This window comes from Pseudomonas sp. Y3 TE3536, assembly GCF_053629175.1.
Genome location: NZ_JBRJHU010000001.1, coordinates 4128333 through 4184630, shown reverse-complemented (window position 1 = coordinate 4184630; position 56298 = coordinate 4128333). Strand labels below are relative to the sequence as shown.

The 56298-nt window shown below is 61.0% G+C and carries 53 protein-coding genes, 1 tRNA gene and 4 pseudogenes (2 of these 58 running past the window's edge); 28 read left to right on the top strand and 30 right to left on the bottom strand.

The window, feature by feature from the left end; translation table 11 throughout:
• Both AB7M33_RS18975 and AB7M33_RS18970 read right to left on the bottom strand, forming a co-directional pair.
• On the bottom strand, nt 1–467 hold the beginning of the coding sequence (locus AB7M33_RS18975) for a UvrD-helicase domain-containing protein (RefSeq protein WP_454243294.1). 712 nt of this gene lie to the left of the window's left edge; 467 of the gene's 1179 nt are visible here — the first part of the coding sequence; the start codon lies at nt 465–467; the stop codon falls past the left edge of the window.
• A complete protein-coding gene (locus AB7M33_RS18970) occupies nt 460–2118 on the bottom strand; it encodes an ATP-dependent nuclease (protein ID WP_454243293.1) in 1659 nt (552 codons plus the stop codon). Before AB7M33_RS18970 ends, AB7M33_RS18975 begins: the two co-directional genes overlap by 8 nt.
• Nucleotides 2119–2347: 229 nt before the next feature.
• Here AB7M33_RS18970 and AB7M33_RS18965 point away from each other — a divergent pair, with 229 nt between their 5' ends.
• The 4 genes from AB7M33_RS18965 (at nt 2348) to AB7M33_RS18950 (ending at nt 7598) form a co-directional block, all read left to right on the top strand.
• Complete coding sequence (locus AB7M33_RS18965; protein ID WP_454243292.1) at nt 2348–6436, top strand: KAP family P-loop NTPase fold protein; 4089 nt, start codon at nt 2348–2350, stop codon at nt 6434–6436.
• A 21-nt stretch (nt 6437–6457) separates the two neighbouring features.
• Nucleotides 6458–7009: a hypothetical protein gene (locus AB7M33_RS18960; protein WP_454243291.1), complete on the top strand. Its 552-nt coding sequence runs from the start codon at nt 6458–6460 to the stop codon at nt 7007–7009.
• Complete coding sequence (locus AB7M33_RS18955; protein ID WP_454243290.1) at nt 6969–7274, top strand: GIY-YIG nuclease family protein; 306 nt, start codon at nt 6969–6971, stop codon at nt 7272–7274. The genes AB7M33_RS18960 and AB7M33_RS18955 overlap by 41 nt, the downstream gene beginning before the upstream one ends.
• Before the next feature lie 105 nt (nt 7275–7379).
• Nucleotides 7380–7598 (top strand): hypothetical protein, encoded by a 219-nt coding sequence (locus AB7M33_RS18950; protein WP_454243289.1) that lies wholly within the window; start codon nt 7380–7382, stop codon nt 7596–7598.
• A 645-nt stretch (nt 7599–8243) separates the two neighbouring features.
• Here AB7M33_RS18950 and AB7M33_RS18945 read toward each other — a convergent pair.
• The 9 genes from AB7M33_RS18945 to thrS form a co-directional block, all read right to left on the bottom strand.
• Nucleotides 8244–8320, bottom strand: a tRNA-Pro gene (locus AB7M33_RS18945).
• Nucleotides 8321–8419: 99 nt separating this feature from the next.
• A complete protein-coding gene (locus tag AB7M33_RS18940; RefSeq protein ID WP_008100384.1) occupies nt 8420–8776 on the bottom strand; it encodes a MerR family transcriptional regulator in 357 nt (118 codons plus the stop codon).
• Entirely contained in the window at nt 8757–9059 is a 303-nt protein-coding gene (gene ihfA / locus AB7M33_RS18935; RefSeq protein WP_003250679.1) for an integration host factor subunit alpha, read from the bottom strand. Before ihfA ends, AB7M33_RS18940 begins: the two co-directional genes overlap by 20 nt.
• A gap of 4 nt (nt 9060–9063) precedes the next feature.
• A complete protein-coding gene (gene pheT, locus AB7M33_RS18930; protein ID WP_454243288.1) occupies nt 9064–11445 on the bottom strand; it encodes a phenylalanine--tRNA ligase subunit beta in 2382 nt (793 codons plus the stop codon).
• A 33-nt stretch (nt 11446–11478) separates the two neighbouring features.
• The gene (pheS, locus tag AB7M33_RS18925; RefSeq protein WP_027596148.1) at nt 11479–12495 is read right to left on the bottom strand and encodes a phenylalanine--tRNA ligase subunit alpha; all 1017 of its coding nucleotides are present in this window, start codon (nt 12493–12495) and stop codon (nt 11479–11481) included.
• 109 nt (nt 12496–12604) lie between these two features.
• A complete protein-coding gene (gene rplT / locus AB7M33_RS18920; protein ID WP_003250671.1) occupies nt 12605–12961 on the bottom strand; it encodes a 50S ribosomal protein L20 in 357 nt (118 codons plus the stop codon).
• A gap of 28 nt (nt 12962–12989) precedes the next feature.
• Nucleotides 12990–13184, bottom strand: a complete 195-nt coding sequence (gene rpmI, locus AB7M33_RS18915; RefSeq protein WP_008100408.1) for a 50S ribosomal protein L35 — start codon at nt 13182–13184, stop codon at nt 12990–12992.
• A 60-nt stretch (nt 13185–13244) separates the two neighbouring features.
• A complete protein-coding gene (gene infC, locus AB7M33_RS18910; protein WP_016487884.1) occupies nt 13245–13796 on the bottom strand; it encodes a translation initiation factor IF-3 in 552 nt (183 codons plus the stop codon).
• On the bottom strand, nt 13796–15718 hold the full coding sequence (thrS, locus tag AB7M33_RS18905) for a threonine--tRNA ligase (protein ID WP_027596147.1): 1923 nt from the start codon (nt 15716–15718) through the stop codon (nt 13796–13798). Before thrS ends, infC begins: the two co-directional genes overlap by 1 nt.
• Before the next feature lie 385 nt (nt 15719–16103).
• Here thrS and AB7M33_RS18900 point away from each other — a divergent pair.
• The 3 pseudogenes from AB7M33_RS18900 to AB7M33_RS18890 form a co-directional block, all read left to right on the top strand.
• A pseudogene (locus AB7M33_RS18900) lies at nt 16104–17073 on the top strand (IS5 family transposase).
• Nucleotides 17074–17237: 164 nt separating this feature from the next.
• A pseudogene (locus AB7M33_RS18895) lies at nt 17238–17540 on the top strand (hypothetical protein).
• A 162-nt stretch (nt 17541–17702) separates the two neighbouring features.
• Nucleotides 17703–17861 (top strand): annotated as a pseudogene (locus tag AB7M33_RS18890) (cold-shock protein); the annotation flags it as partial.
• Here the strand turns inward: AB7M33_RS18890 and AB7M33_RS18885 are convergent.
• Nucleotides 17832–17918, bottom strand: a pseudogene (locus AB7M33_RS18885) (hypothetical protein); the annotation flags it as partial. The pseudogenes AB7M33_RS18890 and AB7M33_RS18885 sit on opposite strands and share 30 nt — an antisense overlap.
• A gap of 334 nt (nt 17919–18252) precedes the next feature.
• Between AB7M33_RS18885 and AB7M33_RS18880 the strand changes: the two are divergent.
• Both AB7M33_RS18880 and AB7M33_RS18875 read left to right on the top strand, forming a co-directional pair.
• Nucleotides 18253–18555, top strand: a complete 303-nt coding sequence (locus tag AB7M33_RS18880) for a hypothetical protein (protein ID WP_027596146.1) — start codon at nt 18253–18255, stop codon at nt 18553–18555.
• A gap of 162 nt (nt 18556–18717) precedes the next feature.
• Nucleotides 18718–18930 carry a cold-shock protein gene (locus AB7M33_RS18875; RefSeq protein ID WP_027596145.1) on the top strand — a complete coding sequence of 71 codons (213 nt, stop codon included), beginning with the start codon at nt 18718–18720 and terminating at the stop codon, nt 18928–18930.
• A gap of 61 nt (nt 18931–18991) precedes the next feature.
• Here the strand turns inward: AB7M33_RS18875 and AB7M33_RS18870 are convergent, their stop codons facing one another.
• On the bottom strand, nt 18992–19309 hold the full coding sequence (locus AB7M33_RS18870; protein WP_265967675.1) for an I78 family peptidase inhibitor: 318 nt from the start codon (nt 19307–19309) through the stop codon (nt 18992–18994).
• Between the two features lie 288 nt (nt 19310–19597).
• Here AB7M33_RS18870 and AB7M33_RS18865 point away from each other — a divergent pair, with 288 nt between their 5' ends.
• Complete coding sequence (locus AB7M33_RS18865; RefSeq protein ID WP_027596143.1) at nt 19598–19810, top strand: hypothetical protein; 213 nt, start codon at nt 19598–19600, stop codon at nt 19808–19810.
• On the opposite strand, the gene AB7M33_RS18860 is transcribed toward AB7M33_RS18865, so the two are convergent.
• From AB7M33_RS18860 to AB7M33_RS18830, 7 genes are all read right to left on the bottom strand, one after another.
• The gene (locus AB7M33_RS18860; RefSeq protein WP_454243287.1) at nt 19782–20789 is read right to left on the bottom strand and encodes a nucleoside hydrolase; all 1008 of its coding nucleotides are present in this window, start codon (nt 20787–20789) and stop codon (nt 19782–19784) included. The two genes, AB7M33_RS18865 and AB7M33_RS18860, sit on opposite strands and share 29 nt — an antisense overlap.
• A 200-nt stretch (nt 20790–20989) precedes the next feature.
• A complete protein-coding gene (gene rbsD / locus AB7M33_RS18855; protein WP_099428883.1) occupies nt 20990–21388 on the bottom strand; it encodes a D-ribose pyranase in 399 nt (132 codons plus the stop codon).
• The gene (gene rbsK / locus AB7M33_RS18850; protein ID WP_454243286.1) at nt 21385–22293 is read right to left on the bottom strand and encodes a ribokinase; all 909 of its coding nucleotides are present in this window, start codon (nt 22291–22293) and stop codon (nt 21385–21387) included. The genes rbsD and rbsK overlap by 4 nt, the downstream gene beginning before the upstream one ends.
• A 9-nt stretch (nt 22294–22302) precedes the next feature.
• Nucleotides 22303–23325, bottom strand: coding sequence for a LacI family DNA-binding transcriptional regulator (locus AB7M33_RS18845; RefSeq protein WP_027596139.1), 1023 nt, complete (start codon nt 23323–23325; stop codon nt 22303–22305).
• Nucleotides 23326–23329: 4 nt separating this feature from the next.
• Nucleotides 23330–24325: an ABC transporter permease gene (locus AB7M33_RS18840; protein WP_027596138.1), complete on the bottom strand. Its 996-nt coding sequence runs from the start codon at nt 24323–24325 to the stop codon at nt 23330–23332.
• A complete protein-coding gene (locus AB7M33_RS18835) occupies nt 24322–25875 on the bottom strand; it encodes a sugar ABC transporter ATP-binding protein (protein ID WP_454243285.1) in 1554 nt (517 codons plus the stop codon). The genes AB7M33_RS18840 and AB7M33_RS18835 overlap by 4 nt, the downstream gene beginning before the upstream one ends.
• A gap of 21 nt (nt 25876–25896) precedes the next feature.
• Nucleotides 25897–26853, bottom strand: a complete 957-nt coding sequence (locus AB7M33_RS18830; RefSeq protein WP_454243284.1) for a substrate-binding domain-containing protein — start codon at nt 26851–26853, stop codon at nt 25897–25899.
• Between the two features lie 345 nt (nt 26854–27198).
• Between AB7M33_RS18830 and AB7M33_RS18825 the strand changes: the two genes are divergently transcribed.
• On the top strand, nt 27199–28287 hold the full coding sequence (locus AB7M33_RS18825; protein ID WP_027596135.1) for an asparaginase: 1089 nt from the start codon (nt 27199–27201) through the stop codon (nt 28285–28287).
• Between the two features lie 57 nt (nt 28288–28344).
• On the opposite strand, the gene hpaR (AB7M33_RS18820) is transcribed toward AB7M33_RS18825, so the two are convergent.
• Both hpaR (AB7M33_RS18820) and hpaA read right to left on the bottom strand, forming a co-directional pair.
• Nucleotides 28345–28767: a homoprotocatechuate degradation operon regulator HpaR gene (hpaR, locus tag AB7M33_RS18820; RefSeq protein WP_454243283.1), complete on the bottom strand. Its 423-nt coding sequence runs from the start codon at nt 28765–28767 to the stop codon at nt 28345–28347.
• A gap of 175 nt (nt 28768–28942) precedes the next feature.
• Nucleotides 28943–29848 (bottom strand): 4-hydroxyphenylacetate catabolism regulatory protein HpaA, encoded by a 906-nt coding sequence (hpaA, locus tag AB7M33_RS18815; RefSeq protein WP_027596133.1) that lies wholly within the window; start codon nt 29846–29848, stop codon nt 28943–28945.
• A 172-nt stretch (nt 29849–30020) separates the two neighbouring features.
• Here hpaA and AB7M33_RS18810 point away from each other — a divergent pair, with 172 nt between their 5' ends.
• The 8 genes from AB7M33_RS18810 to hpaI all read left to right on the top strand — a co-directional run bounded on the left by AB7M33_RS18810 (nt 30021) and on the right by hpaI (nt 37440).
• Nucleotides 30021–30680: a fumarylacetoacetate hydrolase family protein gene (locus AB7M33_RS18810; protein WP_454243282.1), complete on the top strand. Its 660-nt coding sequence runs from the start codon at nt 30021–30023 to the stop codon at nt 30678–30680.
• Nucleotides 30681–30691: 11 nt separating this feature from the next.
• The gene (locus AB7M33_RS18805) at nt 30692–31456 is read left to right on the top strand and encodes a fumarylacetoacetate hydrolase family protein (protein WP_454243281.1); all 765 of its coding nucleotides are present in this window, start codon (nt 30692–30694) and stop codon (nt 31454–31456) included.
• 5 nt (nt 31457–31461) lie between these two features.
• On the top strand, nt 31462–32922 hold the full coding sequence (gene hpaE, locus AB7M33_RS18800) for a 5-carboxymethyl-2-hydroxymuconate semialdehyde dehydrogenase (protein ID WP_454244235.1): 1461 nt from the start codon (nt 31462–31464) through the stop codon (nt 32920–32922).
• Between the two features lie 130 nt (nt 32923–33052).
• Complete coding sequence (hpaD, locus tag AB7M33_RS18795; RefSeq protein ID WP_265967862.1) at nt 33053–33976, top strand: 3,4-dihydroxyphenylacetate 2,3-dioxygenase; 924 nt, start codon at nt 33053–33055, stop codon at nt 33974–33976.
• A gap of 59 nt (nt 33977–34035) precedes the next feature.
• Nucleotides 34036–34446 (top strand): 5-carboxymethyl-2-hydroxymuconate isomerase, encoded by a 411-nt coding sequence (locus tag AB7M33_RS18790; protein ID WP_454243280.1) that lies wholly within the window; start codon nt 34036–34038, stop codon nt 34444–34446.
• Nucleotides 34447–34497: 51 nt separating this feature from the next.
• Nucleotides 34498–35805 carry an MFS transporter gene (locus tag AB7M33_RS18785; protein ID WP_027596127.1) on the top strand — a complete coding sequence of 436 codons (1308 nt, stop codon included), beginning with the start codon at nt 34498–34500 and terminating at the stop codon, nt 35803–35805.
• Between the two features lie 17 nt (nt 35806–35822).
• Nucleotides 35823–36626 carry a 2-oxo-hept-4-ene-1,7-dioate hydratase gene (gene hpaH, locus AB7M33_RS18780; protein ID WP_027596126.1) on the top strand — a complete coding sequence of 268 codons (804 nt, stop codon included), beginning with the start codon at nt 35823–35825 and terminating at the stop codon, nt 36624–36626.
• Nucleotides 36627–36636: 10 nt separating this feature from the next.
• Nucleotides 36637–37440 (top strand): 4-hydroxy-2-oxoheptanedioate aldolase, encoded by an 804-nt coding sequence (gene hpaI / locus AB7M33_RS18775; RefSeq protein ID WP_454243279.1) that lies wholly within the window; start codon nt 36637–36639, stop codon nt 37438–37440.
• 104 nt (nt 37441–37544) lie between these two features.
• Here the strand turns inward: hpaI and AB7M33_RS18770 are convergent, their stop codons facing one another.
• The 3 genes from AB7M33_RS18770 to hpaR (AB7M33_RS18760) all read right to left on the bottom strand — a co-directional run bounded on the left by AB7M33_RS18770 (nt 37545) and on the right by hpaR (AB7M33_RS18760) (nt 40354).
• Entirely contained in the window at nt 37545–38483 is a 939-nt protein-coding gene (locus AB7M33_RS18770; RefSeq protein ID WP_027596124.1) for a p-hydroxyphenylacetate 3-hydroxylase reductase component, read from the bottom strand.
• A 75-nt stretch (nt 38484–38558) separates the two neighbouring features.
• A complete protein-coding gene (locus tag AB7M33_RS18765; protein ID WP_027596123.1) occupies nt 38559–39728 on the bottom strand; it encodes a p-hydroxyphenylacetate 3-hydroxylase oxygenase component in 1170 nt (389 codons plus the stop codon).
• A gap of 203 nt (nt 39729–39931) precedes the next feature.
• A complete protein-coding gene (gene hpaR / locus AB7M33_RS18760; protein WP_454243278.1) occupies nt 39932–40354 on the bottom strand; it encodes a homoprotocatechuate degradation operon regulator HpaR in 423 nt (140 codons plus the stop codon).
• Nucleotides 40355–40594: 240 nt separating this feature from the next.
• On the opposite strand from hpaR (AB7M33_RS18760), the gene AB7M33_RS18755 reads away from it, so the two are divergent.
• Both AB7M33_RS18755 and AB7M33_RS18750 read left to right on the top strand, forming a co-directional pair.
• A complete protein-coding gene (locus AB7M33_RS18755) occupies nt 40595–41893 on the top strand; it encodes an NAD(P)/FAD-dependent oxidoreductase (protein WP_454243277.1) in 1299 nt (432 codons plus the stop codon).
• A 30-nt stretch (nt 41894–41923) separates the two neighbouring features.
• Entirely contained in the window at nt 41924–42289 is a 366-nt protein-coding gene (locus AB7M33_RS18750; protein WP_027596120.1) for a cupin domain-containing protein, read from the top strand.
• Between the two features lie 143 nt (nt 42290–42432).
• Here the strand turns inward: AB7M33_RS18750 and feaR are convergent, their stop codons facing one another.
• From feaR to AB7M33_RS18735, 3 genes are all read right to left on the bottom strand, one after another.
• Nucleotides 42433–43374, bottom strand: coding sequence for a transcriptional regulator FeaR (feaR, locus tag AB7M33_RS18745; RefSeq protein WP_454243276.1), 942 nt, complete (start codon nt 43372–43374; stop codon nt 42433–42435).
• Nucleotides 43375–43488: 114 nt separating this feature from the next.
• Nucleotides 43489–44073 (bottom strand): DUF3156 family protein, encoded by a 585-nt coding sequence (locus tag AB7M33_RS18740; RefSeq protein ID WP_238210883.1) that lies wholly within the window; start codon nt 44071–44073, stop codon nt 43489–43491.
• Nucleotides 44054–45550 carry an APC family permease gene (locus AB7M33_RS18735; protein ID WP_027596117.1) on the bottom strand — a complete coding sequence of 499 codons (1497 nt, stop codon included), beginning with the start codon at nt 45548–45550 and terminating at the stop codon, nt 44054–44056. Before AB7M33_RS18735 ends, AB7M33_RS18740 begins: the two co-directional genes overlap by 20 nt.
• Before the next feature lie 277 nt (nt 45551–45827).
• On the opposite strand from AB7M33_RS18735, the gene AB7M33_RS18730 reads away from it, so the two are divergent.
• From AB7M33_RS18730 to AB7M33_RS18710, 5 genes are all read left to right on the top strand, one after another.
• A complete protein-coding gene (locus AB7M33_RS18730) occupies nt 45828–47315 on the top strand; it encodes an aldehyde dehydrogenase family protein (protein WP_454243275.1) in 1488 nt (495 codons plus the stop codon).
• Between the two features lie 188 nt (nt 47316–47503).
• Nucleotides 47504–48814, top strand: a complete 1311-nt coding sequence (locus AB7M33_RS18725) for a hypothetical protein (RefSeq protein ID WP_454243274.1) — start codon at nt 47504–47506, stop codon at nt 48812–48814.
• A 1153-nt stretch (nt 48815–49967) separates the two neighbouring features.
• Entirely contained in the window at nt 49968–51107 is a 1140-nt protein-coding gene (locus tag AB7M33_RS18720; RefSeq protein WP_454243273.1) for a tyramine oxidase subunit B, read from the top strand.
• A gap of 29 nt (nt 51108–51136) precedes the next feature.
• Nucleotides 51137–51559, top strand: a complete 423-nt coding sequence (locus AB7M33_RS18715; protein ID WP_454243272.1) for a RidA family protein — start codon at nt 51137–51139, stop codon at nt 51557–51559.
• A 55-nt stretch (nt 51560–51614) separates the two neighbouring features.
• Nucleotides 51615–52910 carry an NAD(P)/FAD-dependent oxidoreductase gene (locus AB7M33_RS18710; RefSeq protein WP_099430884.1) on the top strand — a complete coding sequence of 432 codons (1296 nt, stop codon included), beginning with the start codon at nt 51615–51617 and terminating at the stop codon, nt 52908–52910.
• Between the two features lie 7 nt (nt 52911–52917).
• Here AB7M33_RS18710 and AB7M33_RS18705 read toward each other — a convergent pair whose 3' ends face one another.
• Entirely contained in the window at nt 52918–55041 is a 2124-nt protein-coding gene (locus AB7M33_RS18705) for a TonB-dependent receptor family protein (RefSeq protein WP_454243271.1), read from the bottom strand.
• A gap of 219 nt (nt 55042–55260) precedes the next feature.
• On the opposite strand from AB7M33_RS18705, the gene AB7M33_RS18700 reads away from it, so the two are divergent.
• Together AB7M33_RS18700 and AB7M33_RS18695 are read left to right on the top strand one after the other, a co-directional pair.
• Complete coding sequence (locus AB7M33_RS18700; protein ID WP_027596110.1) at nt 55261–55503, top strand: DUF1654 domain-containing protein; 243 nt, start codon at nt 55261–55263, stop codon at nt 55501–55503.
• A 6-nt stretch (nt 55504–55509) separates the two neighbouring features.
• Complete coding sequence (locus tag AB7M33_RS18695) at nt 55510–56202, top strand: endonuclease (RefSeq protein ID WP_454243270.1); 693 nt, start codon at nt 55510–55512, stop codon at nt 56200–56202.
• Nucleotides 56203–56205: 3 nt separating this feature from the next.
• On the opposite strand, the gene AB7M33_RS18690 is transcribed toward AB7M33_RS18695, so the two are convergent.
• Nucleotides 56206–56298 carry the 3' end of a GTP pyrophosphokinase gene (locus AB7M33_RS18690; RefSeq protein ID WP_027596108.1) on the bottom strand. It continues 333 nt past the right edge of the window, so only the last 93 of its 426 coding nucleotides appear in the window; its start codon lies off the right edge, out of view; it ends in the stop codon at nt 56206–56208.

Here is a 56298-nt window from a genome sequence, read left to right as displayed (position 1 = left end):
TCCTTCAGCCGCTTAGCAGGAGCATTCTTAGACGCAGCCGAGACCCTCGTCGCCAATTTCGCGAGCAAGCCGGTATAGGCTTTTGTCTTACAAGAGGTCAGATAATGGAGCGGGTTCAAGCCGTCCTCGGTCTTCTCCCCTCTATTGGGAAACCAAGTCTTCGTACCCGGGATCAGGTGAGGGTTCTGCTCCGTGAACATTGTCGTAGTGATACGCTGAGGGAACACAAAGTGTTGGTACGGTCTCACCATGTCTTCCAAGTAGAAAGAGAACAGACCTTTGACGACAAAATCGTCACAGCTTCTGCCGTACACCTCGACGAAGCGAGAACGCAATTCGGCCTGGTTGCTCATCGTGTAGGTAACGACCAACACGCGTCCACCCGCCTTGATGACTTCGATAGCATCTTCAATGATTTTGTGGGTTTTGCCTGACCCGGCTCCAGCGATCCAAAATTCATTAGCCAAAGTCGAACACCTCATCTAGAAATGCCGGATACTTGAAATCCAGACTCCCATCGAAAAGCTTGATTGCCGAATCGACCTTGCGCGCCCCCTTGCCATTGCCCTTGACGCTTTTGAACCAATTGATCAGAAATTCGCGACGTTTATCCAATCCGGCTTCCTCCTTATAGAGATTGAAGGTTTGCGTGGATAGCACTTCCTTCGCGAAGGCGTTCAGCGTTTTCAGATCAGTCGCATTGGCGTAAATCATTGCGGGCTCAAGCGAGAACTCCTCGTCTTTGGCTGAGGAAATGAGCTTGATGTTTGCAAAGGCCGCATAATCGTCTCGGGCCTTCACAACGTTGCTCTGATAGTCACCGTCATTGTCCCTGAGGACGTTGATCCGGGTACCAATCTCCTTACCAACAGAGATAAAGGTATCGAACCCGACTCCGCGAACCACGATGATATCTATGCCATCCTGCTCCGGTAGACGGTCATGCTTGCGGTAGTAAATTTTCTTGAGCACCAACTCATCGGACGGCCCTTCTACCAGAATCACCTTCCGTGACAACGCCACGCGCAAAGTGTCATAGCCTGGCAACCGCTTGAGGGTCTTGACGACATCGGGATCCAGCTTATGTAGACGCTGGTAGCCTGATTGCACAAGACAGATCTTGTCGATGCTCAGCTTGTTAAGAACGTACGAACTGTGAGTCGTAAGGAACAGCTGCTTGGTGCCACGCTGCTTCTCGATGTAGTGCACCAGTTTGTTGAGATTGGTGTGCGAGAGGTGGTTTTCCGGCTCCTCCATCATTACCAGATCGATATCCTTCGACTTGTTTTGAATGGCGAGCTTGATCTGCACATTGCTCTGCTCACCCTTCCCGATGAACTGAAATGGCACGTCATCCACCTCAAGCTGAAGCCCGGTCTGAATAGACCCAGCTGGCAAGGTACTCGCTGCAATGGAGAGCTTCTTGTCAGTGATTAGGTGATCTGCATCCAAGCCCGCATTGACCGCTTTGACCTCACCCGAATCGTTGAACACCTGCTGATTTTCACGATAGTTGAGCGTCAGTTTGACCAGTTCTTCCTTGTCCAAAGCGGTGTTCAGAATGGTCGAAATGTACTGATTTTTACCCAAGGTCGGGTGGATACGGGTCGGATCGATGTACAACGCCCTGAATTTCTTGGCCACGGCTTTGATGGGGTTCCATCCGAAATCCAGCCACTCCAGCTTGTAGAACTCGACCGGAATGCTTGTGATGTTGGGTTTCGTCTTCAGGTAGTCGGCATAGACGTCCTCAAGTGAGGCATCGAAGCACGCTTGCACCGTGACGCCCTGGGCATCCACCTTCAAGAAATTGTTCGCGCCGCGATAATCAGGCACGCCGTCGATGAACGCCTCGATCACTAACCTAGGCAGGTAGTTGGCCGATTTGTCGGAATCTAGGAACTGCTGGACAGCGTCCTTATTAAAAATGTCTGGCGTGAACTCGGTGCCAAAGGGACGACCCCGGTAGTTGTAGTTAAGAACGATTTCCAAAGCTTCCAGAATGGTGCTCTTACCGGCATTGTTATCGCCGACAAAGATGTTCACATCGTCGTTGAACTCAAGGTGGTCATCTTTGAATTTCTTGAAATTGGTTAGCTTGATCGATTTAACACGCACTCTAATTCCCTCTAGAAGCCGGCAAGTAGTGGCCTAGCGCCACTTTCGCACAGACAGTACAACCCCCTCTGGACACTGTCTATCGGCTACCCCATGATTTCTTGCGACATGTCACCATCCCGGGCGCTCACGATTTCGCACATCTCGCCGCGCCCACTGGCCTCAAACAGCAGCGACCAGTATGCTCACCTGACAATAGCCATTTGCCATACTGATAAGGGATGATCGTATGCTCGATTCCCGCCGCACTCTGCCTGCCGTGCTGGATCGCCACATTGAAACCGAAGACCAAGACGCCTTTGGCCATCGGCATTACGCTCAAGCATTGCGCTGCTTGGTCGAGGAAGAAGGCCACATGCCACCGTTCAGCATCGGCTTGCTGGGCGGCTGGGGTACCGGCAAGAGCTCGGTCAAAGAACTATATACTCGCGCGCTCGCAGATGACACGTCAGTAGCCGGCGGGCGTCGACCTAGAAGCCAACGCTACAGAAGCATCACCTTCAACGCCTGGCGGTTCGGAGGAAAAGAGCAGGATATCAAGCGGGCGCTCCTTCGCCATGTCTTCCTTGAACTGGGCGGCGATGAAGGGAAACTGCAGGATGACCTCTATCGAAACGTCACCCACACGACAACCACTCGCAAAACTACCTTGCAGCTTATTGGAGAGCACCTGACAAGCTGGGCGGCTCCACTCCCTGCTTTTCTGATCGCATTTGCCGGCTACGTTGCGTTGGGCGTACTCGGTCTCTTGTATTTGCCATTGAGTGACGGCAATGCCCAAGGACTGTTCACTCTTGCGTTCAGCGGTCTGTATGGCTACCTCATGAAATTGATGAAGCCAGTCCCCGTCAATCCGTTCAACACGGTAACGCGAGTGCATCTGCCCAGCGTCAACGCAGAGCAGTACGAAGATCTGCTGCTTCAGCAGCTCCGTACATTCAAGCCAACAAATGGTAACTCGGTGCCCTTTGAGCGTTTGGTCATTTTCGTGGACGACCTCGATCGACTCTCCGCTGAAGAGATGGTCTTAGGCCTTGACGCTGTTAGAACCTTCATGGAGATCCCTAGCGATAAACTGCCAGAGAACATGGGGCTCGTATTTGTCATTTCCTGTGACGAAGGTAAGGTCGCAGACGCCCTGTCTCGCCGGCGCGGCAACCCAGAACAACCAGGCTCGATCTTCAACCCCACCGACGCACGGCGCTACCTAGATCGCATCTTCCAGTTCCGTTTGGAGATACCCCCGCCGCCTCGCAATGACATGCGCCAGTTCGCGCTTGCCAAGCTGAAGGGTTTCCCCGAGCTGGTCAAAGAGGTTGCTGAGAAAGGCGCCTCAGTGGAACAGGTAGTGGATCGGATGATTCACATCAACGTCACCGACCCCCGTAACGCCCTTCAGATCGTCAACGCATTTACTCAAACGTGGTGGTTGGCCAAGGCCCGAGAGCTTGATGCTGTCGGCAGTGAGCGCCCAGGTGGGTTGCATGAAGGTGCAGTCACCAAACACCCTATAGCACTCGGTGCGCTGAGCGCCGCACGCGTGAGCTTTCCAGGGTTTTATCGTGACCTTCAGGATGATCCACAGCTACTTCAACGCCTGACCAACCTCATGGTCAGGCAGACACTGCTCAAAGACGAACCGATTGAAGCTCAGCACATACTCAAGCAATACGTTAAAGCAGACGATGATGGTAAGACGATCTTGGTTGAGGGTTGTCGAGACCTGCGCCAATTCCTTGCAAGCCTCGTCGGCGTTCCATGGCCGGACTCTCTCCAGAGCCTTCTCTTGCTCTCTGAAGACTCAGTCACCCGGCGCTATGGAGGACAGGCTTCAAGAATCTACGGCCATCTGGTATCTGGCGATACTCAAGGTTTCTTGGAAGCTCTCTCACCTCGCGCGAACGACTTCTTGAGCGATCAGGAAATGCAGTTGCTACACACCATGCTTAGTGAGCTTCATCGTACTGAGCAGTCGCTCAAATACAACGCCATGCGCGTTGTCGCTGACATCATTGATCGCCTGCCACCGCGCACCCGGGATTTGGTGCTGGGCATACTGAGCAACGATATCGTCACGTCAGGCGAGCTCAGATCACTCCTAGGTGTCGAGAAAATTGGCCGAATAGTTGCTGTGGCCAACGTGATCGACCAACAACAGATCTCCTGTGTCCTCATCGAAGAACTGCTCACTAATGGCAAGAACATCTCCATGCGCTTGCCCTCAGGCCAAGCGCCCAACATCGACGAAGCCGCTGCCATGGCTATTGGGGCTGCAGGCATTGTGCTGACTGTTCTGAAAGATCACACCCTTCCTGTCCACGCTAAAGACCAGCTCTTTGCGTGGCTCTGTGAGCGCAATGTCACCGCACCTACGGGCAACTACAAGCTTGGTTTTAGCCAGTTACAACGCTGGATGGACACGTACGAGCAAGCACTCTTGCCAGAAATCGGCTCCACCTACGTCGAGCAACTGACCCGAGCGCTGCATGACTTTGAAGAAAATACTAGCGATGACTTCGAGGAATTGGACACTCTCGACATGTCACTCCTGGCTCAGCGTATCAGCGTCGTCTGGGAGTCCATGGCCAGCGAGGGGGATGAAAGCCGTGACCGACTTTGGGAACAGGTAAAATCCGTTGCCATGATGCACTCAACCGAGATAACCGAATGTGTCATGCAGGCCTTCGAGCGTCACCTCGCTCACGGCCATGTAGAACAGATTGTGGAGTGCCTCTCTCGATTCGTACGAAGGGTCTCAGACTTCCAGGACTTGCCGCTGGACTACAAGCGTGCATTCCGCCTTGTGGCCGATCTGGGTGCTGAACGCCTCAGCTATTTCGATAACCAGCAGCATGAAGCCTACGCCGATCTCTGCGTCCTCCTGAGCGCCATCGAGGGCTATGAGAACGACGCTACTGAAGTGTTTCATACCTTCGTCGTTCACAATGAGCGAGCGCTTCACAGCGTGGCGCAACGCTGGATCAAGCGACCACTTGAGCGCGTTCCGAATAAGTGCCGGAATGCATTGTTCTTGGTCTACGAAAGCTTGATTGAGGAGGGCCAAGAGGAGCTTGCCAATCACCTGACAGGGATGACTCAGCGCTCGGAATTCGACGATGAAGACGAGGCTCTCTATACCGGCGCAGCGACCCATATCCAGGCGAAACTGTGGGGCCAGCAATATCTCAGAGGACACCTCGACAAGCTTCTTCCGACTCTAGCGGGCAAGGCCGGCGAGTGGGACAGCTACCTCGCACACCTGATGCCAGGACTTTCGAAAGTCTTTATCCATGCTAGTTCAGCGGTACTAGGCCCGGCGTTGCAGAAACTTGTTACCACTGCCAAGTCGTACCAACAGTCCTTCGACCCCCTTCACAGCCACCTGGCAGGACAATGGCCAACCCAGGAGCAGCTTCCCAACGGATATCAGCCTCAAGCATTGTTCATGGAGGCAAGGCAAACAGCAGCGTCTAACCCAGGCTTCGCTGGAAAGCACACTCTCGCTTCCATGAATAGCATGCTGGACAATGGAGTGGTACCGGAGTCGCTGTCGTCAACACTGGACGAAACAGCATGCATCGTGTGGCAGCAAAGACCAGCGGAGGCCGTTGATTTCCTCAGCTCAGGCAGAAAGGATTTGTCCGTTGCACAGATCTCCGATTTGGCTGATGCGATCGACTACAACAAGAACGAGGAAGTCCTGTTACTGGAGCGAGCATGGAAAGCGATCACTCCACACCTCTCCATCCTTGAAGATCTTGAAGCGACAAGAGCTGTCCTGCTTAAAGGAAAGCGTGGGGGAATTCAGGATACTGACTTGGCCTTGTCATTGTGGTGCAGGGCACTTGGCGCAGAAGCTTACGGTAACCTCAAAAAATTGCTGCTCGACGATGGCACCAATGATGAGCAGCGGGCCCGGCTGTTCCAGCAGGTGATTCGTGCTGAAGGGGGGCAAAGCGAGAAAGAGTCAAATGAGGTGCCCCAACTGGCGCTCGGGTTACTCGAAATGACAGATAGCCCCCTCACCTGGACATCAGTCAACACCCTCCGCCCTGAGATCAACAAGCGCTTCCTGACCCAAGAAGATCGGCTCTCGTTCGCTCAGACCTTACTAAGTGAACTGCGAAACGGCGGATCGGACACAGCCAAAGGTTACATGGCTGCCTGGGCCAAGAGCCTGGGTACCGAGGCCGTGTTGAGAGATGTTAAACCCGCAGGGATGGCCGAGGACGACCTCAATATCATCCAGAATATCTTCGGTTCAAGCTCCCTCATGAGGGGGCTCGCCACACGATGGAAAAATCGCAAAGCGCGATGAAGCTCAGACGGACATTACTCTATGCTGATTTTTGACCTGATCAAACAATGGGAGCCGGCCTTTACTCCCAGCACCGCGAAGGTTCACCTTGCGCGATTCAACGGCGAGGAACGCCCGCTCGACGTGTTCCTGGAAGGCCGTTTTGACAGGTGGCAGTCTTGGCAATCCCAGCAGAACTTCAAAAAGGAGTACGTCGTTTCTCTGATCCAGGCGGGACGCCCTACTCGCTGGCTCTTTGCGGGACTGTTTCGCAGGAAGGGTTGCGTCCATCATGCCGAGCCGCGAAGTCACTACATCTACGACCTGGAACGCATAGAAGCAGCCGAGGAATGGGTAGGTCGCCTCTACCTCAAGAGCACGTACAAACAACGCCATTCGTACCCACTGGGCAAAACCCTGGAGAATGACTTTGTCGTCTCGGAGTTGCTTCCCAAGCGTCTAACGATAGGTGATTTCCCAGGTTTCAAGTCGGTCAACTTGACCAAAGAACATCTCGATATCGTCGTACGCCAAAACATTCCAACCTGCAGCATTGTCGAACGTCAAGGGCGTCTATCTGATCACAGACAGTGAAACCGGTAAACTGTATGGCGGCAAGGCCGACGGCGAAAGCGGCATTTGGGGGCGCTGGTGCACATACGCGGCCACTGCACACGGTGGTAACGTTGCCTTGAAAAAAGAGTTTGGCATCGACGCCCTTCCCGGGCGGCAGCGGCACCTAAGATTCTCAATTCTGGAGATCGCTGATATTCATGCCATGCTAGGAGAGATCGATACACGAGAAAGCCACTGGAAGCAGATTCTGCTGAGCCGAGAATTTGGCTACAACCTGAACTGAGGAGCACTGCAGGCAACACGCCCCGGATTGGTTGCCAGCGGTCAATGCATGCACATGTGTCATGACCGAGAGGCTCATGGCGACCAACCACTAGGAGTGTCAACCATGGTCATCTGCGAAGGGCAACTGCGCGGCGCATTCAAGGGCTTTAAGAATACTGACACTGTGTTTGAGTGCTATGGTGGCAGGAAGTGGAAGCAGGCGGTCTATCAGTACGAATATTTCTACGCCTACATGCCTCAAGCCAAGATTGTTCAGGAGAGTGGCGGCTATGTGCTCAAGGTACAGGGCATGAGCAGCAGCGTGGCTGTCAGACCTGCCTGAAACCCCTTCTGTTGGATTCCGAGGCGTCATGATGAGCGCCTCTAAACCCAGCTTTGAGGTCGCATTCTTGGGAACAGGTGAAGGACTGCGCCGGTCGCAAGGGAGTAATCCAGGCTTGTAAATGAAGGTCGGACCTGGTGTTTGTGAAACCTGAACTGCTCCCCTTTCCTGACGTGAGACTACGGACCCACATGAAGACAATACGTCCACCAGAACCCACAGAAGGCCAAAGGAAGCCGAAGCAAAAATGGGGGACTAGATGGGGGACCAACAACGTCCACACACAAAAAAGCCCCGAAAAATCAGGGCTTTGATGAAAAATAGTGGCGGAAGCGTAGGGTTTCGAACTCGGATAGTCGACTACGCCGGCCTCCCTCAGCCACCTATCACCTTCCTAATCAACCACATCATTGTCACCGGCTTCGGCTCCGTGCGGAGGCACGGCTGCATCTAGGTACAGCCCTCGCATTCAACGCTTTGCAGCTCGGATCTTACAGAACGCAAACTTGTATGCCCTGACAACGTGAGCTTGAGGCAGCTGAAAATCGGTGGGGTAAAAAGTGGGGTAAAAACGCATACGGAGAAAAATCATCGACCATAAAAAAATCCAGTCACCGCTAAGTGACTGGATTCTTTGGAGTTATTTGGTCGGGACGGAGTGATTCGAACACTCGACCCCTTGCACCCCATGCAAGTGCGCTACCGGGCTGCGCTACGCCCCGACTCTATTCTCGATACCGCTGAGAACGTTGAAGAATCTACCCTAACCTTTTGATAAATGAAAGCTTTTTCTCAAAAAAATTTCCATTCGTCGGAGCAAATCACTTCTTCAACACCACCAACACATCCTCCAACTCAACAATCATCTGCCGAATCAGCTGCTTGTACTGGCTTGACTCATCCTTCACCTCATCACTGGAGAGCCGCAACCGCGCCCCGCCAATGGTGAACCCCTGGTCATACAGCAGCGCTCGAATCTGGCGGATCATCAGCACGTCCTGGCGCTGGTAATACCGCCGATTCCCCCGCCGCTTCACGGGGTTCAACTGAGGGAACTCTTGCTCCCAATACCGCAGCACGTGCGGCTTTACCGCGCAAAGCTCGCTGACTTCACCAATGGTGAAGTAGCGTTTGCCCGGTATGGGGGGCAGTTCGTCGTTATGGCTTGGTTCCAGCATAGGCCTCAACCCGGGCCTTCAACTTCTGCCCTGGACGAAAGGTGACGACGCGGCGAGCGGTGATCGGGATCTCTTCCCCTGTCTTGGGGTTGCGGCCCGGCCGCTGGCGTTTGTCGCGAAGGTCGAAGTTGCCGAAACCGGACAGCTTGACCTGCTCGTTCTCTTCAAGTGCGTGCCGAATTTCTTCGAAAAACAGCTCGACCAACTCCTTGGCCTCACGCTTGTTAAGCCCCAGCTCCTCGTACAGCCTTTCGGCCATCTCAGCTTTCGTCAGAGCACCCATGCCGTTATTTCCTTAACGTGGTGTTCAACCTTTGTTCGAGCGAGGTGAGGATATTTTGCAGGGTAACGTTCACCTCATCGTCGTTAAGAGTGCGCGATGGATGCTGCCAGGTCAAGCCGACGGCCAGGCTTTTTCTATCAGGATCAATGCCTTTACCTTGGTAGACATCAAACAGCCTGAGGTCTGTGAGCCATTCGCCTGCATTGTCACGAATTAATTCAAGCACCGCGTTAGAAGCTACATCACGTCCTGCAATCAACGCCAGGTCACGACGGGTTTCTGGGAACTTGGACAGTTCGCTGAACTTCGGCAGGCGGCCTTCGACCACGTCACCCAATACCAGCTCGAACAGGAACACCGGGCGGTCCAGGCCCAGGGCTTTGGCAAGCTCGGGGTGAATGGCGCCGAGGTGGCCGACGGGCTTGCCGTCGCGCTCGATGAGGGCGGTTTGGCCTGGGTGCAGGGCGGGGTGTTTGCCGGCACTGAAGGTGAAGTCGCTCAGCGCGCCGGAGTAACCCAGCAGGGCCTCCACGTCGGCTTTGACGTCGAAGAAGTCGATGCCGTCTCGGCCGTTGGCCCAGCCTTCTGGCAGGCGGCTGCCGGTGACGACGCCGGCGATCATCGGTTGCTGCTCGAGGTTACCGAGCTGGCCGACGAAGCGCAGGCCGCTTTCGAACAGGCGTACGCGGTCTTGCTGGCGGTTGAGGTTGTGCTGCAGCGCCTTGACCAGGCCCGGCCACAGGGACGCGCGCATGGCGGCCATGTCGCTGGAGATGGGGTTGGCCAGCAGCAGGGGCTCGACGCCAGGGGTGAACAGCTCGAACAACTTCGGGTCGATGAAGCTGTAGGTGATGGCTTCCTGGTAGCCGCGGGCGACCAGCAGGCGGCGCAGGTTCGGCAGGTCACCGCGGGTTTCCGGCTTGCCCTGGGGCGCGAGGCGCGCCTGTGGGTAGCGGACCGGCAGGTTGTTGTAGCCGTACAGCCGGGCCAGCTCTTCGATCAGGTCGACTTCCAGGCTGATGTCGAAGCGGTGGCTTGGGACGTTGACGGTCCACTGCCCTGCCCCGTTCGCCGTGGTGGTCAGTTCCAGGGCGTTGAGCAGTTGCTCGACCTGGGCGGCTTCCAGCTCCATGCCAAGCATCTGGGTGATGCGTTCGGCGCGCAGGGTTACCGGGGCGACGTTGGGCAGGTGCTGTTCGCTGACGGCTTCGACGATCGGGCCGGCTTCGCCGCCGACGATTTCCAGGATCAGCGCGGTGGCGCGTTCCATGGCTTCGCGGGCCAGCTGCGAGTCGACCCCGCGCTCGTAGCGGTGCGAGGCATCGGTGTGCAGGCCGTAGGAACGGGCCTTGCCAGCGACGGAGATCGGCTCGAAGAAGGCGCTTTCAAGGAACAGGTCGCGGGTTTTTTCGGTGTTGACGCCGCTGTGCTCGCCACCCATGACGCCGGCAATGGCCAGGGCGCGGGTGTGGTCGGCGATGACCAGGGTATCGGCACGCAGGGCGACCTCCTGGCCGTCGAGCAGGACGAGTTTTTCGCCCTCTTCAGCCATGCGGACGCGGATGCCGCCGTTGATTTCGGCGAGGTCGAAGGCGTGCATCGGCTGGCCGAGTTCGAGCATCACGTAGTTGGTGATGTCGACGGCAGCGTCGATGCTGCGCACGTCACTGCGGCGCAGGCGTTCGACCATCCACAGCGGGGTCGGCTTGGACAGGTCGACGTTGCGGATGACGCGGCCCAGGTAGCGTGGGCAGGCAGCCGGGGCAGTCACTTCGACCGGGCGCACTTCGTCGTGGGCAGCCGCTACAGCCGGGACGACTGGGCGGGTGACCGGGACGTTGTACAGGGCGCTGACATCGCGGGCCAGGCCGGCCAGGGACAGGCAGTCGCCGCGGTTCGGGGTCAGGCCGATTTCGATGCTGGCGTCGTCCAGGCTCAGGTACTGGCGAATGTCTTCGCCAACCGGGGCGTCAGCCGCCAGTTCCAGCAGGCCGTCGTTTTCTTCGCTGATCTGCAGCTCGGCCGCCGAGCACAGCATGCCGAACGACTCGACGCCGCGCAGCTTGGCCTTCTTGATCTTGAAGTCACCTGGCAGTTCGGCACCGATCATGGCGAACGGGATCTTGATGCCCGGGCGCGCATTGGGGGCGCCGCAGACAACCTGGAAGGTTTCCTGGCCGTTGCTGACCTGGCAGACGCGCAGCTTGTCGGCGTCCGGGTGTTGCTCGGTGGCGAGGATTTCGCCCACGACGATGCCGCTGAACTGGCCGGCGGCGGGGGTCACGCTGTCGACTTCGAGGCCGGCCATGGACAGGCGGGCGACCAGTTCGTCACGGGAGACTTGCGGGTTTACCCAACCGCGCAGCCACTGTTCACTGAATTTCATGCTGTTCTCCTGAAAGTTGCGTCGGGCATTGACCTAGCGGAATTGCGCGAGGAAGCGCAGGTCGTTGTCGAAGAACAGACGCAAATCGTTGACGCCGTAGCGCAGCATGGCCAGGCGCTCGGCGCCCATGCCGAAGGCGAAGCCCTGGAATTCTTCAGGGTCGATGCCGGACATGCGCAGCACGTTCGGGTGGACCATGCCGCAGCCCATGACTTCGAGCCAGCCGGTCTGCTTGCAGACGCGGCAGCCTTTGCCAGAACACATCACGCACTGGATATCGACTTCAGCGGACGGCTCGGTGAAGGGGAAGAACGACGGGCGGAAGCGCACAGCCAGTTCTTTTTCGAAGAAGACGCGCAGGAATTCTTCGATGGTGCCCTTGAGGTCGGCGAAGTTGATATCGCGATCGATCAGCAGGCCTTCGACCTGGTGGAACATCGGCGAGTGGGTGATATCCGAGTCGCAGCGGTAGACGCGGCCCGGGCAGACAATGCGAATGGGCGGCTGGCTGGACTCCATGGTCCGCACCTGCACCGGCGAGGTATGGGTGCGCAGCAGCATGTTGGCATTGAAATAGAAGGTGTCGTGCATCGCCCGCGCCGGGTGGTGGCCGGGGATGTTGAGCGCTTCGAAGTTGTGGTAGTCGTCTTCGACCTCTGGGCCTTCGGCAATGCCGTAGCCGATGTGGGTGAAGAACTGCTCGATGCGCTCGAGTGTACGGGTGATCGGGTGCAGGCCACCGGTGGTCTGGCCACGGCCTGGCAGGGTCACGTCAATGCATTCGGCAGCCAGGCGAGCGCTGAGCTCGGCTTCTTCATAGGCGGCCTTGCGTGCGTTGAGCACCTCGGTGACGCGTTCCTTGGCATCGTTGATCAGCGCGCCGACTTTCGGCCGCTCTTCGGCTGGCAGGTTGCCCAGGGTCTTCATCACCTGGGTCAGCTCGCCTTTCTTGCCGAGATATTGAACCCGGATCTGTTCCAGGGCATTGATGTCTTCAGCGCGCTCTACGGCCTCAAGGGCTTGGGAGACCAGCGCATCCAGGTTTTCCATGTACAGACTCCAGATACGAAAATAGGGGAAGAGCTTTGAAGGCTCTTCCCCTATCGATGACGTTCAATGCCCGGCGACGCTAGCGCCGCCGGGTGATTGTCGCGGGTACTTAAGCCAGAACGGCTTTAGCTTTCTCGACAATCGCAGCAAACGCCGCTTTTTCGTTCACTGCCAGATCGGCCAGAACCTTACGGTCGATTTCGATCGACGCCTTTTTCAGGCCAGCAATCAGACGGCTGTAAGACAGACCGTTGGTGCGGGCACCGGCGTTGATACGAGCGATCCACAGTGCGCGGAACTGACGCTTCTTCTGGCGACGGTCACGGTAGGCGTATTGACCGGCCTTGATGACAGCCTGCTTGGCTACGCGGAATACGCGCGAGCGTGCACCGTAGTAACCTTTAGCCAGTTTCAGAATTTTTTTGTGACGCTTACGAGCGATAACGCCGCGCTTTACACGAGCCATGAGTAACTTCCTCTATCTTTGACCAGAATTAACGAACGCGCAGCATGCGCGCGACTTTCGCGACGTCAGACGGGTGCAGCAAGCTGCTACCACGCAGTTGACGCTTACGCTTGGTCGACATTTTGGTCAGGATGTGGCTCTTGAAAGCGTGCTTGTGCTTGAAGCCCGAAGCTGTTTTCAGGAAACGCTTCGCAGCACCGCTCTTGGTTTTCATTTTTGGCATGTTGGAACTCCGCATTCGATAAAATTACACATAATCATCAGGCCTGCCGTGCCCGGGAGATTACTTCTTTTTCTTGGGGGCGATGACCATCATAAGCTGGCGTCCTTCCATCTTAGGATGCTGCTCAACGGTGCCGTATTCAAGCAGGTCATTTTCAACCCGCTTCAACAGCTCCATGCCCAGCTCCTGGTGGGCCATCTCACGACCACGGAATCTCAGAGAGATCTTGGCCTTGTCCCCATCGGTAAGGAAACGTACCAGGTTGCGTAGTTTTACCTGGTAATCCCCATCCTCCGTCCCTGGACGAAACTTGATTTCTTTGATCTGGATCTGCTTCTGGTTTTTCTTGGCTTCGTTAGCCTGCTTCTTCTTTTCGAAGAGGTGCTTGCCGTAGTCCATGACCTTGCAGACCGGCGGTACCGCGTCTGCAGAGATTTCCACCAGATCCAGCTTCGCTTCATCAGCGATACGCAGCGCTTCATCAATCGAGACGATGCCAACCTGCTCGCCGTCTGCGCCAATTAACCGAACCTCGCGGGCCGAGATATTCTCGTTGATCGGGGCCTTCGGTACAGCACGTTTATCGTTTCTCATTTCACGCTTAATAGTCATTACTCCGATTCTTGGCGACCACGCCGGGAAACCGCTTGTGTCAGGAGCTCAGCGAATTGCGCGACGGGCATGGAGCCCAGGTCTGCGCCTTCGCGAGTACGCACAGCGACGGTTTGCGTTTCGACTTCGCGGTCCCCTATAACCAAAAGGTACGGGACCTTGAGCAAAGTATGCTCGCGGATTTTAAAGCCGATCTTCTCATTTCTCAAGTCCGACTTGGCACGGAAACCGCTACCGTTCAGAGATTTCTCAACCTCAAGGGCGAAATCGGCCTGTTTGTCGGTGATATTCATGACCACTGCCTGGGTCGGCGCCAGCCATGCCGGGAACACACCCGCGTAATGCTCGATGAGCATGCCGATGAAGCGTTCGAACGAACCGAGGATGGCGCGGTGCAGCATTACCGGGCGCTTGCGGCTGTTGTCTTCGGCGATGTAGCTGGCGTCCAGACGCTCTGGCAGGTTCGGATCGTACTGCAGGGTACCACACTGCCAGTTACGGCCGAGGCAGTCGCGCAGGGTAAATTCGATCTTCGGACCGTAGAACGCGCCCTCGCCCGGCTGGTATTCCCACTCCAGGCCAGACTCGTTCAGGGCATCGGCCAGGGCGCCTTCGGCGCGGTCCCACAGCTCTTCAGAGCCCACGCGCTTGGCTGGGCGGGTCGAGAGCTTCATGGCGATGTCGCTGAAACCGAAGTCCTTGTAGACGTCCAGGGTCAGCTTGATGAAGTCGGCGGCTTCTTTCTTCACCTGATCTTCGGTGCAGAAGATGTGCGCGTCGTCCTGGGTGAAGCCACGTACACGCATGATGCCGTGCAGGGCGCCGGACGGCTCGTTACGGTGGCAAGCACCGAACTCGGCCAGGCGCATCGGCAGGTCGCGGTACGACTTCAGGCCCTGGTTGAACACCTGCACGTGGCACGGGCAGTTCATCGGCTTGACCGCGTAGTCACGGTTTTCCGACGACGTGGTGAACATGTTCTCGGCGTAGTTGGACCAGTGGCCGGAACGCTCCCACAGAATACGGTCAACAACCTGCGGGGTCTTGATTTCTAGGTAGTTGTTGTCGCGCTGAACCTTGCGCATGTACTGCTCGAGCACCTGATAGACGGTCCAGCCGTCCGGGTGCCAGAAGACCATGCCTGGGGCTTCTTCCTGCAGGTGGAAGAGGTCGAGCTGCTTGCCGATCTTGCGGTGGTCGCGTTTTTCGGCTTCTTCGATGCGCTGGATATAGGCGGCCAGCTGCTTCTTGTCGGCCCAGGCGGTGCCGTAGACGCGTTGCAGCTGCTCGTTCTTGGCATCGCCGCGCCAGTAGGCGCCGGACAGCTTGGTCAGCTTGAATGCCTTGAGGAAGCGCGTGTTCGGCACGTGCGGGCCACGGCACATGTCGACGTATTCTTCGTGGTAGTACAGGCCCATGGCCTGTTCATCCGGCATGTCTTCGACCAGGCGCAGCTTGTAGTCTTCGCCACGGGCCTTGAACACGTCGATGACTTCGGCGCGCGGGGTCATCTTCTTGACGACGTCGTAATCCTTCTCGATCAGCTGCAGCATGCGCTTTTCGATGGCGGCCATGTCTTCTGGGGTGAAGGGGCGCTCATAGGCGATGTCGTAATAAAAGCCTTCGTCGATCACCGGGCCGATCACCATCTTGGCGGTCGGGTACAGCTGTTTCACCGCGTGGCCGATCAAGTGGGCGCACGAGTGACGGATGATCTCCAGTCCCTCTTCATCTTTAGGGGTGATGATCTGCAGGGTGGCGTCGTGGGTGATCAGGTCGCAGGCGTCGACCAGCTTGCCGTCGACCTTGCCGGCCAGGGTGGCCTTGGCCAGCCCAGCACCAATGGAGGCGGCGACGTCGGCTACGGATACGGCGTGATCAAACGAACGTTGACTGCCATCGGGAAGAGTAATAGTGGGCATGGCGCCTCCTCTCCTAGTGGTGACCCCTACCAAAGGTCACGTGGGTTGGGATGAGCCAGTACAAGATCCGCGCTGTCTTTCTCGAAAGAAAGCCTGCCTCACAGTGGCAGAAGCCTTTCGGCTTACCAGGGGCGAACCAGAGTGACTGGAAGGTAAAAAACAGGTGAGCTGCACGTTGTCAGCTACAAGCCGAGCATGCTAGCACGCGGGGTTGGGCACGATGCAGAAATATTTGGAAATTACACAACCGCGGTGAACTTACGCGGAAAAATTCCTATCAGACTTTGGGAAGCATCCTACTCTTGATGAGACCTAAGGAAACTATGAAAAAGACTCCCATCTCTGTTGAAATACCCGCCTGACACGAACACGACGATTGAGCCCCATGAAACAGATGTCCTTCCGATGCCGAGTACGCTGGCAAACGTAAGCAGACCCGCCGCGAGCGCTTCCTGATCGAGATGGATCAAGTCGTGCCCGAAGGTTTGATTGCCTTGATCGAACCGCATTATCCGAAGGGTGAAGGTGGCCGTCCGGCGTATCCGTTGATGGCGATGCTGCGGCTTCATCTGATGCAGAACTGGTTCGGCTACAGCGATCCGGTGATGGAAGAAGCACTGTACGAGACGACGATCCTGCGCCAGTTTTCCGGGCTGCATCTGGATCGGATTCCCGATGAAACCACGACCCTCAACTTCCGTCGCCTGCTGGAATAACATGAGTTGGCGGGCGGGATTTTGCAGGTCATCAACGGTTATCTGAGTGACCGTGGCCTAATGCTGCGCCTGGCACCGTGGTCGATGCGACGATCATTCATGCCCCGAGTTCGACCAAGAACAAGGACGGCAAGCGCGATCCTGAAATGCACCAAACCAAGAAAGGGAATCAGTACTTTTTTGGAATGAAATCGCACATTGGCGTCGATGCCGAGTCCGGGTTGGTGCGTAGCCTGGTGGGCACGGCGGCGAATGTGGCGGACTTGGCACGTCGATCAGTTGCTGCACGGCGAGGAAACCTACGTCTCTGGCGATGCCGGTTACACCGGCGTGGACAAGCGTCCTGAGCATCAGAACCGCAAAATGATCTGGTCGATTGCGGCACGGCCCAGCACGTATAAGAAGCATGGCAAGAAGAGCTTGATCGCTCAGGCGCGTCGCAAAATCGAATACGCCAAGGCCCAGATACGGGCCAAGGTCGAACATCCGTTTCGAGTGATCAAGCGCCAGTTTGGCTATACGAAAGTGCGCTATCGCGGCCACCTGAAAAACACCGCGCAACAGACCGCACTGTTTGCCCTGTCGAACCTGTGGATGATGCGAAAACGGCTGCTGGTTGCGGGAGCGGTGCGCCTGTGATGCGCGAAATACGGGGAAAGGCGCTGTTCAAGGAAAAACCATGAGTTAAGAAGTGCCAGAGCCTGATTTTTGGCAGGCCACCGTTTTTTTGAACGCCAAGTGATTGGAGTATCAAAAAATCGGTGGGTATTTCAAACCTTCCCTAACCCAAGGACTGTCCGGTTATGAGATTTCCGTCTCCTCTGGCCCTGAGCGTTGCTGGCGCCCTGCTGCTGCCGGTTGCAGCCAACGCGGGTTCGCTCCCGGCTGGCGCGAAGTAAAACTACATGCCCCAGTGCACCAAGGTCGCCTCCGGCCAGGGCCTGGACGCCAAGGCGGCGCAGCAGCACTGCACCTGTGGCGCAACAGCTATCGAAAAGAACTTGAGCGAAGACGAGATCAAGGACCTGAACAGCAGTGATGGCGTGGACGCCAAACTGATGCAGAAAGCTCAAACGGTTGTTAAGCAAGCATGCACGAAGGGCTGAAACCATAAAGCGGAGGTTCACCACCCATTGTTTGCGCTGGAACAACATCTGGCGAACGTAAAAGGCGGTAGATGCGCAGAATTAGACCATGATGTTGCCGGTGCTTCGGAGCCTCGGCAACATCGCACCACTGAAAAAATCAAATGTCTGGAGATTCACCCCATGTCCAATCGCCAAAACGGCACCGTCAAATGGTTCAATGATGCAAAAGGCTTCGGCTTCATCAGCCCACTAAGCGGCGTCGACGACCCCTTCGTACACTTCAGTGCCATCGAATCTCACGGCTTCAAGAGCCTGAATAGAGGCGGCGACGTCGGCTACGGATACGGCGTGATCAAACGAACGTTGACTGCCATCGGGAAGAGTAATAGTGGGCATGGCGCCTCCTCTCCTAGTGGTGACCCCTACCAAAGGTCACGTGGGTTGGGATGAGCCAGTACAAGATCCGCGCTGTCTTTCTCGAGAGAAAGCCTGCCTCACAGTGGCAGAAGCCTTTCGGCTTACCAGGGGCGAACCAGAGTGACTGGAAGGTAAAAAACAGGTGAGCTGCACGTTGTCAGCTACAAGCCGAGCATGCTAGCACGCGGGGTTGGGCACGATGCAGAAATATTTGGAAATTACACAACCGGGGTGAACTTACGCGGAAAAATTCCTATCAGACTTTGGGAAGCATCCTACTCTTGATGAGACCTAAACCAAGGAGTGTCTGGTTATGAGATTTCCGTCTCTTCTGGCCCTGAGCGTTGCTGGCGCCCTGCTGCTGCCGGTTGCGGCCAACGCGGGTTCGTTCCCGGCTGGCGCGAAGCAAAACTACATGTCCCAGTGCATCGAGGCCGCCACCGCCCAGGGCCTGGACGCCAAGGCGGCGCAGCAGCACTGCAGCTGTGGCGCAACGGCTATTGAAAAGAACTTCAGCGATGAGCAGATCAAGGACCTAGACAGCAAGGATGGCGTTGACGCCAAGCTGATGCAGAAAGCTCAAACGGTTGTGCAGCAAGCATGCATGAAGGGCTGAAACCATAAAGCCGCGATTCGACACCCATTGTTTGCGCTGGATCAACATCTGGCGAACGTAAAAGGCGCTAGATGCGCAGAATTAGACTATGATGTTGCCGGTGCTTCGGAGCCTCGGCAACATCGCACCACTGAAAAAATCAAATGTCTGGAGATTCACCCCATGTCCAATCGCCAAAACGGCACCGTCAAATGGTTCAATGATGAAAAAGGCTACGGCTTCATCACCCCACAAAGCGGCGGCGACGACCTCTTCGTACACTTCAAGGCCATCGAATCTGACGGCTTCAAGAGCCTGAAAGAAGGCCAGGCTGTTTCCTTCGTGGCCGAAAAAGGCCAGAAAGGCATGCAGGCTGCACAGGTTCGTCCGGAGTAATTCGGACAGCTGTAAAAAAACCCGCCCAAGTGGCGGGTTTTTTTATGGGGTTCGCAACGGCTTAGCCGCAGTTGACGCGGGTTACCACACCTTGCTCATCCACATTCAGGTTAAGGCGCTCGGAGCGGTACTCCAGGGTCACCACATCGTGCGGCTTGAGCATACGAGCCATCTGCGAGCCACTGGCCTTGCGGGCCTGCTCCAGCAGGTCTGGGCTGCCCGGCTTGCCGATGGCAAAATCGGCACCGCTGGCTTCGCAGCGACCGTCGTTGCCTGCCGGTACGGCAGGCGCACTGCCAGCAGAATTGCCACCGGTACTGCAACCAGCCAGCACAGCAGCCACCGCCAGGGTCGCCAGGTAAGCACGGGTACGGAACATGAATCCTCCTAAAATCGATCTGGGCACTGTCTGATCCGACAGCTGCGCGCATTGTTTGTTGCAAAACCGCACAAGTCTGCCTGAACATGCCGGTGGAGGCGAAATGCAATCGTGACTGGATTTTGCACAATACGCTTGGTTTGCCGCGCAAAGCTTTTTATTCTTATGTCGCAGAGTCATTGACGCAAAGGCATGATTTACTGCAAGAAGTGGAGCGCGCCGTGCCTCCCTCGAACATCAGGATCCGGTGTTCGCCCCTTCGTCCCAGGCCCCCAGTGAGAGCCTTTCATGAGCAGCCACAGCATCGACGCCGATATCAAGGTCAAATGGGCGGAGGGCCAGAGCGCCTACAGCCCCAGCACGCCGGAGGAGTTGCTACTGATTGCCATCGACCTGCTGGTGCGCGACCGCGGCAGCGAAGCGGCGCGCAGCTTTATGGACCAAGCGTTCGAGCGCTTCGCCAGGCATTCCCCTATTGCAATCGAGCCAGGCGCGCGCTGAGCAGGTCGAAAAAGCCCTGAGCATCCCCCTCCTCTACCCACATGACGTTGGCGGGCTGTTTCAGCACGCCATACCAGTCGGCGATGGTCTGGCCAAAGGTCGGGCCCTCGCGGCTGTCGATGGTCATGTGAACGCGTCGGCCACTGAACAGCTCGGGTTTTAGCAGGTAGGCAATGACACTGGCGTCGTGCACCGGGCCGCCAGGCATGCCGTACAGGTCCATGTCGTGGGTGATGTAGGCATTGAGAATATCCACGACCCGCTTGCTGGCCTGGTTGTTGACCGCCGCGAGTTGCTTGAGGCGTGCTTCGCTGGTCAGCAGCTTGTGGGTGACGTCCAGCGGCAGGTAAGTCAGTTGTACGCCACTGGCCAGCACCACCTCGGCGGCATGCGGGTCGGCGTAGAGGTTGAATTCGGCTGCAGGGGTGATGTTGCCGCCGTTGAAATGGGCGCCGCCCATGACCACGACTTCTTTGATGCCTTGGGCGATCTCCGGGCGCTGGATGAGTGCCAGGGCCAGGTTGGTCTGTGGGCCGAGCATGGCCAGGGTGATGCTGTGGGGTTGTGCGCTGCCGAGGGTGTCGACCAGGTATTGCACGGCATTGCCTTGGGCCAGCGGCTTTTGCGGCGCGTGGACTTGCACACCGGTCAGGCCTTCTTCGCCATGCACTTCGGCGGCGTAGATGGGCGTGCGCACCAGCGGGCGGCCGGCCCCGGCGTACACGGGGATGTCTTCACGGCCAGCCCATTCGCGGGCCAGGCGGGCGTTGCGCGAGGTTTTATCGAGGCGCACGTTGCCGGCTACGGTGGTGATGGCGCGGATGTTCAGCTCATCGGGCGAGGCCATGGCCAGGAACAGCGCGACCACGTCGTCGGCACCGGGGTCGGTGTCGATGATCAGATCGCGCGGGGCGGCCTGGAGGGTGGTGGTGGTGGCTGCGGCCATGAGGGTGAGTCCTTGTAGCAGGGGTTTGAGCATGGGGCACTCCTGTTGCCTTGGGTGATGTGCAGGTTTTGCAGCGTTACTCGCAGGCCACACGATCTCCTGTAGGAGCGGCCTTGCGTCGCGAAAGGGCCGCATGGCGGTCCCCTGCGGTATATGCGGCGCTGCTAAAACCTGGGGCCGCTACGCGACCCTTTCGCGACGCAAGGCCGCTCCTACAAGGGATCGCGTCAGGGTTAGAAAGTCACGCCGGATACGAGTGCAATGTTGCTGTACGGCTGGCACTCCCCCGTGCGCACCACGGCACGCGCACTGCGCGACAGCACTTTAAATTCCTCATGGCTCATCCACTCCCGCTTGCCCAGCTTACCCCGCAAGCGCTCAATCTCGACCAGCCCGGGTGGCACCACTTTCTGCATTTCCTCGGCCAGCACATGCCGCTCTACCTGCATCTCGCTCAGCACCACCCGCAGCACACTGGCAAAGTCCGGTATGCCCGGCGTCAACGCCAGGTCGATCAGCTCGACGCCAGGCGGCACCGGCAGCCCGGCATCGCCAATCACCAGAATGTCGCCATGCCCCAAGCCGGCAATGGTCCGTGACAGGGCGATATTGAGCAGCGCGGTCTTCTTCATGGCTGCAGCTCCGAGAGGTAGGGAATCGACGGTTGCGCCCCCACGCGGGTGACCGACAATGCGGCGGCGCGCTGGCCGAAGGCGATTGCCTCGCCCTCCTCCAGGCCACGCACTAAAGCTGCGGCAAAACCACCCACGAAGGTGTCGCCAGCGGCCGTGGTGTCCACCGGCTGCACCACGGGCGCGGGGAAGTGCTGATGGCCCTGCGCGGTCACCAACAGGGCGCCTTGGGCGCCGAGCGTGATGATCACTTTGCCAGCGCCCAGTTGCAGCAATCGCTCACCGGCGCGCAGGGCGCTGCCCTGGTCGGTGACGGTGATACCGGTCAGTGCTTCGGCCTCGCTTTCGTTTGGAGTCAGGTAGTCGATATGGCCGAACCAGGTTGAGGGCAGCGGGCCTGTGGCGGGTGCCGGGTTGAGGATGACACGCTTGCCCAGTTCGTGCCCCCTGGCCAAGGCCCAGGCCACGGTTTCGGCCGGCACTTCCAGCTGACAGATAATAACGTCGGCCGCCTGCAGCAACTTGTCGAAACGCTGCACCGACTGCGGCGTCAGCAGGCCATTGCCGCCAGGGATGATGACAATGCAGTTCTGGCTGGCGGCGTCGACGGTGATCAGCGCCACACCGCTGGAAACCCCTTCGCACACGCTCACCGCCTGGCAATCAACGCCTTCGCGCTCCAGCGCCTTGCGCAGTTGCTGGCCATAGGCGTCATCGCCGACGTTGCCGACCATCGCCACACTGCCACCCAACCGTGCCACCGCCACCGCCTGGTTGGCGCCCTTGCCGCCGGGCGCCGTGAAAAACGCCTCGCCAGGCAAGGTTTCGCCCGCCCGTGGCAAACGCTGGGCGCGGGCGACCAAGTCCATGTTGAGGCTACCGACCACCACTACCTTGGCATGCATAAGCGCTCCTTAGCGGTAATCATTGAACAGGTCCGGGCGTGGCCCGGTGGACTCGCGCTGCACGATGCGCGGGGCAACGATGCGCTGCTCTGCCGAACCCTGCCGAGGCGTGGCGATGCGCGAGAGCAGCAACGCGGCGGCGTTTTCGCCCAGCTCGCGGATCGACTGGCCCACGGTGGTCAGCGGCGGGTAAACGTAACGGCTGAGCTCGATGTCATCGAAGCCAATCACCGACAGTTCACCCGGTACGTTGATGTTGCGCTCGGCGGCGGCGCGCAGCACGCCAAAGCCGATCATGTCGTTACCGGCGAAGATCGCCGTCGGCCGGTTGCCGTCCAGCAACTGTGCGGCCGCGCCGTGGCCGCCTGGGCTGGTGAAATCGCAATGCAGCACGCGGCTGGGCTCAACCGCTACGCCCGCCTCTTGCAGGGCGCGACGGAAACCGGCCAGGCGCAGTTGGCTGACACCGGTTTCGGCCGGGCCGCCGATGTAGGCGATGTCGCGATGGCCAAGCTCCAGCAGGTGCCGGGTGGCCAGGTAAGCGCCGTGCTCATGGTCGATGCGCACCAGGTCGGCGTCGACGCCGTCCAGCTCGCGGTCGACGATGACCATGGGCGTGCGCACGCAGGCCAGGCTTTGCAACAGGTCGCTGTCTTCACCTACAGACGCTACCACCAGTCCATCGATGCGTTTTTCCAGCAGCACACGCAGGTAGCTGCGCTGCTTTTGCGGGTTGTCGTCGGAGTTGCACAGGATCACGCAGTAGCCGTTGCGCTCGCAGGCGTCTTCGATCCCTCGCGCCAGTTCGGCGAAGTATGGGTTGACGCTGTTGGGCACCAGCAAACCGATGGTGGCGGTGCTGCGCGCCTTGAGCGAGCGCGCCACCGCGCTGGGTACATAGTCGAGCTCGACGATGGCGGCCTCGACCTTGAGCCGCACCTGTTCACTGACAGGGCGGGTCTTGTTCAACACATGGGACACGGTGGTGTAAGAAATACCCGCCAGTGCCGCGACGTCTTTAATGGTTGCCATGTTTTCAGTTCCGCCGGCCTGCACGCCGGCTACGGTAAGTGTCGAGCACCACGGCGATGACGATGACCGCCCCGGTGATGATGCGTTTTGTGGGTTCCGATGCGCCGATCTGCGCCAGCCCTGCGGCCAGCACTGAAATGATCAGCACGCCAAAGAAGGTACTGATGACCGAACCGCGGCCACCCATCAGGCTGGTGCCGCCGATCACCACGGCGGCAATCACCTGCAGCTCAAGTCCGGACCCGGCGTTGGGGTCGGCGGCCTCAAGGCGCGAAATCTGGAACAGCGCCGCCAGGCCGGCGAGCAGCCCCATCAGGGCGAACACCAGCACTTTGTAGGGGCGCGGGTCGATGCCCGCCAGGCGCACGGCCTCTTCGTTGGTGCCGATGCCGATCAGGTAGCGGCCGAACACCGTGCGGGTCAGCACCAGTTGGGCCAACACGATCACCAGCAAGGCGATGAGGAATGCCGGCGAAATACCGAACGCGATCGGGTTGGAGAACCAGGCGTAGGCGTCGCCGATATAAGCGGTGCGCGAGTCGGTGAACTGGTAGGCCAGGCCGCGGGCCATCTCCAGCACGCCGAGCGAAACGATGAATGAGGGGATGCGCCAGGCCACGGTAACGCCGCCGGTGATGCTACCGGCCAGGGCTGCCACGGCCATGCCGAGCAGCGCCGAGGGCAGCACGCCCCAGCCCCAGCCGAGAATGGCCACGCTGACTGTCGAGGCCGCCAGCGCCAGCACCGAGCCGACCGACAAGTCGATGCCGCCGATGATCAGCACGAAGGTCATGCCGACCGCCAGCACCATCAAGTCGGGGATCTGGTTGGCCAGTGTGCTGAAGGTGGCATAGGACCAGAAGTGGCTACTGAGGAACGAGAACAGCACGATCATCGCCAGCAGCGCGCCGGCCAGGCCCAGGTAAGTGCCCAGGCCGAAGTACGTGCCACTGCGGCGCACGGGGGCGGCGTTTTGGCTGTCGAGGGGAGTGGTTTTCATGCATCCATCCTGGGTGCTGCGTCATGCAGCAGTGCGTCACGTGTCTGATAGCCGGCAAAGGCTGCGGCAAGCAGCTGGTCCTGGCTCCAATGGTCGCGCTCGAAGGTGTCGATCAGGCGGCCAGCCGAGAGCACGGCAATGCGGTCGCAGATCAGCATCAGTTCGCGCAGGTCGCTGGACACCACCACCAAGGCCTTGCCTTGGCGCGCCAGTTCGGCCAGCAAACCGTAGATGTCGAACTTGGCGCCAACGTCGATGCCTCGGGTTGGCTCATCGAACAACAGCACCTGGCAATCACGCTCCAGCCAACGGCCGATCACCACCTTCTGCTGGTTGCCACCGGACAGTTCGCCCACGGCCTGGTGCGGGCCGGCGCTGCGGATGCGCATGGCCTGGATCTGGCGTTCGGCCAGGGCCATTTCAGCCTCGCTGTCGAGCACACCGGCGCGCGATACCGCGCCAAGGTTGCCCAAGGCGATATTGGCGCTGATCGACTGGGTCAACAGCAGGCCTTCGCCTTTGCGGTCTTCGGTAATCAGGGCGATACCGGCTTTGACGGCGGCTTTGGGTGAGTCGATGGTCACTGCCTGTGGCGGCTGGCCCAGGGCGATGCTGCCACTGTCGGCGCGGTCGGCACCGTAGATCAGGCGCAGCAGCTCGGTGCGGCCGGCGCCAATCAGGCCAGAGATACCGAAGATCTCCCCTGCCCTGACCTCGAACGACACCTCACGCACCTTGTCGCCCCGACTAAGCCGGTCGACCTTCAGCAACGGCGCGCCAATCTCGCGGCGGCCCAGGTCGATGTGTTCGCCCAGCTCACGGCCGACCATCAGGTTGACCAGCTCGGCGCTGCTGTAGCGCTGGATCGGCTCGTCGCACACCAGCTTGCCGTCACGCAGCACGACGATGCGCTGGGCCACGCGCTGCAGTTCTTCGAGGCGATGGGAGATATAAACGATGGCCACGCCGCGTTGGCGCAGGCGTTCGATCTGGGTGAACAGCAGCTCCACTTCACGCGCAGTGAGCATGGCGGTGGGTTCGTCGAAGATCAACACACGGCAATCGCCGATCAGGTTGCGGGCGATTTCGACCATCTGCTGATGGCCGATGCCCAGCTCGCCGACCGGGGTGTCCGGGTCGATGGCGTCCAGCCCGACCTGGGCCATCGCAGCGGTGGCCAGTTGGCGCAGGCGCTTGCGGCTGATCCAGCCGAAACGGCTGGGCAGGTTGTCGAGGAACAGGTTTTCGGCCACGGTCAGGGTCGGCAGCAGGTTGAGTTCCTGCATGACCATGCGCACACCGAGGCGCTCGGCCTCGCTGCGGCTGCCGGGCGCGTAGGCCTGGCCGCGGTAGGTCATGTGCCCGGTGGTGGGCACCTCGAGGCCACTGATGAGCTTGGACAACGTGCTCTTGCCAGCGCCGTTCTCGCCCGTCAGGGCCAGTACTTCACCGGCGCGCAGGCTCAGGCAGACGTCACCGAGCACCGGCTGGGCGTAGGTCTTGCCCAGCCCGCTGGCGGCGAGCACCACTTCATTGGCCGTTGCAGGCATGGCCCTCTCTCCTGGCGGGTATCAGGGCTGGGTGATGAGCGTGACGGGGGTCTGGATGACATTGTCGGCATCCACGCCCGGCTTCTCACCGTTGATCATCTTCAGCGCCGCCTGGATACCGAACACCGCCTGCTGGCTGGCGGCCTGGTCGAGGGTGGCGAGTACGCGGCCGTCCTTGAGCATGGGTTTGATGGCATTGATGTTGTCGTAACCGACCACTTGCACCTGGCCGGTCTTGCCTGCGGCGCGCACGGCCGACACGGCGCCCAGGGCCATGCTGTCGTTACCGGCTAGCAGGGCCTTGAGCTCGGGGTATTCGTTGAGCATGGAGGCGGCGACGGCGTTGCCTTTGTCGATTTCCCAGTTGCCGGACTGCACCGAAACGATCTTCATCTGAGCGGCTTCCATCGCATCCTTGAAGCCAGCGGTGCGCTGTTGGGCGTTGGTGGTGGTCGGCACGCCTTCGATGATGCCGACCTGGTCACCGGCCTTGAGCTTCTGCTGGGCCAGGTAGTCGCCCACCAAGCGGGCGCCTTTGCGGTTGTCGGGGCCTACGAAGGGTACGCTGATGCCTTTGCTTTTGAGCAGTTCGGGGTCTAGGCGGTTGTCGATGTTGATCACCACCACGCCTTGGTCCATGGCTTTTTTAACGGCTGAAACCAGGGCTTTGGAGTCCGCTGGCGCAATCACCAGGGCTTTGGCCCCTGCGTTGACCATCTGCTCGACGATGCGGATCTGCTCGCCGGTGTCGGTTTCGTTCTTGATGCCGTTGGCGATCAGGTCGAAATCATTGGCGTGGCTTTTTTGATAATCCTTGGCGCCGTCTTCCATGGTGCGGAAGAATTCGTTGGCGAGGGACTTCATCACCAAGGCGACTTTGGGCTTTTCTTCGGCGTGTGCAGCACTGAGCGGCAAGGCCAGGGAAAGTGACGAGACGACAGCGAGGGCCAGCAGACGACCGGGGAACGGCAGTTTCATGGACGATGACTCCGAATCTTGTGTTTTTTATCGGATCGCAAACGTTTGCGTTGACTCACTATGGAAACAGGACCTGGTTTTGTCAAATCCGTTTGGCTGTTAAAGGCGAGTCACGCCTGGCGCAGATTATCCGGAATTTTTCCGAAAAACCGAACAGGTTTTCCTATGCTTGTTCGGGATTCCGAATGAATAGGGCCGCTGCGCACCCCATCGCGGGCAAGCCCGCTCCCACAGGGGCAGGGTTGCGCAGGCAAATACGGGCTCTTGCCAGGGATGGTACGAAACATGCGTTGTTTCTTGTGCGATACAGCAATCGCCTCAATAGGAAGAGAGAGAACAATAACTATGAATGCTGCACTTAAATCCTTCGCCCCCAGCGCACTCGCGTTGCTGCTGATCCTGCCGACCGCCGTTTCCGCCAAAGAAGCCGAAACCCAACAGAAGCTGGCCAACGTGGTCATCCTCGCCACCGGCGGCACCATTGCCGGTGCGGGCGCCAGCGCGGCCAACAGCGCCACCTACCAAGCGGCCAAACTGGGCGTCGACAAGCTCATCGCCGGTGTGCCCGAGCTGGCCGACCTGGCCAACGTGCGCGGTGAACAGGTGATGCAGATCGCCTCCGAGAGCATCACCAACGAAGACCTGCTGAAACTGGGCAAGCGCGTCGCCGAATTGGCCGACAGCAACGACGTCGACGGCATCGTCATCACCCACGGCACCGACACCCTGGAAGAGACCGCCTTCTTCCTTAACCTGGTGGAAAAAACCGACAAGCCAATCGTGGTGGTCGGCTCGATGCGCCCTGGCACCGCCATGTCGGCAGACGGCATGCTCAACCTGTACAACGCCGTGGCCGTGGCCAGCGACAAGCAGTCGCGTGGCAAGGGCGTGCTGGTGACCATGAACGATGAGATCCAGTCTGGCCGCGATGTCAGCAAGTCGGTCAACATCAAGACCGAAGCGTTCAAGAGCGCCTGGGGCCCGATGGGCATGGTCGTTGAAGGCAAATCCTACTGGTTCCGCCTGCCGGCCAAGCGCCATACGGTCAATTCGGAATTCGACATCAAGCAGATCAGCAGCCTGCCGGCCGTGGACATCGCCTACGGCTATGGCAACGTGACCGACACCGCCTACAAGGCACTGGCGCAGAACGGCGCCAAGGCGATCATCCATGCCGGTACCGGCAATGGCTCGGTGTCGTCGCGGGTAGTACCGGCGCTGCAAGAGCTGCGCAAGAACGGCGTGCAGATCATCCGTTCGTCCCACGTCAACCAAGGCGGTTTCGTGCTGCGTAACGCCGAGCAGCCGGACGACAAGAACGATTGGGTCGTGGCCCATGACCTGAACCCACAAAAAGCCCGCATCCTGGCCATGGTCGCAATGACCAAGACCCAGGACAGCAAAGAGCTGCAGCGGATTTTCTGGGAATACTGAGTGCTGTAATGCCAAGGCCGGTGCACGGGTTGCACCGGCCCTCCCCCGCAGCCCGGCCTACGGCTCGATGCGTTTGAGCTCGTTTAACAATCCCATCAGTTGCGCCAACTTGTCTTCGCCGAACTGCGCCTGGATCTTGCGGTAGTTGGCCTCCATGCCCTCGCGCATCGACTCGAAACAGGCCTCGCCGCGTTCGGTGAGGCTCACGAACATGCGCCGCGCGTCCTGCGCGGCCTTCTGCCGGCGCACCAGACCATCGCGCTCCAAACGGCTCAACACCCCGGTCATGCTCGGTTTGAGGATGCACGCCAGGTGGGCGAGCTGGTAGCTCTCCAACTCACCTTGCTGGCTAAGAATACGAATGACTCGCCACTGTTGCTCGGTCAGGTCGTGTTCGTTCAGCAACGGCCTGAAAAATGCCATTGCGGCTTCCCGGGCCTGCAGCAGGCTCAATGTCAGCGAGGGTTGCGTCTTGGTCATGTGGGCGCCTGTGTTTGGGGTACGACTGGCAAGATTAGGGGCATAGGCAAAAAGGGACAAGACGCCTGGAAAGTGCAAGCTCTTCCATGGAAAACCCATTCAAGGCCGCCCGCCAAGCTGCGACCATCCGGATCAAACAACAACGACGCGATCCGGGCGGTACGCCATGGCCCTCTCACAACAACTCCGCTTGCCGCTGGCGGTATTCGCCGGGCGTGAGCTTGGCGTAACGGTTGAAGAACCGGCTGAAATAGGCCGGGTCCTTGAAGCCCAGCTGGTAGCAGATTTCGTTTGCCGTGCTGCCGGAGAACAACAGCAGGCGCTTGGCTTCCTGCATCACGCGTTCAAGCACCAGGCGCTTGGACGGCAAGTCGGCGATGCGCCGGCACACATCGTTCAGCCGCGCCTCGGTCACGCCGATCTGCTGCGCATAGCGCGCCAGGGGCCAATGCTCAAGGTAATGCGCTTCGATCAGTGCGTTGAAGCGGTGGAAGATTTTCAGGTCTTCGTGCCTGGCCGGGGTGGCCTCGCGCGAGTTGGGGCACAGCCGCAGCAAGCTGATCATGATCAGCCGGGTCAGCGACTGCAGCGCCGCATCGCGCCCCGGATGAGGCGTGGCAACTTCGTCGCTGAGCGCTTCCAGCCAGCGTTCGAGCCTGCGCGCCTCGGCCTTGTACGCAGCCGGCACCTTGGCCAGGGCAACGCAGGCAGGCCGCACCTGCACCCCGGCCGGCAACAGGCTGGCGTCGGCTTCGATCAGTTGCCAGACCAGTTGCTGACGCACCGTCAGCACATGGCCGTCGCTGTCTGGCTCGGTGACGAAGGCATGCGCCACCGTCGGCGGCGTCAGGAAGAACATCGGCCCGGCCTCGATGTACTGCTGATCATCCAGGTACACCCGCACCGTACCGGACTTCACGTAATGCACCTGGAAAAACCGGTCGTGCCGGTGCACGGGCATGTTGCGCCCGAAAAACCCGGCAAGGTTGCCCAGCCGGTCGTAGTGCACCTCGCTGTCGCTGTAGCGCTGGTCATAGACCTGGCCGATGTTGATGTTCGGAATGGGATGCCGATCACTCATGACTGCTTACCCGCAAAGCGCTTGCCCGTATTGACGATCACCCATGGTGCCCCGGCTGCTTGGCAGATGCCACTGGGTGAAGCCTTGACCTTCGTTAACATATTAACTATAACATTAACACATTAACAATCTCGGCAGGACGACCCTCGCCCTGCACCGCCTGGAGAAAAGCATGAGCCATGCCCTGCATGACGTTGCGACCGGCACCCTGTTCGGCGTTGCGCTGAACTACCAGGGTCTGCTGCAGCAGCACGAAGCGGCGTTTCACGAAGCGCCCTACAAACAACCGCCCGTCAAGCCGGTGCTGTTCGTCAAGACGCCCAACACCCGCAACCACCATGAAGGTAACGTGGTGTTTCCGGCCGGTGTCGAGCGCCTGCAACCGGGCCCTGCCCTGGGCGTGGTGATTGGCAAGGACGCCAGCCGGGTCAGCGCCGAAGACGCGCTGGGCTACGTGGCGGGCTACACCATCGTCAACGAAGTCAGCCTGCCTGAGACCAGCTACTACCGCCCTGCGGTCAAGGCCAAGTGCCGCGATGGCTTCTGCCCGGTCGGCCCCACCCTGGTGCCGGCTGCACAGGTGGCCAACCCCGACGCCCTGGGCCTGCGCCTGCGGGTCAACGGTGAAGTGCGCCAGCAGAACACCACCGCCAACTGCGTGCGCACGGTTGCCCAGCTGATCGCCGAGATCAGCGAATTCATGACCCTGCATGCGGGCGACATCCTCATTACCGGCACCCCCGAGGGGCGCGTCGATGTGCAGCCAGGCGACCGCGTCGATGTCGAGATCGATGGCCTGGGCACGCTCACCAACCACATCGTCGCCGAATGAGGATTGCTCCTGTGAAACACGCCCGTATCCAGTTCGACGGCCAGGTCCATAACGTCACCGTCGAAGACGACCACCTGCGCCTGGCCGACGGCCGCCTGGTGCATGAAGACCAGGTGACCTGGCTGCCACCGGCCACCGGCAGCATGTTCGCCCTTGGCCTGAACTACGCCGACCACGCTGCGGAACTCGCCTTCACGCCGCCCACCGAGCCGCTGGCGTTCATCAAGTCGCGGGGCACTTACACCGGCCACAAGCAGGTCACCTGGCGCCCGGACAACGTCGCCTACATGCACTACGAGTGCGAGCTGGTGGCGGTGATCGGCAAGCAGGCACGTAACGTCAAGCGCGAAGACGCCCTGCAGTACCTGGCCGGCTACACCGTGTGCAACGACTACGCCATCCGCGACTACCTGGAAAACTACTACCGCCCCAACCTGCGGGTGAAAAACCGCGACGCCACCACCCCGGTCGGCCCGTGGATCGTCGATGCGGCCGACGTGCCAGACCCGTCCAACCTGAAGCTGCGCACCTGGATCAACGGTGAGCTGAAACAGGAAGGCAGCACCTCGGACATGATTTTCGACATCCCTTACCTGATCGAATATTTCTCCAGCTTCATGACCCTGCAACCGGGCGACATGATCGCCACCGGCACCCCAGAAGGCCTGGCCGACGTAGTGCCAGGCGATGAAGTGGTGGTGGAAGTGGAAGGCGTCGGTCGCCTGGTCAACCGCATCGTCAGCGAAGCTGACTTCTTCAAGAACAACAAGGCATGAGCAGCATGATCAAGCACTGGATCAACGGCCGTGAGGTCGAGAGCAAAGACACCTTCGTCAACTACAACCCAGCCACCGGTGACGCGATTTGCGAAGTCGCCAGCGGCGGTGCCGAAGAGGTCGCGCAGGCGGTTGCGGCGGCCAAGGTAGCCTTCCCGAAATGGGCCAACACCCCAGCCAAGGAACGTGCCCGTCTGATGCGCAAGCTGGGCGATCTGATCGACCAGAACGTGCCGAAACTGGCCGAGCTGGAAACCCTCGATACCGGCCTGCCGATCCACCAGACCAAGAACGTGCTGATCCCGCGTGCCTCGCACAACTTCGACTTCTTCGCCGAAGTGTGCACACGCATGGATGGCCACACCTACCCGGTCGACGACCAAATGCTCAACTACACCCTGTACCAGCCGGTGGGTGTGTGCGGCCTGGTAAGCCCCTGGAACGTGCCGTTCATGACGGCCACCTGGAAGACTGCGCCGTGCCTGGCCCTGGGCAACACCGCCGTCTTGAAAATGAGCGAATTGTCGCCGCTGACTGCCAACGAGCTCGGTCGCCTGGCCGTTGAGGCCGGCATCCCCAACGGCGTGCTCAACGTGATCCAGGGCTACGGCGCCACCGCCGGCGATGCGCTGGTGCGTCACCCCGATGTGCGTGCGATTTCCTTTACCGGCGGCACCGCCACCGGCAAGAAGATCATGCAGACCGCCGGCCTTAAAAAATACTCGATGGAGCTGGGTGGCAAGTCGCCGGTGGTGATCTTCGAAGACGCCGACCTGGAACGCGCCCTGGATGCAGCGCTGTTCACCATCTTCTCGCTCAATGGCGAGCGCTGCACGGCCGGCAGCCGCATTTTCATCCAGGAAAGCGTTTACCCGCAGTTCGTCGCCGAGTTCGCCGCCCGCGCCAAGCGCCTGATCGTGGGTGACCCGACCGACCCGAAAACGCAAGTAGGCTCGATGATCACCCAGCAGCACTATGACAAGGTCACCGGGTACATCCGCATCGGCATCGAAGAAGGCGCACGCCTGGTTGCCGGCGGCCTGGAGCGCCCGGCCAACCTACCGGCGCACTTGGCCAAGGGGCAGTTCATCCAGCCCACCGTGTTCGCCGACGTGAACAACAGCATGCGCATCGCCCAGGAAGAAATCTTCGGCCCAGTGGTGTGCCTGATCCCGTTCAAGGACGAGGCCGAAGCGCTGCAACTGGCCAACGACACCGAATACGGCCTGGCCTCGTACATCTGGACCCAGGACATCGGCAAGGCGCACCGCCTGGCGCGTGGCATCGAAGCTGGCATGGTCTTCATCAACAGCCAGAACGTGCGCGACCTGCGCCAGCCGTTCGGCGGCGTGAAAGGCTCCGGCACCGGGCGTGAAGGTGGGCAATACAGCTTCGAAGTGTTCGCCGAGATCAAGAACGTGTGCATTTCCATGGGCAGCCACCACATCCCGCGCTGGGGTGTATAAAACCGTCTCGATCAAGCGGGTAACCCTGTGGGAGCCCACGGTGCATGGCACGGGCTGCGCCCGTGTTCGCGGGCAAGCCCGCTCCCACAGGCTTCTACACCCTAACAACATCCTCTTACCGGAGATTTCCATGGGCAAACTCGCTCTCGCTGCCAAGATTACCCATGTACCGTCCATGTACCTGTCCGAGCTGCCTGGCCCGCGTCAGGGCTTTCGGCAAGCCGCCATCGACGGGCACTACGAGATCAGCCGACGCTGCCGTGAGCTCGGGGTCGACACGATTGTCGTGTTCGACACCCACTGGTTGGTCAATGCCAACTACCACGTGCTCTGCGGCCCGCATTTCAAGGGCGTCTACACCAGCAACGAACTGCCGCACTTCATCAGCAACATGGAATACGAGTTCCCGGGCAACACTGCACTCGGCCAACTGCTGGCAGCCGAATGCAACCGCTTCAACGTCGAGACCATGGCCCACCACGCCACCACCCTGGGCCCTGAGTACGGCACCCTGGTGCCGATGCGCTACATGAACCAAGACCAGCACTTCAAGGTGGTTTCGGTCTCGGCGCTGTGCACCTCCCACTACCTGGCCGACAGCGCCCGCCTCGGCTGGGCCATGCGCAAGGCCGTGGAAGAGCACTACGACGGCACCGTGGCGTTCCTGGCCAGTGGCTCGCTGTCACACCGCTTTGCGCAGAACGGCCAGGCGCCGGATTTCGCCACCAAGGTGTGGAGCCCGTTCCTCGAAACCCTGGACCACCGCGTGGTGAAGATGTGGGAGAACGCTGAATGGGAAGACTTCTGCGGCATGCTCCCCGAATACGCCGCCAAGGGCCACGGTGAAGGGTTCATGCATGACACCGCGATGCTGCTCGGTGCCCTGGGCTGGTCGAAGTACGACGGCAAGGCCGACGTGGTAACGCCCTACTTCGGCTCGTCGGGCACCGGCCAGATCAACGCGATCTTCCCGGTCACCCCGCAGGATGGTGCTGCCATCCCCGCCGCGCAGGCCGCCAACCCGGCCGCGGTGGTGTCCACCAGCCGCCTGTAGTTCCGCTACCTGGCCGCTCTGCCGGGCGGCCAGGCGTTTCTGCCAAGAGGATGCCCTTCATGCCACACCTGGTTCTGCTCTACACCCCCGACCTGGAAACAGACGCCGACATCCCGGGCCTGTGCCGTGCCCTGGCCAACACCATGCTCGAACAGCGCGATGCCGCCGGCAAGGCCGTATTCCCCACCGGCGGTACCCGCGTGCTGGCCTACCCCGCCGCGCACTGCGCAGTGGCGGATGGCAACGGCGACTATGGCTTTTTGTACGCCAACCTGCGGATGGCCAACGGCCGCTCCGCGGAGGTTCACAAATCAGTCGGCGACAGCCTGTTGCACGTGCTCAAACAGCACCTGGACGCGCTGCTCCAGCAACGCCCCATCGGCATCACCCTGCAGATCGACGAGAGCAACGCGCAGGTCTACGACGCCAAGCACAGCACCCTGCACCCGCTGTTCAACAAACCGGCCTAAGCCAACGGCCGACACCTTTCACCGTCTCATCACACAACAAGTACAACAAATATGAGCACACTCGAGCACGCCTCGCGCAGCACGGCGCAAGCCACACTCATGGACAGTACACACCGGGCCGTCACCTGGCGGCTGATGCCGTTGCTGCTGGTGTGTTACCTGTTCGCCCACCTGGACCGCATCAACATCGGCTTCGCCAAGATGCAGATGAGCCAGGACCTGCACCTGTCCGACACGGTCTACGGGCTGGGCGCCGGGCTGTTTTTCATCGCCTATGCGTTGTTTGGCGTACCCAGCAACCTGATGCTCGACCGCGTCGGCCCGCGCCGCTGGATCGCCAGCCTGATGGTGGTGTGGGGCACACTGTCGACCTGCATGCTGCTGATCGAGAGCAGCAGCGCGTTCTACCTGCTGCGGTTTGCCCTGGGCGCGGCGGAAGCCGGGTTTTTCCCAGGCATTCTGGTGTACCTCAACCGCTGGTACCCCGCGGGCCGCCGTGCCCAGGTCACGGCATTGTTCGCCATTGCCGTGCCGCTGGCAGGCGTGGTCGGCGGGCCGCTGTCGGGCAGCATTCTGGCGTTCATGCATGACGCTGCGGGCCTGCGTGGCTGGCAGTGGATGTTCCTGATCGAAGGCGCCCCGGTGATCCTGCTCGGCCTGGTGGTGCTGGCGGTCCTGCCCGAGCGTTTCGAGCAGGTGGCCTGGCTCGACGCCCAGCAAAAAGCCGCCCTGCGCGCCCAGTTCGGCCAGGAAGAACAACGCAAGCCGGTCACCTCGTTCGCCGGCATCCTCGCCAGCCCTGCCGTGTGGCTACTGGTGGCGGTGTACTGCGCAGTCATGCTGGCGGTGAACACGCTGGCGTTCTGGATGCCCAGCCTGATCCACACCGCCGGCATCGGCAGCGACGCCAGTGTCGGCCTGCTCAGCGCCGTGCCGTACCTGGCCGGCTGCGTGTTCATGCTGGCCTGCGGACGCTCGTCCGACCGCCACCGCGAGCGCCGTTGGCACTTGTCCATCCCCCTGCTGATGGCCGCGGCCGGTATCGCGATCGCTGCCCTCGCGCCCAACCAGGCACTGCCCGTATTGGCCGGCCTGGTGCTGGCGGGCATGGGGGCGAGCGCCGCCCTGCCGATGTTCTGGCAACTGCCTACGGCGTTTCTCAATGACCGCACCCAGGCTGCCGGCATCGCCCTGATCAGCTCGCTGGGCAGCATCGCCTCGTTTGCCACGCCCTATTTCATCGGCTGGGTCCGCGACACCACGCAAAGCGCCAGCCTCGCGCTGTATGTGCTGGCTGCGTTCATCACCCTCGGCGGCCTGCTGGTGCTGCGTACCCGCGCCGCCATCGTCAACCCTTGAACCTTGAGACTTCAACCATGCTCGATAACGCATTCATCCAACAGGCCGCCGAGCGGCTCGACCAGGCCGAGCGCTCGCGCGAACAGGTGCGCCAGTTCTCGCTCGACCAGCCTGCCATCACTATCGAAGATGCCTACGCCATCCAGCGTGCCTGGGTGGCCAAGAAGCTCGCCGCCGGGCGCAAGCTGGTCGGCCACAAGATCGGCCTGACCTCCCGCGCCATGCAGGTCTCGTCGAACATTACCGAGCCTGACTACGGCGCGCTGCTGGACGACATGCTGTTCGATGAAGGCAGCGACATTCCGTTTGAGCGTTTCATCGTGCCGCGCGTCGAGGTCGAGCTGGCCTTCATTCTCGGCAAGCCGCTCAAGGGCCCGAATGTGACGGTGTTCGACGTGTTGGACGCCACCGAGTGGGTCATCCCGGCGCTGGAAATCATCGACGCGCGCATTCAACAGGTCGACCCGCAGACCCAGGCCACGCGCAAAGTGTTCGACACCATTTCCGACAACGCCGCCAACGCCGGCGTTGTCATGGGCGGGCGCGCAGTACGCCCCACCGAGATCGACCTGCGCAAGGTGCCGGCCGTGCTTTACCGCAACGGTGTGATCGAAGAGTCCGGGGTCAGCGCCGCGGTGCTCAACCACCCGGCCAAGGGTGTCGCGTGGCTGGCCAACAAGCTGGCCGCGTACGACGTCACCCTGCAGCCGGGCCAGATCATCCTCGGTGGCTCCTTCACTCGCCCAGTAGCCGCACGGCCTGGCGACACCTTCCACGTCGACTATGACCTGCTCGGCTCGATTGCCTGCCGTTTCGTTTGAGGACTTGCCTATGGACATGCCCGTCAACCGCTTCAAACAACGCCTGCGCAGTGGCGAGCCGCAGATTGGCCTGTGGCTCGGCCTGGCCGATGCATACTGCGCGGAGCTGGCGGCCAATGCCGGCTTCGACTGGTTGCTGATTGACGGCGAGCACGCGCCGAACGACCTGCGCGGCATGCTCGCGCAGTTGCAGGCGGTGGCGCCCTACCCGAGCCAGGCGGTAATTCGCCCGGTCATTGGTGACACAGCGTTGATCAAGCAAGTGCTGGATATCGGCGCGCAGACCCTGCTGGTACCCATGGTGGAAACCGCCGCCCAAGCACGCCAGCTGGTGCAGGCCATGCAGTACCCGCCCAAGGGTATACGCGGCGTGGGCAGCGCACTGGCGCGGGCATCGCGCTGGAACAGCATCCCGAGTTACCTCGACCAAGCCGACGCGCAGATGTGCTTGCTGGTGCAGATCGAGAACAAACAAGGGCTGGCCAACCTGGATGAGATCGTTGCGGTCGAGGGCGTCGATGGCGTGTTCATTGGCCCGGCCGACCTGAGCGCCGCCATGGGCCACCGCGGCAACCCTGGGCACCCTGAGGTGCAGGCAGCCATCGAGGACGCGATCGTGCGCATCGGCAAGGCAGGCAAAGCGGCGGGTATTCTCAGTGCGGACGAGACGCTGGCGCGGCGCTACATCGCCTTAGGCGCGGCGTTTGTGGCGGTGGGGGTGGATACCACGGTGCTGATGCGTGGGCTGCAGGATCTGGCGGGGAAGTTCAAAGGTACGTCGGCGTCGGTGAGTGACGGGGGCGGGGTTTACTGAACAGCAATGGGGCTGCTTTGCAGCCCTTTCGCGAGCGAGCTCGCTCAGGGACCGCGTGATCCCTGGGGCGATGGGCCGCAAAGCGGCCCCTGGTTATCAACAGCTCACATCTGAATGATCGCCTTCAACACCGTCTTGAAGGTATCCAGCTGCTCTTCACTGAACTGCCCAAACACCTTGTCCTGCTGCTCCCTGGCAATGGTCCACAGCGCCTCGGTCTCATCCACACCTTTCACCGAAAGCCGCACCCGCCCCTCATCGTCAGCAATCAGGCCCTTGCGCTTGAGGTTGGCAACCGCTTCCTCGATCTCACGCGCAGGCATCGCCACTTCGCGCTGCAGGTCGTTGAGGCTGAGCCCGGCATCGTTCTCCAGCACCATCAACATGCGCGCCTCACTGGTACGCAACCCGGTGCTCAGTTGACGTGGCTGGTAATCACCCTGGTAGGCACGCAACGCCTGGGTCATCAGGTAATACAGGTTGTGCTGCAGGCGGCCCTGGAAGTGGCTGCTCGGCGCCTGGCCCTCTGCACGCTGGGTCATGCGTGTGTGGGGCAGCACCATCGAATAGGCGCCTTGGTGGTACAGCAACGGCGAGCGGCCGAAGTCATCGAACGCCACCACCTTGCCCACCAGAATCCAGTGGTCGCCGCCGTCCAATTGCTGAAACTTCTCACACTGGAAGCGCGCCGAGCAGTCAGCCAACAGCGGTGCGCCACCCGCCCCTTGCTGGTAATCGATGCCTGCGAACCGATCGTCCTTGGGCCGCGCGAAGTTGTTGGACAGCTCGATCTGGTCCGCCGCCAGAATGTTCACGGCAAAGTGCGACGCTTCTTCGAATACTTCATGGCTGGTGGAGCGTTTGTCGATGCTCCACAAGATCAACGCAGGCTCCAGCGAGACCGAGTTGAAGCTGTTGGCAGTGACGCCGACCTTGCGCCCGCTGGCGCCAGCGGCGGTGACTACGGTGACGCCGGTGGCGAAGTTGCCCAGCGCGCGGCGGAAGGCTCGGCTATCGAAGGCCGTGGTGTTTTCAGTGGACATGCAAGACTCCCGGGCAGGCCAAGGGCCCGCCCTGTTTGTTGTTGTGGTTGTAAGGGGAATTGACCCGCGCGCGGGTCAGACCATCGCCGGATCAGGCTCCAGGCCCATCAGTTCGCGGCCGAGGATCTGCGCGCAAACGTCATAGTCGGTGTAGGCGTGGGCACCGGTCAGGTGCGCATCACGGAACAGCCGCTGCATCTCGTTGCTTTCAAACCAGGCGCCGCCGCCGGACGCTTCCATCAGCCGGTCTACCGCCTGGATACACATCTTCACGGCATAACCCTGGTTGGTCCGCCAGAACGCCAGCGTGGCGCGTGTGGGGTATTCGTGGCGTTCGCTGTACTCGGCGATTTCATCCCAGCTTTTTTCCAGCAGGGCACGGGCGGCGGCCACTTGATGGGTGGACTCGGCCAGGCGCATCAGCGCAGGGGTTGCAGCCCCCACTGCGGCGCCGGTGTAGGCACGTACGCGGTTGCGGGTTTTCTCGCGGAACACCTCCAGCATGCGCTCGGCGACACCGAGGCTGACGGTGGAAAAACCACTGGCGAAATACGGGCGGTACGGGGCGAAGAAGATCTTGCTGTCTGGGTACAGACCAAAGCCTGCCGACTTGCCTTCCATCATGTCCTTGGCCTTCTGGATGCGGTGCTCCGGCACGAAGGCGTCACGTACGATCAAGGTCTTGCTGCCGCTGCCGCGCATGCCCACGGCATACCAGTCATCACGGATTTCGTAGTCGCTGCGGGGCAGAACGGCAAAGCAGTAGTCCTGCGTACCTTCGGCATTCTTGCGGCGGAACCCCATGATTGCCCACTCGGCATGGTCACAACCGGAACTCCAGCCCATTTCGCCACTGAAGGTCACGCCGCCTTCGACTTCCTCGGTACGGCCAAAGGGCGCGATGCTGCTGCTGGCCGTGGCATCCGGGTTGGTTTGCCAGACCTCCTGCTGCAGCGTGGGCGAGAACATCGCCATCTGATGGCTGTGGGTGCACAGCAGGCTCATGGCCCACGCGGTGCTGGCGCAGGCGCCTGCCAGCAAGGCGATGCACTGGGCAAACTGCGGCAGCGAGATCTCCATGCCGCCATAGTGTTTAGGCAAAAAGGCACGGTGCATGCCGATGCTCTTGAGCAGCGCGATATTCTCTGCCGGGACACTGCGATCTTGCTCTGCACGCACCGCATTCGCAGCAATTGTCGGCAGGATCGACTTGAGGTCTTCCAGCAGGGGATTTGGCTTTTTCATGAACGGTCTCTTTATTATTGGAGAGTCAGCTGCGGCTGCGCACGCCCTGTGGCGCAGGCGTTACGGTGCTATGGCACAGCCGGCAAGTCGGTAAAGACGCGTTCAGTATGTGAGGTGCGAGTGCGCCTCGAAATGCACGTTACGGCGGGAAAATTGCACTTTCCATGGTGTTGATCAACCGAGGTGCGGTGGGCTCTGACAGGTCACGGTTTGATCTTTTTCATTTCGTTGAGCAGCTGCATCAGTTGCTGCAGTTTGTCTTCGCCGAACTGGCTGAGGATCCGTTCATAGTTGTGGGCCATTTCCTCGCTCATGGCCATGAACGCCTGCTGCCCCTTGTCGGTCAGGCTGATGAACACCCGGCGCTGATCTTCTGGCGACTTGCGCCGGGCGACGACCCCATCGCGCTCGAGCCGCTTGAGAACACCGCTCATGCTGGGCTTGAGGATGCAGGCAAGCTCGGCAAGCTGATGGCTTTCCAGTTCGCCTTGCTGGTGCAGGATACGAATCACCCGCCACTGCTGTTCGGTCAGGTCATGGGCATTCAATGCCGGCCGAAAGAACGCCATCGTGGCTTCGCGAGCCTGCAACAGGGTAAGGGTCAGAGAGGGTCTTGGTGTGGTCATGCGTGCCCGAGCATCATGGAAAGTGGCGAGCAGGCCAGTATGCCAGCACGGGCTCATTAATACATTAACCAATCAGCCGCTGGCAGCCCTGTTCAACCGCTGCCAGTGGCACTGGCAGGCTGGTTACACTCGCTGGCAGGCAAGGACAAGACACCCGCCGGTGGTCAGGCGCTCAATGGCCTCATGTGCCAGAGCGCTTGCCAAACGGCCCTATCACACTTCTATTCAGCAGGCGGCGTCATGATCACCCTCGAGAGCCCGACCTATTACTCCGCGACCAAAAAGTACAACCTGAACTTCCCCACGCTGGAACGTGACATCGACGCCGATGTCGTGGTCATCGGGGGCGGCTTTTCCGGCATCAACACCGCGCTGGAGCTGGCGGAAAAAGGCGTGACCAACATCGTCGTGCTCGAAGCGCGCTACCTGGGTTACGGCGGCACCGGGCGCAACGGCGGGCAGATCATGGCGGGCATCGGCCATGACCTTGAGAAGATCCGGCGCAGTGTCGGCGACAAGGGCCTGCAGGAGATCTTCGCGATCAGCGAACTGGGCGCCGGCATCATCAAGGCACGTATCGCCCGCTACGACATCGACGCCGACTTCTGCCACGGCTATGGCTACATGGGCTTCAACAGCCGCCAGGAAAAGACCCTGCGCGCCTGGGAAAAGCAATTCAAGGCTATCAACGCACGTGACGAGATCCGTTTTCTGGGCGGCTCGGAAGTGCGGCAGATCATCGGCAGCGACGCCTACAGCAGCGCCCTGCTGCACATGGGCGGTGGCCACGTGCATTCGCTCAACCTGCTGCTCGGCGAAGCCCAGGCCCTGGTCGGCCACGGTGCACGCATTTTCGAGCACAGCCCGGCACTGGAAGTGACCTACGGTGAGCGCATCAAAGTGCGTACCGGGCGCGGCTCGGTGCGCGCCAGCAAGCTGCTGTGGGCCTGCGACAGCTTCCTCAACAAGCTGGAGCCCGAACTGCACAGCCGCACCATCAACACCTACGCCTTCCAGATGATGACCGAGCCGCTGCCGGAGGCGCTGATCGACCGCATCAGCCCGATCCGCGGTGCCTACAGCGATATCCGCCCGGTGATCGACTACTACCGGGTCACCCGCGATAACCGCCTGCTGTTCGGCGCTGCCACGTCCTGCATCGAGCATATCCCGCTGGACCTCAAGGCGTGGAACCGTGCACTGATGCTGAAGATCTTCCCGTACCTCAAGGACGTGCGCATCGACTTGGCCTGGGGCGGCCCGATGGCCACCAGCGCCAACCTGTTCCCGCAGATCGGCACGCTGAGCAACCGCCCCAATGTGTTCTATGTGCAGGGCTATTCAGGCTTTGGCGTGACGCCTAGCCACATCATTTGCAAGATCCTCGCCGAAGGCATGCACGAAGGGTCCGCACGCTATGGCCTGCTCAGCTCGGTCAAGCATGCGCGAATCCTCGGCAAGGACCATTTCCGCCCGCTGCTGCTCACCGCCGGCAAGGCCGCGCACCAGCTGTCGGGCTATTTCAACGGCCGCCGTTGAACCTTTCCCTCTCATCACTGGAGCACTGCCATGACCCTCACCGCCGCCAAACAAGGCGTCCAACTGTCCGAACTCGACCCGTGGGGCAGCGTTGCTGACTTGGGCTCGGAGATTCTCGAAGGCGACGTCAACGCCTTCGGCAAGATGACCCACGGCGCGCCGACTGACCCAGTCAGCAGCGCCTACTTCGGCACCACGCGTGGCAAGTTCCGCATGGTCTACCCGTTCGACGAGCAGGCGGTGATCGTCACCGGCGAAATCCAGCTGACCGATGAATCCACGGGGCAAGTCACCCGCTTCAAGGCCGGTGATGCCTGGTTCGTCAGCAAAGGTACGCCGGTGCTGTGGGAGGTGCTGAGCGAATCGTTCGTCAAGCATTACCTGGCAGTGGCCTGAGGCTTGCCCCCGGATTGACACGACCTGGGTTAGGAGCAGCCTTGTGCTGCGAAGAGGCCGGTGAAAACACAGTGAATCTTCACTGCTTTCACCGGCCTCTTCGCAGCACAAGGCTGCTCCTACCTGGGGCGCTGAAGCGCGTGTCAGGCCATGGCCTGGGCGCGGAAGTCCTTGGGCGATTGTTCGAACTGCTTTTTGAACGAGCGGCTGAAATGCGCCGAGTCGGTAAAGCCCCACTTGTAGGCGATCGAGGTGATCGACTCGCGCTTGAAGAACGGGTTGGCCAGGTCGTCCGCGCTGCGCTTCAGGCGCGCACGCTGGATGTAGCGGCAGACGCTGTCGCCCTCCTCCTCGAACAGGCGGTACAAATGCCGAACCGAAATGTTCAGCCGGCCGGCCAGGTTGGCCGGTGTCAGCCCGGGCTGTGACAGGGACTCGTCAATCACCTGCTGCACATAGCTACGCAGGTTGGCCCCACTGAGCGGGCCAAGGGTGTGCGGCGAGTCGCTATTGCGCTCGAATCCGGGCTCCAGCAACGCAATGAATGCCGTCTGCAACGCATCGCCTTGCGCACCATCGCCACTGGCATGGTCGTCCTTGCACAGTTGGTCCATCAAAACATGCAGCATGCGCCCGCAGGCATTCGATGAGGAAATCTTGCCGAACATCGCACCGCTGCCTTGCACATGCTTGCGCACCTGCTCGCGGGAAAGGGCCAGCGAAACATGCTCGATCAGCCCGCTGGGGGTGATCTCGCAACGCCCGACAGAGTCCATCAGCAGCAACTCGCCCGGCGCCAGGCTGACCTGCATGCCGCCCTGCGCCACCGTCGAGTAGCCCATGCGCTGGCTGACCAGAAAGCAATGCTGGTCATCGTCGAGGGTCGGGTTTTCGCCCAAGCGGCGGATGTTGCCGGCATTGGTGCGCAGATTGGCCAGTGGTAACCCCGCACGGGAAAACGTCGACACTTCGCCGATGAACAACGCCGGGTTGGAGGCCAGCTCGGTCTCGAAACGGCCGCAGATCTGCTGCATGTCCGTGGTCCAGCGTTCCAGACCCTGACGGTTGGGTTGTTGAGTGTGCATGGATGCCCTCGACGCAGAATTTGTTGTTATGCAGCCATTGTTAACATGTTATCAATGACCGCACAACTGTGATCTCTCGTCTGAAGCTTGAGCAAGGCACGTGCCAAAAAAGGCTTAGAGACGGGGTAGCGATTGCCCGAACAGGCCGAGGCAGGCCATCAGGTGCGCGCGTTGCGGCGGGCTGATCTGAATGTAGCGACGAAACGCTGGCATGCGGTTGACCACTTCGCTGCCGCCCATGTGTTCCAAGGTCAGCCACCAGTGGCCATCGCGGCATTCCAGGGTCAGGCGCTTGAAATCCAGCGGCATCAGGGCGGCGGTCAGTTGCGCATTGTTCAGCAGTTGCTCACGTACCTGGGTGAAACGCGCCTTGTCGCCGCTGCGGTACACGCACGCCAGGCCGGTACGACGGATTGCACCCGCATGACGCATTTCAAGCATTACCCCGCCCCCTTGCAGGGCAGGCAGGCACAGGCGGAATTCGCAGGTGACCACATGCATCAGCAAGTGCGCCTCGACACACTCACGTACCTCGGCACGCCAGCCCAGCGCCGGGTTGTCGATCACCCCGCGGGCGGGTTCCAGCAACTGCATGTGCACCTGCCCCAGGTTACGCGACAGCAGCCCCAGCGTGGCCCCGGGCCGGTAGCCGGCCGGGGCACGCGGCGCCAGCAGGCGATCACGCAAACGTCTGATCATGGTGCAGGTGCTCCACTGCATGGCCCGGCTCTGCCGCAAATTCTTTTTCCAGCACATCCTCGACCCGCGCCGGCTTGAACGGGTTGACCTTCTGCACGCACAGCGTCCAGAACAGCGCATAGGTAGCGGTGCCGGCCAGCATGATGGCGAACGGCACATAGATGTCGGCCGGGTTCATGCCTGGTGGGGTGATGAACGCCATGCCAATGACGATACCGCCACTGGAAATGATCTGCGGCAGCGGGAACAGTGGCGAGCGGTAGGCCCGTGGCAGGTCGGGCCGGCGGATGCGCAGGATCACCACCGACAGCGTCACCAGCAGGTATGCCGTGCTCCAGGCACACACTGCCGCCAGCACCAGGTGCAGGATGTTGTCCGGGTTGCCGCCCAGGTACCAGGCGTGCAGGCAAGGGATCAGGGCAACCACAAGAATGCACAGCAAGGGCGTCTTGAACCGCGGGTGAAGGTAGGCGAAAGCCTTGGGCAGCGCGCCGTCCACCGCCATGCCGTACAGGATGCGAGGCACCCCGGCCATCAAGGTGTTGATGGTGGCGGCGCCGGCAAACAAAAAGCCGATACCCAGCCACACCGGGCCGATATCGCCCATCACCTGTTCAGCGAAACGCGGGATAGCCATGGGCGTGTCGAGCAAGTGCACGCCGCTGGCGGCATCGAGCACGACGTTTTCCACCTGGCGCTTCATGGCTGCGCCATAGATGAACATGCAGCTGGCCACGCCAAACAGCCCCAGCGCCATGGCCCGCGGCAACACCCAGGCCGAACGGCGCAGCTCCGGCGCCAGCGGCGTGACGAACTCACAGCCGACGAACATGAACATGGCCATGCCGATCAGCGAGAGGATGGTCATCAGGTCGGTACCGACCAGCGACGCCCCGAACGGCCCTTCCAGCTCCACCGCCGGTGCGGCGATCAGGCCCAGCACGCCGAACACCATCAGCGTGGTCCACATGCCGAAGGTGAGGATCACTTCGGCCCGGCTGAACGCACTGACCCCAAAGGCATTGAGCACGGCGAACGCCAACACGAAGCAGACACCCAGCAGCCACGAACCGCCCGCCGACTCAGCCAATGTGTTGAGGTGCTCGAAGTTCACCAGCGCCATGACCCCCGACAGGATGGTTTCGGCAGTACCGGCGAACACGTGCACGATCAGGTAGGCCGACAACGTGCCGGTGATGGCGAAGAAGCGGCCCATGCCGCAGTTGATGTAGTCGTAGACCGACCCTGTGGTTGGCAAGATCGAGGCCGCTTCGGCAAAGGTGGTCGACTGCGCCAGCATCATCAATGCCGCGATGACCATGGCCAAGGCGAAGGCACTGCCGCCAATGCCAAACCCCATGGTCGCGGTGAGGATCACCGGGCTGGCCATGATCAGCCCGACGGTGCTGGCCAGCGCCGTAGGAAAACCGACACTGCCCCGGTTGAGATGCTCGGTGAGCTTATTGTTGAGTGACATCGTTATGCCCCGGCTTGTTTTTGTGGCGTTGAACGCGGCAAGTGAACCTGCACGCACGGCTGTTGTTTGCCTCCCTGCGTCATCACTGTGCGCCGCAGCCGGCGGGGCGTCTTGCCCATGGCTGCCGTGGCCCTTGTTGCTGCCTGCCAGCACCTGCATGCCTGGCAGGCAGCGTCATGCCGCCGTCAGGGAGATGCAAGATCAGCACCGGGCCCGTTCACTATGCTCGACGCTTTGGCGGCCGGTCAGGCCGCGTTCCTCTGCCTCAGGAGCCAGCATGAGCGACATTACCCTTCTTCCCGCGGTCACGGCATTCTTGGCCCGCCAACATGGCGTGTTCATTCACGGCCACTCCATCGCCAGCCAATCCGCCTCGACCCTTGCCGTGGTCAACCCGGCCAATGGCGAAACCCTCGCGCGCATCGCCGATGCCAACCAGGCCGACATTGACCATGCCGTGAGCTCGGCGCGCCAAGGCTTCAGCACCTGGTCGCGCACCACCCCGGCCGCCCGCGCCGGCGTGCTGTTCAAGCTGGCCGACCTGCTGGAAGCCAACCGCGAAGAATTGGCCCAGCTAGAGACCTTGCAGTCGGGCAAGCTGATCGGCATCGCGCGCGCGTTCGAGGTAGAGCAGGCCGCGCATTTCTTGCGCTACTACGCAGGCTGGGCCACCAAGATCACCGGCCAAACCATCACCCCGTCCCTGCCCTCGTTCGCCGGTGAGCGCTACAGCGCCTTCACCCTGCGCGAACCGATCGGCGTGGTGGTGGGCATCGTGCCGTGGAACTTCGCCACCATGATCGCCATCTGGAAGCTGGCCTCGGCGCTGACCACCGGCTGCAGCATCATTCTCAAACCCAGCGAGTTCACGCCCCTGACGCTGCTGCGCATCGCCGAACTGGCCAGCGAGGCCGGCCTGCCGCCGGGCGCCCTCAACGTACTGACCGGCGGCGGCCTGGTGGGCAAGGCGTTGGTCGAGCACCCCGGTACCGACAAGGTCTCGTTCACCGGCTCCGTGCCCACCGGCATCGCCGTCGGCCAGGCCGCCATGGGTGCCAAGCTGACCCGTGCGACACTGGAACTGGGCGGCAAGAACTCGGTAGCGTTCCTGCCCGATGTAGCGCTCGACAAAGCCGTCGACGGCATCATTGAAGCTGGCTTTCTGCATTCCGGGCAGATCTGCGCCGCCGGTGAGCGCTTCTTCGTCCACCGCTCGCGCATCGACCCACTGCTTGACGCACTGTGCCAGCGCCTGGGCCAGCTGAAGGTCGGTTCGCCGCTGGATGAGTCGACCCAGTTCGGCCCGGTAGCCAACAAGCCACACCAGCAGAAGCTGGCCGAATTGTTCGCCACCGCACGCGCCGAAGGCAGCCAGATCATTCATGGTGGGCACATTGGCGATGGCCCAGGCTGCTTTGTCGAGCCGACGGTGATTCTCGCCAAGGGCGCCAGCGACACCCTGCTCAACCAGGAAACCTTTGGCCCGGTGGCGACCTTCTTGCCGTACGACGACGAAGACGAACTGTTGCACCTGATGAACGCAACGCCCTACGGCCTCAGCGCCAGCCTGTGGACCAACGACCTGGGCAAAGCCATGCGGATGGTCCCGCAAATCCAAGCCGGTACACTGTGGGTCAACATGCACACCCTGCTCGACCCCGCCGTGCCTTTCGGCGGTATCAAGGCCTCCGGCATCGGCCGCGAGTTCGGCTCGGCGTTCATCGATGACTTCACCGAGCTCAAGTCGGTGATGATCCGTTACTGAAGCGCCCTGCTGCATGCACCTGGCCAAGGCGGGCAAGCGCCTTGGCAGCCACGAACAAGACCCCACCCAGCCATCCACGCACTAATAGGCCGTCGCAGCCAACCGCGACGGCGCCTCGCCTCCACGAGGCTGCCCCCGAACAACAAAGGCCGCCTTGCGAGGTGCCGAGAACAATCGAGGGAAGTGCAATGTTCAAACCGCAACGGCTGTCCACCCTGGCCCTGGCCACGCTGCTGGCCAGCCAGGCCGCGCCGGCCTACGAACTCTACGCCGACGAAGACAGCCACGTGAATGCCGACATGCTCGCGGTGTGGGGCATGTTCAACAGCCGCAAGAATTATGACGGCACTGCCGGTGGCTCGACCTGGCGCGAGGGCTTCATCAAGTATGGCCTGAGCGGTGACCAGGGCCTGGCAGGCAACGGCAGCCTTTACGGCGCCTTGAACTGGGTGAGCTCCGCCACCTGGGGCGATGGCGATGCCGCCGGCAACACCGATGGTTCCGAGCGCACCACCAAGATCGAAGACGCCTACCTGGGCTGGCGTTCAGGCGACCTGCTGCCCTGGCTGGGCAAGGATGGCGTAGACCTTTCTGGAGGGCGGCAGGTGGTCCGCCTGGGCAGCGGCTTCCTGATCAACGACGACGGCCCGAACCTGGGCAACGGCGTGGCCGACGGCCACCTGGACCGCGGCGGCGCCTACTACTTGGCGGCGCGTCACGCCTTCGACCGCACCGCAGTACTGCGCCTGGGCGGGCAGGATGGCCTGCATGGCAGCCTGCTGTGGCTGAAGTCCGATAACCGCGCGCAGGCCGAAACCGAACTGGCCGCCGGCACCCTGGACTACACCCATGCTCTGGGCACCTTGGGGCTGACCTGGGTGCACGGTATCGACGTCACCGACCAATGGGCCAGCGCGTTTCAGAAAGCGCGTGAGGGCATGGACGTCTACAGCCTGCGTGGCGAAGGCAACGCCGGCATCGACAATGCCAGTTTCGCCTTCGAATACGCGTGGCAAGACAAGCAAGGCGGCCCGGAAAAAGCCTGGTACCTGCAGGCCGGCTATACCTTCGCCGACCTGCCTAGGGCACCCCAGGTGACCTACCGCTACACCCGCTACTCGGCAGGCTGGGACGCGCTGTTCAGTGGCCTGTCCAGTGGCTATGGCACCTGGTTCCAGGGTGAGGTTGCCGCCAACTACGCCGGGCCCTTCAACAGCAACACCGGCATCCACCACGTCGGCGTGAAGGCGACCCCGCTGGAAAACCTCACGGTCGGTGCGCTGTATTTCGACTTCGACACGGTGCGTACCCGCGACAGCCTCAACCTCGATGCCCGGGAACTCGACCTTTACCTGGAATGGGCGGTCAACGACCACCTGATCATCAGCCCGCTGATGGGCCTGTATCAGCCCCGCAAGGACGAGCGCAACGGCGGCAATCAGGTGGGCGGCAACGGCACCAACGTCTACAGCCAGCTGACAGTCGCGGTGCCGTTCTAGATCAGCACATGAACCACTGTAGGAGCAGCCTTGTGCTGCGAAGAGGCCGGTGAAAACACAGTAGATCTCCGCTGCCTTCGCCGGCCTCTTCGCAGCACAAGGCTGCTCCTACACAAAGCTCAGCCGTGGCACGGCAGGTCAAATTGCCTGGCACGCTGACAGTCGCGGTGCCGTTCTAGATCAGTACATGAACCACTGTAGGAGCAGCCTTGTGCTGCGAAGAGGCCGGTGAAAACACAGTAGATCTCCGCTGCCTTCATCGGCCTCTTCGCAGCACAAGGCTGCTCCTACACGAAGCTCAGCCGTGGCACGGCAGGTCAAATTGCCTGGCACGCTGACGGTCGCGGTGCCGTTCTAGATCAGCACATGAGCCACTGTAGGAGCAGCCTTGTGCTGCGAAGAGGCCGGTGAAAACACAGTAGATCTCCGCTGCCTTCATCGGCCTCTTCGCAGCACAAGGCTGCTCCTACACGAAGCTCAGCCGTGGCACGGCAGGTCAAATTGCCTGGCACGCTGACGGTCGCGGTGCCGTTCTAGATCAGCACATGAGCCACTGTAGGAGCAGCCTTGTGCTGCGAAGAGGCCAGTGAAAGCACTGTAGATCTCCGCTGCCTTCACCGGCCTCTTCGCAGCACAAGGCTGCTCCTACACAAAGCTCAGCCGTGGCACGGCAGGTCAAATTGCCTGGCACGCTGACAGTCGCGGTGCCGTTCTAGATCAGTACATGAACCACTGTAGGAGCAGCCTTGTGCTGCGAAGAGGCCGGTGAAATCACAGTAGATCTCCGCTGCCTTTGCCGGCCTCTTCGCAGCACAAGGCTGCTCCTACACAAAGCTCAGCCGTGGCACGGCAGGTCAAATTGCCTGGCACGCTGACAGTCGCGGTGCCGTTCTAGATCAGCACATGAGCCACTGTAGGAGCAGCCTTGTGCTGCGAAGAGGCCGGTGAAAACACAGCAGATCTCCGCTGCCTTCGCCGGCCTCTTCGCAGCACAAGGCTGCTCCACACAAAGCTCAGCCGTGGCACGGCAGGTCAAGTCGCCTGGCACGCTGACGCAAGACGGCCTGCCGCTCGTTAGCGAAACTGACACCACGAATGACAGCCCCCGCCCACAAGAACAAAACCTGACAACGGCCGCCTTGCGAGACCCGCCATGACCCTCGATACCCGCATTGACTTCATCTACCTATCCGAACAGGACATGATCCGCGCCGGCGTGACCGACATGCCCGCCTGTGTCGATACCATGGAAGAAATGTTCGACCTGCTCTACCAGGGCGACTACCGCATGGCCGGCCCGAACAACGACTCCCACGGCGCGATGATCACCTTCCCCGAACAATCGCCGTTTCCGCACATGCCAAAGCCGACCGCAGACCGTCGCATGATGGCCATGCCAGCGTACCTGGGCGGCAACTTCCGCACCGCGGGCGCCAAATGGTACGGCTCCAACATCGCCAACCGCGAAAAGGGCCTGCCACGCTCGATCCTGATGTTCACCCTCAACGACGCCGACACCGGCGCCCCACTGGCACACATGTCGGCCAACCTGCTGTCGGCGTACCGCACCGGCGCCATCCCCGGGGTTGGTGCGCGCCACCTGGCCCGCAAGGACGCCAAGGTCATCGGCCTGGCCGGGCCGGGCGTGATGGGCAAGACCACGGTTGCCGCGTTCATGGCGGTGTGCCCGCTGATCGACACGATCAAGATCAAGGGCCGAGGCCAGAAGAACCTGGATGACTTCGTTGCCTGGGTCCAGGCGACGTTCCCGCAAATCACCCGCATCCAGGTCGTGCAGACCCTGGAAGAGGTGGTACGTGACGCCGACCTGGTCAGCTACTGCAGCTCGGGTGAAGTCGGCGACCCCAGCACTTACCCGCTGGTGCGGCGCGAGTGGGTCAAGCCCGGTGCGTTCTTGGCCATGCCTGCCCCGTGCAGCATTGATGACGGCATGGAGCGTGCGGACGTGCGCAAGGTGGTGGACAACACAGGGCTGTACCAAGCCTGGTTCGAAGAACTGCCCAAGCCTGCGCACAACCATGTGCCGCTGGTAGGCGTGCGCTTCATGGACATGATCGCCGAAGGCAAGCTGGACGCCGCGCAGGTCGAGGACATCGGCAAGATCATCAGGGGTGATGCGCCAGGCCGTCTGAACGACGACGAAATCATCCTCATGTCGGTGGGTGGCATGCCTGTGGAAGACGTTGCCTGGGGCACCGTCGTGTACCGCAACGCGCTCGAGAAAGGCATCGGCGTGAAGCTCAATCTCTGGGAAAAACCTGTCCTTAGCTGACTCCTCAACCACTCAAAAAAGGCTCCCCCATGACGCAGATCACCAAACTGAAAACCGGCTCGAAATTCGAAGACCTGGCCAGCTATTCCCGCCTGGTGGCGGTGGACAACTGGGTACACGTCTCCAACACCGCTGGGCGCAACCCGCAGACCCAGGTCATCCCTGAAGACGTGATCGAACAGACCCACCAGGTATTCGCCAACATCGAAACCGCCCTGGCGGCAGTCGATTCAGGGCTGGGCGATGTGATCAGCTCGCGTGTGTTCATCCAGGACCCGGCCGACGTGCCAACGGTCATGGAAGTGATCGGCGAAAAATTCCGAGGCATCGACCCGGCCACCACCGTCACCTGCCCGCCCCTGGGCTCGACCGTCTACAAAGTCGAGCTGGAAGTGACGGCGTACCGGGGGGCTTCGCGCGCGCAGGTCACGCTGATCCGCCTGGGCGAGTAATGCGCCGCCAGCCTTGAACCGCAACATTCCGTTCACACTGCCGCCGAGTGAAGCCATGTCCCCCGTCATCGACCCTGTGCACACCCCTACCACCCACCCTCAGGCCACGAGCGTGGTGATCATCGGGGGAGGCATCATCGGCCTGACCGCGGCCCTTACCCTGGCCGAACGCAACATCCCCGTGGTGCTGCTGGAGAAGGGGCGCCTTGCGGGTGAGCAGTCGTCGCGCAACCTGGGCTGGGTGCGCAAGACCAACCGCCATGCGCACGATATTCCGTTGGCCCTGGCCGCCGACCAACTGTGGGCGAAAATGCCGGAACGGGTCGGCAGCGATGTCGGCTACCGGCAAGCAGGCATCATGTTCATCGGCCGCAACGACACGCAGATGGGCATGCACGAAAGCTGGCTCAAGAGCGTCGAGCACCTTGGCCTGGACTCTCGGCTGCTCAGCAACAAGGAGATTGCCAACAAGGTGCCCGGCGGCCGTGCCGACTGGGCCGGGGGCATCTATACCGCCTCGGACGCGCGCGCCGAGCCGACCCTGGCCGCCAGCGCCATCGCCCGTGCAGCGATCGCCAAAGGCGCGGTGCTCGTGGAAAACTGCGCGGTGCGCACGCTGGTCACCGCCGCTGGCAGGGTCAGCGGCGTTGTCACCGAGCAAGGCGAGATTCGCTGCGACCAGGTATTGCTGGCCGGCGGCTTGTGGTCTCGCAAGTTTCTCGGCAACCTCAATATCAACCTGCCCACCCTGCCGCTGACCTGTTCAGTACTGCGCACCCACCCGCTGGACGGCCCGACCGACATTGCCGTGGGCGCACCGGACTTTTCCTTCCGCAAACACAAGGATGGCGGCTACATCATTACCCAGCGCGGGGCGCTCGATGCGTTCCTGACCCTGGACCACCTGCTGCTGGGCAGGCGTTACCTGCCGCAACTGCGGGCACAGCGTGACTTTTTGCGCATCAGCTTCGGCAAGTACTTCTTCAAGGACCTGGCCCTGGCCCGGCGCTGGGGCCCGTCGCAGGTGACGCCCTTCGAGCGCGTCAGGGTTCAGGACCCACAGGCCAACACGGCATTGAACGATGAAGCCTTGCGTAACCTGAAGGCAGCCTGGCCAGTGTTCGAGCAGGCCCGGATCGCCTCCGCCTGGGCAGGCACTATTGACGTCACCCCAGACTCAAACCCCGTGATCGGCCCGGTGCCGGCCATTCCCGGCCTGACCTTGGCGACCGGGTTTTCCGGGCATGGCTTCGGCACCTCACCGGCAGCGGGCCAATTGGCGGCGGACCTGGTTTCGCAGTCCCCCACGTTGATCGACCCGAGCCCCTATCGGTTCGAGCGGTTTGCATAGCCGTGCTTCAGCGGAACTGATACTCCAACCCGGCGCCCGCATACCACGACCGCCCCGGCGCAGCTTCGTAGTAGCGTGCGTTGCCGTCACCCACAATCACCGACCCCACATACTGCCGATCAAACAGGTTGTCCAAGCGGATCAGCTGGTGGAACGTCCACGGCCCAGCGTGCTGTTCGAAGCGCGTCCGCCAGTTGAAGACGGTATAGGCCGGCGCCGGTTTTGCGGTATTGCTGTCCTCCACATACACCTTGCTGCGGTACTGCCCTTCAACCCCCATGCTGACAAACGTCGCTGGCTTCCACACGAGCTCGCCGAACAGGTTGTCGAGCGGCACGCCCGGCAGGCGGTTGCCATCCTCGATGGTCTGCGTGCCTTGGGCGAAATCTTCGGCGTAGCGGGCATCGGTGCGTGTGTACACCACGGTCGTCTGCCACTGATCGCTGAGGTCACTGTGCAGGCTCGCCTCAAACCCGCGGCGCAAGGTCTTCCCGGCGTTTCGGTAACTGGTACGGCCGTCGGTGGCGCTGGCCACCACGATTTCGTCTTCCGTATGGATTTCGTAAACCGCGGCGTTGAGCCGGGTACGTTCGCCGAGCCGGTATTTGACGCCCACTTCATACTGGGTGCTGGAGGCTGGCTTGAGCCCGAAGTTAAAGCGTTCAACCTGGCCAGGGGCGTACGCCATTTCGGCCTGGGTCGGGGTCTCGAAACCCTTGCCGACACTCACGTAACCACGCACATCCGGCGTAAACGCATACATCACCGACAGCGACGGCGTGTTCTGCTGGTACGTCTTCTTGCCACTGGAATCGCCATTGGCCAGGTAGTGGTCATCGACGCGCATTTGCATCGAGCTGTGGCGCAGGCCAAGGTCAGTGGTCCAGTTGCCAAGTTCCCAATGCGCCTGGATGTATGGGTCCAGGCTGGTGGCGGTGTCTTGCTCGTCACGCCGCAGCTCACCTTTGACGCCCAGCGTGTCGCCGCTGAAATTCTGGTAGCCGCGGCGGTCGTCCTTGCTCTGGTCATAGTCGGCGCCAACCGTGACCGTGAGGTTGCCGGGGGCGGCTACAACCGGCTGTATCCAGCGCAAGGTGCCGCCATGAAATGCACGGTCGAAATCCACGACACCACCGCCACGCTGGCTGTTGGAGGCCACTGTCTTCGGAATGGACAGGTACTGCACGACGCTACGCTGCCCCGCGTAGAGGTTGAACTGCAACGTGGCATCGCCGAAATAGCGCTCGTAGTTCATGCCCAACTGCTGATGGTCGATGCTCTTTCGGGTGTTGTAGAGGTCCGCCACCGCCGCGGTGGAGCGAGGGTCATGTTTATAGGCGTCCCAGGTTTGCCCCAGCGGGTCTTGCGTGTTGTTCTGTTCGAGGCTGCTGTAGATCAGCGCCAGGCGCGAGTCAGCGTCGGGCCTTACGTGCACCTTGGCGAAGGTCTGGTCGCGGCGGGCGGCGCTGTGGTCACGGTAACCGTCGGTGTCCATGCGCGATGCATCGAGCACGAAGCCGGCGGTTTCGTTGCCACCCTCGGCCGACAGGTGATTCTTGTTGAAACCGTCGCTGCCAAAGGTGGTTTCGGCCCCTACCCTTGCAGGCCCCTGCCCGTCCCGGCTGAACATCTGGATAACGCCGCCGGCGTTGCTCCCGTACAGGGTCGCTGCGGGGCCGCGCAACACCTCGATGCGATCGGCCACATCCAGGTTGAGCGAGGCGGCCTGCCCCTGGCCGTCTGGCGTACTGGCCGGGATACCATCGCTCAGCAGCTTGAGGCCGCGAATACCAAAGGCCGAACGTGCGCCGTAACCCCGCGATGACACTTGCAGGTCTTGAGCATAGTTCTGCCGGTTTTGCACCACCAGGCCGGGCACCTTGGTCAGCACTTCTGAAAGATTGACGCCCAACTGGCCGTCGGTCCCGTGGGAAAGGTCCACGGTATCGATCGAAAAAGGCAGGTCGAAACTGCCGGTTGGCGCGTAGGCGCCAGTGACCACCACCGGGTCGGTGATCAGCACATCGACTGCCTCGCTGCTGGCATGGCTCAACGGGCTGATGCTGCCGGTCAGCAACAGGGTCAGGCCTGTGCGCAAAGGGGCAGCTCGATGCAAACGGAATGGGTACATGTGAAGCTTCCTGAAGCTTGGGCCTGACCGATTTCGCGTCATGCCCAAGGCGTCACTGCTGTGTCCAGGCACAGAGCGCGCGAATGATAGCGGAGAGGTGATGGCACAGATGGTACCAATCCTTCACCTCGGCCACACACACTTTTGCCTCACAGGCAGTTGCGAATTTACTTACGGTGAAATACTGTACGCACATACAGCAAAAACAAGGAAATGCCTGTGGCCAGCACCTCCTCAGCAACACCGAGCAGCTATGAACAATTGGGCGTACGTATCCAGAAGATCATCAACAGCCCCACCGCCCAACGCAGCCGTGCAGCGCTGATCTTCCGCCTGGAGCAAGAGTCCCCGGATGACTGGGAGACCCTGCTCGAAGAAATCGCCGAGAACGACAACGTCACCCTCGCCCATCGCGACGATGGCGGCGTGCAGATTTTCTGGACCGTGCCCAAGGAAGACTGACTGCGCATGAGAGTTTCGCTTTTCGCTGCAGCCTGCCTGCTGTTGTCCACCCCGTTCGCCCATGCCGATGCCCCACGCACGTTCCAGGAGGCCAAAAAGGTCGCCTGGAAGCTGTACGCGCCACAATCGACGGAGTTTTATTGCGGCTGCAAGTACAATGGCAACAAGGTTGACCTGGCCTCTTGCGGCTATACGCCGCGCAAGAATGCCCAACGGGCTTCGCGCATCGAATGGGAGCACATCGTGCCGGCCTGGCAGATCGGCCACCAGCGCCAGTGTTGGCAGGACGGTGGGCGCAAGCAGTGCTCGCAGCACGATGAGGTGTACAAGCGCGCCGAGGCCGACCTGCACAACCTGGTGCCCAGCATCGGTGAGGTCAATGGCGACCGCAGCAATTTCAGTTTCGGTTGGCTGCCTGAGCAGCAGGGCCAGTACGGCAGTTGCCTGACCCAAGTCGACTTCAAGGCCAAGAAGGTCATGCCACGCCCTTCGATCCGCGGCATGATCGCACGCACGTACTTCTACATGAGCAAGCAGTACAACCTGCGCTTGTCGAAGCAGGACCGGCAGCTGTTCGAAGCGTGGAACAAAACGTACCCGCCGCAGGTATGGGAGCTGCAGCGCAACCAGCAGGTGGCCTGCGTGATGGGGCGCGGCAATGCGTTTGTTGGGCCGGTGAACCTCAAGGCCTGCGGCTGAGGCTCAAGCCAGTGTCTGCAGGTAGGCGCTGGCCTCCCGGTAACGGGCCAGCCGCGCCAGGTCGGCGGGACCAGGAACTGGGATGCGCGAGAGGTC

Bases quoted from the DNA above. Each gene is read 5' to 3' on its own strand.
- AB7M33_RS18965 (WP_454243292.1), top strand. From the start codon at position 2,348: ATGCTCGATTCCCGCCGCACTCTGCCTGCCGTGCTGGATCGCCACATT.
- AB7M33_RS18960 (WP_454243291.1), top strand. From the start codon at position 6,458: ATGCTGATTTTTGACCTGATCAAACAATGGGAGCCGGCCTTTACTCCC.
- AB7M33_RS18950 (WP_454243289.1), top strand. From the start codon at position 7,380: ATGGTCATCTGCGAAGGGCAACTGCGCGGCGCATTCAAGGGCTTTAAG.
- AB7M33_RS18940 (WP_008100384.1), bottom strand. From the start codon at position 8,776: ATGCTGGAACCAAGCCATAACGACGAACTGCCCCCCATACCGGGCAAA.
- ihfA (WP_003250679.1), bottom strand. From the start codon at position 9,059: ATGGGTGCTCTGACGAAAGCTGAGATGGCCGAAAGGCTGTACGAGGAG.
- pheT (WP_454243288.1), bottom strand. From the start codon at position 11,445: ATGAAATTCAGTGAACAGTGGCTGCGCGGTTGGGTAAACCCGCAAGTC.
- pheS (WP_027596148.1), bottom strand. From the start codon at position 12,495: ATGGAAAACCTGGATGCGCTGGTCTCCCAAGCCCTTGAGGCCGTAGAG.
- rplT (WP_003250671.1), bottom strand. From the start codon at position 12,961: ATGGCTCGTGTAAAGCGCGGCGTTATCGCTCGTAAGCGTCACAAAAAA.
- rpmI (WP_008100408.1), bottom strand. From the start codon at position 13,184: ATGCCAAAAATGAAAACCAAGAGCGGTGCTGCGAAGCGTTTCCTGAAA.
- infC (WP_016487884.1), bottom strand. From the start codon at position 13,796: ATGACTATTAAGCGTGAAATGAGAAACGATAAACGTGCTGTACCGAAG.
- thrS (WP_027596147.1), bottom strand. From the start codon at position 15,718: ATGCCCACTATTACTCTTCCCGATGGCAGTCAACGTTCGTTTGATCAC.
- AB7M33_RS18880 (WP_027596146.1), top strand. From the start codon at position 18,253: ATGAGATTTCCGTCTCTTCTGGCCCTGAGCGTTGCTGGCGCCCTGCTG.
- AB7M33_RS18875 (WP_027596145.1), top strand. From the start codon at position 18,718: ATGTCCAATCGCCAAAACGGCACCGTCAAATGGTTCAATGATGAAAAA.
- AB7M33_RS18870 (WP_265967675.1), bottom strand. From the start codon at position 19,309: ATGTTCCGTACCCGTGCTTACCTGGCGACCCTGGCGGTGGCTGCTGTG.
- AB7M33_RS18865 (WP_027596143.1), top strand. From the start codon at position 19,598: ATGAGCAGCCACAGCATCGACGCCGATATCAAGGTCAAATGGGCGGAG.
- AB7M33_RS18860 (WP_454243287.1), bottom strand. From the start codon at position 20,789: ATGCTCAAACCCCTGCTACAAGGACTCACCCTCATGGCCGCAGCCACC.
- rbsD (WP_099428883.1), bottom strand. From the start codon at position 21,388: ATGAAGAAGACCGCGCTGCTCAATATCGCCCTGTCACGGACCATTGCC.
- rbsK (WP_454243286.1), bottom strand. From the start codon at position 22,293: ATGCATGCCAAGGTAGTGGTGGTCGGTAGCCTCAACATGGACTTGGTC.
- AB7M33_RS18845 (WP_027596139.1), bottom strand. From the start codon at position 23,325: ATGGCAACCATTAAAGACGTCGCGGCACTGGCGGGTATTTCTTACACC.
- AB7M33_RS18840 (WP_027596138.1), bottom strand. From the start codon at position 24,325: ATGAAAACCACTCCCCTCGACAGCCAAAACGCCGCCCCCGTGCGCCGC.
- AB7M33_RS18835 (WP_454243285.1), bottom strand. From the start codon at position 25,875: ATGCCTGCAACGGCCAATGAAGTGGTGCTCGCCGCCAGCGGGCTGGGC.
- AB7M33_RS18830 (WP_454243284.1), bottom strand. From the start codon at position 26,853: ATGAAACTGCCGTTCCCCGGTCGTCTGCTGGCCCTCGCTGTCGTCTCG.
- AB7M33_RS18825 (WP_027596135.1), top strand. From the start codon at position 27,199: ATGAATGCTGCACTTAAATCCTTCGCCCCCAGCGCACTCGCGTTGCTG.
- hpaR (WP_454243283.1), bottom strand. From the start codon at position 28,767: ATGACCAAGACGCAACCCTCGCTGACATTGAGCCTGCTGCAGGCCCGG.
- hpaA (WP_027596133.1), bottom strand. From the start codon at position 29,848: ATGAGTGATCGGCATCCCATTCCGAACATCAACATCGGCCAGGTCTAT.
- AB7M33_RS18810 (WP_454243282.1), top strand. From the start codon at position 30,021: ATGAGCCATGCCCTGCATGACGTTGCGACCGGCACCCTGTTCGGCGTT.
- hpaE (WP_454244235.1), top strand. From the start codon at position 31,462: ATGATCAAGCACTGGATCAACGGCCGTGAGGTCGAGAGCAAAGACACC.
- hpaD (WP_265967862.1), top strand. From the start codon at position 33,053: ATGGGCAAACTCGCTCTCGCTGCCAAGATTACCCATGTACCGTCCATG.
- AB7M33_RS18790 (WP_454243280.1), top strand. From the start codon at position 34,036: ATGCCACACCTGGTTCTGCTCTACACCCCCGACCTGGAAACAGACGCC.
- AB7M33_RS18785 (WP_027596127.1), top strand. From the start codon at position 34,498: ATGAGCACACTCGAGCACGCCTCGCGCAGCACGGCGCAAGCCACACTC.
- hpaH (WP_027596126.1), top strand. From the start codon at position 35,823: ATGCTCGATAACGCATTCATCCAACAGGCCGCCGAGCGGCTCGACCAG.
- hpaI (WP_454243279.1), top strand. From the start codon at position 36,637: ATGGACATGCCCGTCAACCGCTTCAAACAACGCCTGCGCAGTGGCGAG.
- AB7M33_RS18770 (WP_027596124.1), bottom strand. From the start codon at position 38,483: ATGTCCACTGAAAACACCACGGCCTTCGATAGCCGAGCCTTCCGCCGC.
- AB7M33_RS18765 (WP_027596123.1), bottom strand. From the start codon at position 39,728: ATGAAAAAGCCAAATCCCCTGCTGGAAGACCTCAAGTCGATCCTGCCG.
- hpaR (WP_454243278.1), bottom strand. From the start codon at position 40,354: ATGACCACACCAAGACCCTCTCTGACCCTTACCCTGTTGCAGGCTCGC.
- AB7M33_RS18755 (WP_454243277.1), top strand. From the start codon at position 40,595: ATGATCACCCTCGAGAGCCCGACCTATTACTCCGCGACCAAAAAGTAC.
- AB7M33_RS18750 (WP_027596120.1), top strand. From the start codon at position 41,924: ATGACCCTCACCGCCGCCAAACAAGGCGTCCAACTGTCCGAACTCGAC.
- feaR (WP_454243276.1), bottom strand. From the start codon at position 43,374: ATGCACACTCAACAACCCAACCGTCAGGGTCTGGAACGCTGGACCACG.
- AB7M33_RS18740 (WP_238210883.1), bottom strand. From the start codon at position 44,073: ATGATCAGACGTTTGCGTGATCGCCTGCTGGCGCCGCGTGCCCCGGCC.
- AB7M33_RS18735 (WP_027596117.1), bottom strand. From the start codon at position 45,550: ATGTCACTCAACAATAAGCTCACCGAGCATCTCAACCGGGGCAGTGTC.
- AB7M33_RS18730 (WP_454243275.1), top strand. From the start codon at position 45,828: ATGAGCGACATTACCCTTCTTCCCGCGGTCACGGCATTCTTGGCCCGC.
- AB7M33_RS18725 (WP_454243274.1), top strand. From the start codon at position 47,504: ATGTTCAAACCGCAACGGCTGTCCACCCTGGCCCTGGCCACGCTGCTG.
- AB7M33_RS18720 (WP_454243273.1), top strand. From the start codon at position 49,968: ATGACCCTCGATACCCGCATTGACTTCATCTACCTATCCGAACAGGAC.
- AB7M33_RS18715 (WP_454243272.1), top strand. From the start codon at position 51,137: ATGACGCAGATCACCAAACTGAAAACCGGCTCGAAATTCGAAGACCTG.
- AB7M33_RS18710 (WP_099430884.1), top strand. From the start codon at position 51,615: ATGTCCCCCGTCATCGACCCTGTGCACACCCCTACCACCCACCCTCAG.
- AB7M33_RS18705 (WP_454243271.1), bottom strand. From the start codon at position 55,041: ATGTACCCATTCCGTTTGCATCGAGCTGCCCCTTTGCGCACAGGCCTG.
- AB7M33_RS18695 (WP_454243270.1), top strand. From the start codon at position 55,510: ATGAGAGTTTCGCTTTTCGCTGCAGCCTGCCTGCTGTTGTCCACCCCG.